This is a genomic window from Micromonospora sp. R77, assembly GCF_022747945.1.
In the GTDB taxonomy this organism is placed as follows: Bacteria; Actinomycetota; Actinomycetes; order Mycobacteriales; family Micromonosporaceae; genus Micromonospora.
The window spans coordinates 6,614,027-6,671,697 of record NZ_JALDST010000001.1; the positions used below are offsets into that span (position 1 = coordinate 6,614,027).

Consider the following 57,671-nt stretch of genomic DNA (forward strand, 5'->3'; position numbering starts at 1 on the left):
GGTGCTGCTCGCCGACGAGCCGGTCTCGATGCTCGACGTCTCCATCCGCCTCGGCGTGCTCAACCTGCTGCGCGACCTGACGGAACGGCTGCGGCTGGCCGTCCTCTACATCACCCACGACATCGCCTCGGCCCGCTACTTCGCCGACGAGACCCTGGTGATGTACGCGGGCCGGCTCGTCGAGGGGGGCGACAGCGAGACGGTCACCCAGCATCCGGCCCACCCGTACACCCGGCTGTTGATCGAGTCGGCGCCGGACCCGGACCGGCTCACCGGGGCGGCCCGGGCCGGTGACGGCGAGCGGGGCGGCGGCGAGCCGCCCAGCCTGATCCGGCCGCCGGCCGGTTGCCGGTTCCACCCCCGCTGCCCGGCGGCGATGCCGCGCTGCGGCACCGACCTGCCACCGCGGCTGGCCGTCGGCGACCGGCCCGGCCACTGGGCGGCCTGCTGGCTCTACGACCCGGCGGAGGCGACGTCGTGACCTACCTGCTGCGCCGGATCGGCTTCTATCTCTTCACCGCCTGGGCGGCGCTGACCATCAACTTCTTCATCCCCCGGATGATCCCCGGCGACCCGGTGAAGTCGCTGATCGCCCGCTACCAGGGCCAGCTCAGCACCGACGCGATCAACTCGCTGTACGTGCTGTTCGGCATCGACACCCACGACAGCCTCTGGGACCAGTACGTCGACTACTGGCGGCAACTGCTGCACGGCGACCTGGGCCTGTCGTTCACCGCGTTCCCCGCGCCGGTGTCCGAGGTGATCGCCGACGCGCTGCCCTGGACCCTCGCCCTGGTCGGCGTCACCACCCTGGTCAGCTTCGCCCTCGGTACCGGGTTGGGCGTGCTGGCCGGCTGGCGGCGCGGCTCCTGGGTGGACGGGTTGCTGCCGGCCACCACCTTCCTCTCCTCGGTGCCGTACTTCTGGCTCGGCCTGGTCGCGATCGCGCTGCTCGCCGGCCCGGGCAGCTTCTTCCCCTCCTCCGGCGGCTACGACCCCGGCCTGGTGCCGGCCCCGGACGGCATCTTCCTGGGCAGCGCGGTACGGCACAGCGTGCTGCCCGCCGCGACCATCCTGATCTCCTCGATGAGCGGCTGGATCCTCAGCATGCGCAACATGATGGTGACCGTGGCCGCCGAGGACTACATCACCGTGGCGCACGCCAAGGGCCTGCCGGAACGCCGGGTGGCGCTGAGCTACGCGGCGCGCAACGCGCTGCTGCCGAACATCGCCGGGTTCGCCCTGTCGCTGGGCTTCATCGTCGGCGGCACCCTGCTGGTGGAGATCGTCTTCTCCTATCCGGGGCTGGGTTTCCTGCTCTTCCGCGCGGTCAGCGCCAAGGACTACCCGCTCATGCAGGGCATCTTCCTGGTCATCACGCTGTCGGTGCTGGTGGCGAACCTGGTCGCCGACCTGGCGTACCTGGCGCTGGACCCCCGTACCCGCAAGGAGGGCTGAGGCGTGGCCATCCCCACCTCCAGCATCGAGCAGGTCATCCCGACCCAGGGCGCGATGGCGCAGCCCGCCGCCGCCCGGCGCCGCCGGTTCCGGTTCGTGGCCAACGGAAAGGCCGCGACCGGGCTGGCCGTGGTCGCGGCGTACGCGCTGCTCGCGGTGCTCGGCCCCTGGCTCGCCCCGTACGACCCGGACGCCCGCAGCGGCGACCTGCTCCAGCCGCCGTCCGCGCAGCACTGGTTCGGCACCACCCACCTCGGCCAGGACGTGTTCAGCCAGATCCTGGTCGGCACCCGCGGGGTGATGCTGGTCGGGTTGACCGCCGGGGTGGTGGCGACCGTCCTGGCGGTCCTGGTCGGGGTGACCGCCGGCTATCTCGGTGGACTCGCCGACGACGGGCTCTCCGCGCTGTCCAACGTGTTCCTGGTGATCCCGGCGCTGCCGCTGATCATCATCGTGACCTCCACCGTCAGCGACGCCGGTGACCTGGTGGTGGCCCTGGTCATCGGCCTGACCTCGTGGGCCTGGGGGGCGCGGGTGCTGCGCGCCCAGACGCTGTCGCTGCGCCGCCGCGACTACGTGGAGGCGGCCCGGGCCACCGGGGAGACCACCTGGCGGATCATCGTCTTCGAGATCCTGCCGAACCTGACCGCGATCATCGCCTCCGGCTTCGTCGGCACGGTGATCTTCGCGGTGATGTCGGAGATCACCCTGGCCTTCATCGGGATCTCCTCCGTCTCGTCGTGGAACTGGGGGACGATCCTGTTCTGGGCGCAGAGCCAGCAGGCCCTCGCCCAGGGCGCGTGGTGGTGGTTCGTGCCCGCCGGGCTGGCCATCGCGCTGCTCGGCACCGCCCTCGCGCTGATCAACTTCGGGATCGACGAGTTCGTCAGTCCGAGGCTGCGCAGCGCCGGTCGGGCCCGGGTCCGCACCGCCGACGGGCACCTGGTCCGGATGCGGGTCGGCTTCACCCCGGTGCTGGCGTCCCGGGCCGTCCCCGCGCCCCGTCCGGACGCGGTCACCCCGAAGGAGGTCGGGCGATGAACGAGCCCGTGCTGGAGATCAGGAAGCTCCGCGTCGACTACGGGCTCGGCGCCGAGGCGGTGCACGCCGTCCGCGAGGTGGACCTCACCCTGCACCGCGGTGAGGTGCTGGGGCTGGCCGGGGAGAGCGGCAGCGGCAAGTCCACCCTGGCGTACGGGCTGACCCGGCTGCTGCCCCCGCCCGGGGTGATCAGCGGCGGCGAGGTGATCTACCACCCGGCCGACGGCCCCCCGGTCGACGTGCTGTCGCTGGACCCGGCCGGACTGCGGGCGTTCCGCTGGGCGGAGACGTCCATCGTGTTCCAGGGGGCGATGAACTCGCTCAACCCGGTGCACAAAGTCTCCACCCAGCTGCTGGACGTGATCCGGGCGCACGAGCCGCGCAGCACGGCCGCCGGGCGGCGGGCCCGGGCCCGGGAGCTGCTGCGGCTGGTCGGCATCGCCGCGGACCGGTTGGACAGCTATCCGCACCAGCTCTCCGGCGGGATGCGGCAACGCGTCATGATCGCCATGGCGCTGGCGCTGGAGCCGCAGGTCGTCATCATGGACGAGCCGACCACCGCACTGGACGTGGTGATGCAGCGGCAGATCCTCGGCCAGCTCGCCGAGCTGCGCGACCGGCTCGGCTTCGCGGTCCTGTTCATCACCCACGACCTGTCGCTGCTGGTGGAGTTCTCCGACCGGATCGCCATCATGTACGGCGGCCGGATCGTCGAGGAGGCACCGGCCGCCGAGCTGTACCGGCGAGCGCTGCACCCGTACACCGAGGGGTTGCTGCACTCCTTCCCGGCGCTGCGTGGTCCGCGCCGCGAGCTGGCCGGCATCCCGGGCTCCCCGCCCGACCTGCGGGCCATGCCGGCCGGCTGCGCCTTCCACCCGCGCTGCCCCAGGGCGTTCGAGCCGTGCGACGTCGACCCGCCGCCGCTCGGTCCCCCCGGCGACGACCGTCCCGGGCGCACGGTGGCCTGCTGGCTGCACCCGATCGCCGAGCCGGTACCCCACTGACCCCGCCCCGTCCGACCGACCACCCGCGACCGCGAGGAGAACCATGGACACCGATCTCACCCGCCCCACCGCCGACGGCCCCGGGTCGCGGCCCGGCGACGTGCCGGCCGACCCGATCGACAGCCTGCCGCCGACCTTCCGCTGGGGGGTGGCGACCTCGTCGTACCAGATCGAGGGCGCGGTGGCCGAGGACGGCCGGACCCCGTCCATCTGGGACACCTTCTGCCGGGTGCCCGGCGCGGTCGCCGGCGGCGACACCGGCGACGTGGCCTGCGACCACTACCACCGGATGCCGCAGGACGTCGCGCTCATCGCCGACCTGGGGCTGGACACCTACCGCTTCTCGGTGGCCTGGCCGCGGGTCCAGCCCGGCGGGCGCGGGCCGGCCAACCCGGCCGGGCTGGCCTTCTACGACCGGCTCGTGGACGAGCTGCTCGGGCGCGGCGTGGACCCGTGGGTCACCCTCTACCACTGGGACCTGCCGCAGGAGCTGGAGGACGCCGGTGGCTGGCCGGTCCGGGACACCGCGTACCGGTTCGCCGACTACGCGGAGCTGGTCTTCGCCGCGCTCGGCGACCGGGTGACGACGTGGACCACGCTGAACGAGCCGTGGTGCTCGGCGATGCTCGGGTACGCGTACGGCGACCACGCCCCGGGCCGGCGGAGCCTGGGTGACGGGATCGCCGCCGCGCACCACCTGCTGCTCGGTCACGGGCTGGCGGTCCAGCGGCTGCGGACGGCGGCCACCCGGCCGGTGGAGCTGGGCATCACCGTCAACCTGGCCACCGCCGACCCGGCCACCGACAGCGCGGCCGACCGGGACGCCGCCCGCGCCGCCGACGGGCTGGGCAACCGGCTCTACCTCGACCCGCTGGTGCACGGCCGCTATCCCGAGGACGTGCTGGCCGACCTGGCCGCCGAGGGGGTCCATGTGCCGGTGCAGGGGGACGACCTCGCGGTCATCTCGACCCCGTTCGACGTGCTGGGGGTCAACTACTACTTCGGGCAGCTCTTCTCCGGCGTCGACGAGCAGGGCCGGGACCGCGACGACGCGGGACGGCCGGTACGGCGGGTGGTCCGGCGGGACCTGCCGCGTACCGCGATGGACTGGGAGATCGTCCCGGACTCCTTCACCGAGCTGCTGGTCCGGCTGAGCCGCGACTACCCGGGGGTGCCGCTGGTGGTCACCGAGAACGGGGCGGCGTTCGACGACCGGCCGGACGCGGACGGGTTCGTCGCCGACGACGACCGGGTGGCCTACCTGGCCGAGCACCTGCGCGCGGTGGCCCGGGCCCGGCAGGCCGGCGCGGACGTGCGCGGCTACTTCGCCTGGTCGCTGCTGGACAACTTCGAGTGGGCGTACGGCTACGCCAAGCGGTTCGGCATCGTCCGGGTCGACTACGACACCCAGCGGCGCACCCCGAAGCGCAGCGCGCTCTGGTACCGGGACACCGTCCGGCGGGTCCGCGGGCAGGCCTGATCCTGCCCGCGGCGGCCGTCCGGAGGGCTCCCCGGGCGGCCGTCCCGCCGTGCTCGCGCCCGCGCACGGGCACTTTTTTCATGTCTTGACTTAAGCCCGCGACGCGTGTTCTCTCAGTCATGCACATCGATGTATTGGCTGACCCCGGAAGGGAGCACCCGTGCACCCCACACCCCCCACCACCCGCCGCACGGCGACCCGCGCCGCCCTCACGCTCTGCTTCGCCGTCGGCACCGTCGCCCTCTGGTCACCCCCGGCCGCCCACGCCGCCGGGGAGAGCGTGAACGTCTGGCTCACCACCACCTCGGACGCCGCCGGCCGGACCGTCACCCGCGGGCTGCAGCAGCAGACACCCGTCGGCTTCGCCGCCACCAGCGCCGGTGCGGCACAGACCATCACCGTCGACGAGAACACCCGCTACCAGCAGTTCGAGGGGGCCGGGGCGTCCATCACCGATACCACCGCCTACCTGCTGCGCGGCGGGCCGGTCAGCGCCGCCACCCGGGACGAGGTGATGCGCAAGCTGTTCAGCGCAGCCGACGGCATCGGGCTCTCCTTCGTCCGCAACCCGGTCGGCGCCTCCGACCTGTCCCGGCCCGGCAACGTCTCGCTCGACGACACCTGCTGCGACCTGACCGACTTCGGGGCCAACGGCTACGACACGAACGTCGAACTGCTCACCGCGCAGGCCCGGCAGCTCAACCCGGCGCTGCGGGTGATGGTGGTGCCGTGGAGCGCGCCCGGCTGGATGAAGGACAACGGCCGGATGGACCAGATGGGCTGGCTGAAGTACGAGTACTACGCCACCTACGCGCAGTACTTCGTGAAGACCATCCAGGCGTACGCGGCCCGCGGCGTGCAGGTCGACTACGTCTCGTTGCAGAACGAGCCGAACTGCTGCCAGGCGGGCAACCCCACCGCGATGGACTACCCCGGCATGAACTGGAACTCCTCCGGGCTGGTGGAGCTGACCAAGAACTTCGTCTACCCCGCGTTCCGGGCCGCCGGCATCACCACCAAGGTGCTGGTGCACGACTGGAACTACGGCGACTACGGCACCATCGGCTCCGGGCTGCTGGCCGACGGCGCGGTCCGTACCGACCCGCTCTTCGGCGGCATCGCGTGGCACGGCTACTGGGGTGACCCCGCCGTCGGCAGCCAGGTCCACGACCAGTACGCCACGGTGCCGCAGTTCAGCACCGAGCACTCCGGCGGCACCTGGATCGGCAACCAGCACAACGAGGACCTGGCCGACATCGTCACCTACGCCCGCAACTGGAGCCGCAGCGTGGTGAAGTGGAGCCTCGCGGTCAACCAGAACATGGGCCCGCACAACGGCGGCTGCGGCACCTGCACCGGCCTGATCACCGTCCACGAGGGGGACGCCCGTGCCGGCCAGGTGGACTACACCGTCGAGTACTACACCACCGGGCACCTGACGAAGTTCGTCCGGCCCGGGGCGTACCGGATCGCGTCGACCGCGAGCGGCGCGGTGCCGAACGTCGCCTGGCGCAACCCCGACGGCTCCAAGGCGCTGATCGCGCACAACGGCGGCACCTCCCCGCAGTCGGTGAAGGTGGTCTGGGGCGGCCAGTCGTTCACCTACACCCTGCCGGCCCGCACCACGGCGACCTTCACCTGGTCCGGCACCCCCTCCGGGCCGCCGAGCGGGTCGACCGGCACGATCACCGGGCTCGGCGGCAAGTGCCTGGACGTGACCGACAACAACTCCGCCGACGGCACCCCGGTGCAGATCTGGAGCTGCTTCGGCGGCCCCAACCAGACGTGGACCCGGGCCGCCGACGGCACCCTCCGCGCGCTGGGCAAGTGCCTCGACGTGGCCGGCGGCGGCACCGCCGACGGCACGAAGGTGCAGCTGTGGACCTGCAACGGCACCCCCGCCCAGCAGTGGACCTGGACCGCCGGGCGGGACCTTAAGAACCCGCAGGCGAACAAGTGCCTCGACGTCACCGGCAACACCGCCACCGACGGGACGAAGACCCAGATCTGGTCGTGCACCGGGGGCGCGAACCAGAAGTGGACGCTGCCCGCCTGAGCGACGCCGGGCCGGCCGTCGGCCGGCCCGGCGGCTCAGCGGGTGCGGGAGCGCGGGCGACGCGCCGGCCGCGACGGCGCCGGCCGGGGCGCGGCCGGGTCGCGGGGCACGCCGCCGTCGCGCAGCAGCCGGGCCATCGGCAGGGTGGCCGCGCCCATCGCGACCGCGTCGGGCCCGAGCTGGCACAGCTCGATCGAGGTCTGGGCGTACGGCTGGCGCAGCGCGTGCCGCGCGGTGGCCTCCCGGATCTGCGGCAGGTAGCGCTCCCCCAGGGCCAGACCGGCCCAACCGCCGAGCACCACCCGTTCCGGGTTGAAGAGGTTGACCAGCGTGGCCACGCCGGCACCGAGATAGCCGACCGTCTCGTCGAGCACCGTCGCCGCCGTCCGGCTGGACGCGCGCAGCAGCTCACCGAAGGCGCTCTCCTCGTCGCCGCCGGCCGCCGGGCGGCCCCGGTTGGCCTGGCGGAACCGGTCCAGCACGCCTTCCGCGCCGACGTACGCCTCCAGGCAGCCGAGGTTGCCGCAGCGGCAGCGGCGGCCGCCGTACACGATGGTGGTGTGGCCCCACTCGCCGGCGCTGCTGTGCGCGCCGCGGTAGCCGACGCCGTCGGCGACCACGCTGGCCCCGACGCCGGAGCCGACCAGGGCGATGACCGCGTGCCGGGCGCCCCGACCGGCACCGAACCACATCTCGGCCTGGCCGAGGGTCTTCGCGCCGTTGTCGACGTGCACGGGGATGTCGGTGCCGGCGCGCAGCATGGCGCCGAGCGGCACGCCCTCCCAGCCGAGGGTCTGGGCGTGCACCACGGCGTCGGCGGTGCGCTCGACCGTGCCGGAGACGGCCACGCCGAGGCCGAGCACGGCGGCCGGGTCGACGCCGGCCTGCTCGATCACCGCGCCCAGACCGTGCAGCAGGTGGGCGGCCACGTCGTGCGGGTCGGGTTCGGCGGCGGCGATCGGGTATTCCGCCTTCGCGAGGGCGGTCATCGCCAGGTCGAAGAGTTCGACCTGGACCCGGGTCTCGCCGACGTCGGCGCCGACCAGATAGCCGTAGCCGGGGGCGACGCGCAGCAGCACGCGCGGCCGGCCGCCGTCGGACTCGACCGAGCCGGCCTCCTCGACGATCCCCTCGGCGATCATCTCGCCGACCAGGTTGCTGACGCTGGCCAGGCTCAGCGCGGTGGTCTGCCCGAGCTCGTGCCGGCTGAGCGGGCCGTCCAGCCAGATCCGGGTGAGCAGCACCGAGCGGTTGGCGCGCCGCATGTCGCGCACGGTGGTGCGTCGGGCGTCCATCTGCGCCGCCGTCCTTCCCCTGGGCGCCACCGGGCGGCGGCTTCCTCAGGATGCCCCAGCGCCGCGGTTCACGCCATGAACCAAGCACTGACACAGTAGCGCCCATTTACACTTAACAAACTTAACTGATAACCTCCGGCGCATCGACGAGGAGGTATGTCATGCGACTTCGATCAGGGGCGATCGCCCTGCTCAGCGCGGTGGCCGTGGTCACCGCCGGCGCGGCCCTGCCGACCACCGCCGGGCTGGCCGCCGCGCGCGCCGACACCAGCGCGCTCGTGATCTGCGACGCGCCGACCTGGACGGAGGGCACCACCTACCCGGCCGGCAGCCGGGTCACCTATGCCGGCCGGCTCTACCAGGCCCTGGTCACGCACACCCCACCGCCGGGCGCCGGCTGGAACCCGGCCGCCACGCCGTCGCTCTGGACCGACCTCGGCGCCTGCTCCGCCGGCACGCCGTCGCCCACCCCCACCACCTCGTCGCCCTCCCCCACACCCACCACGTCACCCACCCCGACCGCGTCACCCACCCCGACCACGACCGCCACCCCGCCGCCGGGCACGGAGACCTGCGCGGTGCGGTCGAGGCCGGCCGGCAAGGTGCTCCAGGGCTACTGGGAGAACTGGGACGGCGCGGCCAACGGGGTCCACCCGCCGCTGGGCTGGATCCCGATCACCGACCCACGGATCCCCGGGCACGGCTACAACGTGGTCAACGCCGCCTTCCCGGTGATCCGCTCCGACGGCACGGTGCTCTGGGAGGACGGCATGGACGCCGGCGTCAAGGTGGCCACCCCCGCGCAGATGTGCCAGGCCAAGGCCGCCGGCCTGACCATCCTGATGTCGATCGGCGGGGCGACCGCCGGCATCGACCTCAGCTCCGCCACGGTCGCCGACCGGTTCGTCGCCACCGTGGTGCCGATCCTCAAGCGGTACAACTTCGACGGCATCGACATCGACATCGAGACCGGGCTCAGCGGCAGCGGCGACATCACCCGCCTCTCCACCTCACAGGCGAACCTGATCCGGATCATCGACGGGGTGCTCGCCCAGATGCCGGCGAACTTCGGCCTCACCATGGCCCCGGAGACCGCGTACGTCACCGGAGGCAGCGTCACCTACGGCTCGATCTGGGGCGCGTACCTGCCGATCATCAAGCGGTACGCGGACAACGGCCGGCTCTGGTGGCTGAACATGCAGTACTACAACGGCAGCATGTACGGCTGCGCCGGCGACTCCTACTCCGCCGGCACGGTCCAGGGCTTCACCGCGCAGACCGACTGCCTCAACGCCGGCCTGGTCGTCCAGGGCACCACCATCCGGGTCCCGTACGACAACCAGGTCCCCGGCCTGCCGGCCCAGCCCGGCGCGGGCGGCGGCTACCTCGCGCCGACCTCGGTCGGCCAGGCGTGGAACACCTACCGGGGCGGGCTGAAGGGCCTGATGACCTGGTCGATCAACTGGGACGGGTCGAAGGGCTGGACGTTCGGCGACAACGTCCGGGCCCTGCAGTCCCGCTGACGCGCCGCCACACTGCCGGGGTCCCGGGTCGGGGCCCCGGCAGTGCCGCGCGCCGCCCCGCCGGGACAGGGAAGTATCGACATGTTGCGTGGAGCGGGAGGGTCGCTCTACGCTGCCGTGGGAGCGCTCCCGAGCACGCTGCGTCGGCTCACCGGGCGAGTCAGCGACAGCACCCGCCGCACGTCACCACCACCGACCCAGATGGGGACGATCCCGAATGACGACAATCCCGCGCCCGTCCCGGCGCCACCTCCTGCTCGCCGGCACCGTCGGCGCACTGACCCTGGCCAGCACCGCCGTCCTGCCCGCGGTGAACGCCTCGGCCGCCAGCGGCTGCGCCGTCACCTACACCACCAGCAGTTGGCAGGGCGGCTTCAGCGCCAACATCACGATCAAGAACCTCGGTGACGCCGTCAACGGCTGGACCCTCGGCTTCGGCTTCCCCGACGCCGGGCAGCGGGTCGGGCAGGGCTGGTCGGCCACCTGGCAGCAGAGCGGCAACGCCGTGACCGCCCGCAACGTGGACTGGAACGGCAGCCTGCCCAGCGGGGGCACCACCAGCATCGGGTTCAACGGCACCTGGACCACCGCCAACCCGGCGCCCACCGCGTTCACCCTCAACGGCGTGGCCTGCACCGGTGGCACCACGCCCACCACCCCGTCCCCCACCTCCACCACCCCCGGCCCGCCGCCCACCACGCCGCCGCCCACCACCCCGCCGCCCACCGGGACCACGCCGGTGGCGATCAACGGCCAGCTGCACGTCTGCGGCACGAAGCTCTGCAACCGGTACGACCGGGCGATCCAGCTGCGCGGCATGAGCACCCACGGGCTCCAGTGGTTCGGCGCGTGCTACAACGACGCCTCGCTGGACGCGCTGGCGAACGACTGGCAGGCCGACCTGCTGCGGATCTCCATGTACGTCCAGGAGCAGGGCTACGAGACCAACCCGACCGCCTTCACCAACCAGGTCAACGCGCTGGTCGACAAGGCCGAGGCCCGCGGCATGTACGCCCTGGTCGACTTTCACACCCTGACGCCCGGTGACCCGATGTACAACCTGGAGCGGGCCAAGACCTTCTTCGCCGCCGTCTCCGCCCGCAACGCCAGCAAGACCAACGTGATCTACGAGATCACCAACGAGCCCAACGGTGTCGGCTGGTCCACCATCAAGAACTACGCCGAGCAGGTCATCCCGGTCATCCGCGCCAACGACCCGGACGCGGTGGTCATCGTCGGCACCCGTGGCTGGTCCTCGCTGGGCGTCTCCGAGGGCGGCAACTCGGACGAGATCGTCAACAACCCGGTCAACGCCAGCAACATCATGTACACGTTCCACTTCTATGCCGCGTCCCACAAGGACAACTACCGGGCCGAGTTGGAGCGGGCCGCCGGGCGGCTGCCCGTCTTCGTCACCGAGTTCGGCACGGTGTCGTACACCGGGGACGGTGCGGTCGACTCGGCCAGCAGCACCGCCTGGCTCGACCTGCTGGACCGCCTGAAGATCAGCTACGCCAACTGGACCTACTCCGACGCCGCCGAGGGCAGTGCCGCGTTCCGGCCCGGCACCTGCGCCGGCGGCACGTACGCCGGCACCTCCGTGCTGACCGCCTCGGGCACCTTCATGCGCAACCGGATCCGTACCCCGGACACCTTCCCCACCAGCTGACCGGGCGTGCCCTGAGCCGGCGGCGACCCCTGCGCAGGGGTCGCCGCCGGTCGTCGCTCAGCTGGTGAGCCAGCGGTGGATGCAGTGCAGCAGGTCGTCGGCGTCGACCGGCTTGGTGACGTAGTCGCTGGCACCGGAGGAGATGCTCTTCTCCCGGTCCCCGTGCATCGCCTTGGCGGTCACCGCGATGATCGGCAGGTCCGCGTAGCGCGGCATGGCCCGGATCGCGGCGGTCGCGGCGTAGCCGTCCATCTCCGGCATCATCACGTCCATCAGGACCAGGTCGATGTCGTCGTGCCGCATCAGCGTCTCGACGCCCTTGCGGCCGTTCTCGGCGTACACCACGTCGAGGCCGTGCAGCTCCAGGATGTTGGTCAGCGCGAAGACGTTGCGGGCGTCGTCGTCGACCACCAGCACCTTCCGCCCGGCCAACGCCGAGGCCAGCGGATCGGCGACCGTCGTCCGGTCGTGGCTCGGCAGCGGGAAGGGCACGACCCGTTCCGGGGACTCCGCCGTCAGGTGCAGCGCGATCCGCTCGCGCAGGTCGTCCAGGCTGCGCAGGATCTCCAGCGGCCGGTCGTTCGCCAGGGTCTGGAGCAGGGCCTCCTGCCCGGGCGCCAGCGGCTGGCCGTGGTAGGCGAGCACCGGGACACCGCGCAGGCCGGCGTCGTCGTGCACCGCCTTCAGCTGCGCGGTGCCGCCGTCCTCGGCGCTGTCCAGGTGCAGCACCAGCAGGTGATGGCGGTGCGCCGCCAGGGCCTCGACCGCCGATGACACGTCGACCGCGGTGAAGACGTCCACGCTCGCGCCGGTCTCCGCCGCCACCGCCCGGGTCAGCAGGCTCAGCAGCCCCTTGTCGTGCGGTTCGAGCACCAGCAGCCGTCGCTGCTGCAGCTCCACCCACCGGTGCGCGTCCGGCTCCACCTCGTGGCCGGCGACGGGGAGCGCCGAGTTGTCGACCACGTGCGCGTCGGTGACGGTGGCCGGCAGGTAGAGGGTGAAGGTGCTGCCCTGACCGAGTACGCTGCGGGCGGTGATCTGCCCGCCGAGCAGCTGGGCGATCTCCCGGCTGATGGACAACCCGAGCCCGGTGCCGCCGTACCGGCGGCTGGTGGTGCCGTCTGCCTGTTGGAAGGCGTCGAAGATGGCGGTCAGGTGCTGCTCGGCGATGCCGATGCCGGTGTCGATCACCCGGAACGCGATGATGTCGCCGTCGGTCGGGAAGCCGCCGGGCAACTCGTCGGGCCGGGCCCGCTCGATACGCAGCTGCACCCGGCCCTTCTCGGTGAACTTGACCGCGTTGGAGACCAGGTTGCGCAGCACCTGCCGCAGCCGCTGCTCGTCGGTGTGCAGCCGGGTGGGGACGTCCGGACCGGTGGTGATGTCCAGTTCCAGCCCGCGCGGCGTGGTCAGCGGACGGAAGGTGGCGTCGACGTAGTCGCGCAGGACGGAGAGGTCGAACGTCTCCGGGTTGATGTCCATCTTGCCCGCCTCGACCTTGGACAGGTCGAGGATGTCGTTGATCAGCTGGAGCAGGTCGGTGCCGGCCGAGTGGATGACCGTGGCGTACTCGACCTGCTTGCCGGTCAGGTTCCGGCTCGGGTTCTGGGCCAGCAACTGGGCGAGGATGAGCAACGAGTTCAACGGCGTACGCAGCTCGTGGCTCATGTTCGCGAGGAACTCGGACTTGTACTTCGAGGCGAGGGCGAGCTGCTGGGCCCGGGCCTCCAGCTCCTGCCGGGCCTGCTCGATCTCCGAGTTCTTGGTCTCGATGTCGTGGTTCTGCCGGACCAGCAGCGCCGCCTTGTCCTCCAGCTCGGCGTTGGAGCGCTGCAGCTCCTCCGAGCGGGCCTGCAGCTCCTCCGAGCGGGCCCGCAGCTCGGCGGCGAGGCGCTGCGACTCGGTGAGCAGCACGTCGGTGCGGGCGTTGGCGACGATGGTGTTGACGTTGACACCGATGGTCTCGGTGAGCTGATCGAGGAAGTCGCGCTGGATCTCGGTGAACCGGCTCATGCTGGCCAGCTCGATCACGCCCAACACCTGGTCCTCGAAGAGGATGGGCAGCACCACCAGGTGCAGCGGGGCGGCGGCACCGAGGCTGGAGGAGACGGTGACGTAGTCGGCCGGCACGGCGTCGACGACGATGGCCCGCTTGCTCAGCGCGGCCTGGCCCACCAGCGACTCGCCGAGGGCGTAGCGGCGGCGGGTCGCGTCGTGGCCGTAGCCGCCCACCACCCGCAGGGCCGTCCCCGCCGGGCCGTCGTCGACCAGCAGGAACGTGCCGAGCTGCGCGGCGACCAGCGGGGCGAGCTCGTTCATCACCAGCCCGGCGACGACGTCCAGGTCGCGGTGGCCCTGCATCAGGCCGGAGATGCGGGCCAGGTTGGTCTTGAGCCAGTCCTGTTCCTCGTTGGTGCGGGTGGTCTCGCGCAGCGACTCCACCATGAAGTTGATGTTGTCCTTGAGCTCCGCGACCTCGCCGGAGGCGTCCACGGTGATGGAGCGGGTCAGGTCGCCGGTGGCCACCGCGCTGGTCACCTCGGCGATCGCGCGCACCTGCCGGGTGAGGTTCCCGGCCAGCTCGTTGACGTTCTCGGTGAGGCGCTTCCACGTACCGGAGACGCCCTCGACCTCGGCCTGGCCGCCCAGCCGGCCCTCGCTGCCCACCTCCCGGGCGACCCGGGTGACCTCCGCAGCGAAGCTGGAGAGCTGGTCGACCATGGTGTTGATGGTGGTCTTCAGCTCCAGGATCTCGCCGCGCGCGTCGACGTCGATCTTCCTGGTCAGGTCGCCCTGCGCCACCGCCGTGGTGACCTGGGCGATGTTGCGGACCTGGCCGGTCAGGTTGTTGGCCATCGAGTTGACGTTGTCGGTGAGGTCCTTCCAGGTGCCGGCCACGTTCGGCACCCGCGCCTGACCGCCCAGCCGGCCCTCGGTGCCCACCTCGCGGGCCACCCGGGTCACCTCGTCGGCGAACGCGCCGAGGGTGCCGACCATGGTGTTGATGGTCTGGGCGAGCACGGCCACCTCGCCCTTGGCCTCCACGGTGATCTGCCGACTCAGGTCGCCCTGCGCGACGGCGGTGGCGACCAGCGCGATCGAGCGCACCTGGTTGGTGAGGTTGTTCGCCATCTCGTTGACGTTGTCGGTGAGGTCCTTCCAGGTGCCACCGACGTTGGAGACCCGCGCCTGACCGCCCAGCCGGCCCTCCGTGCCCACCTCGCGGGCCACCCGGGTCACCTCGTCGGCGAACGCGGAGAGCTGGTCGACCATCGTGTTGATGGTCTCCTTGAGCGCCAGGATCTCGCCCCGCGCGTCGACCCGGATCTTCTGGGTCAGGTCGCCCTTCGCCACCGCCGTAGTGACCTCGGCGATGCTGCGGACCTGGGCGGTGAGGTTGTCCGCCATGACGTTGACGGACTCGGTGAGGTCCTTCCAGGTGCCGGAGACGCCCTTGACGTCGGCCTGGCCGCCGAGCCGACCCTCGGTGCCGACCTCACGGGCCACCCGGGTCACCTCGTCGGCGAACGACGACAGCTGGTCCACCATCGTGTTGATGGTGTTCTTCAGCTCCAGGATCTCCCCGTGCGCGGTGACGGTGATCTTCTGTGACAGGTCACCCCGGGCGACGGCCGTCGCGACCTGCGCGATGCTGCGCACCTGGTCGGTGAGGTTGACGGCCATCGAGTTGACCGAGTCGGTGAGGTCGCGCCAGGTGCCGGCGACGCCGCTGACCTGGGCCTGACCGCCCAGCCGGCCGTCGGTGCCGACCTCCCGGGCCACCCGGGTCACCTCGTCGGCGAACGACGAGAGCTGGTCCACCATCGTGTTGATGGTGCTCTTGAGCTCCAGGATCTCGCCGCGGGCGTCGACGGTGATCTTCTGCGACAGATCGCCCCGGGCCACCGCGGTGGTCACCTGGGCGATGTTGCGGACCTGGCTGGTCAGGTTGCCGGCCATGAAGTTGACCGAGTCGGTGAGGTCGCGCCAGGTGCCGGCCACGCCGGGCACCTCGGCCTGGCCGCCGAGGCGGCCCTCGCTGCCCACCTCCCGGGCCACCCGGGTCACCTCGTCGGCGAACGACGACAACTGGTCCACCATCGTGTTGATCGTGATCTTCAACTCGAGGATCTCGCCCCGCACGTCGACGGTGATCTTCTGCGACAGGTCACCCCGGGCCACCGCGGTGGCCACCTCGGCGATGTCGCGGACCTGGTCGGTCAGGTTGCCGGCCATCGCGTTGACCGAGTCGGTGAGGTCCTTCCAGGTGCCGGAGACGCCCGGCACCTCGGCCTGACCACCGAGCTGCCCCTCGGTGCCCACCTCCCGGGCGACCCGGGTCACCTCGGAGGTGAACAGCGACAGCTGGTCGACCATGCCGTTGAAGACGGTGGCGATCTCGCCGAGCAGGCCGTCGGCGTCCTCCGGGAGGCGGGTGCCGAAGTCGCCGTCGCGTACCGCGGTCAGACCCGCCAGCAACTGCCGCAGCCCGGGGTCGGCCACCGGCCCGCCGGCACCGGTGCCCTGGTCACGTCGCCGTGGAACCGTCTGTTCGACCACCGCTACCGCCCTCTGCCGCACGCCGGACGCCCCCCGGCCCCATCATCAACCGCGCAAGTATGCACAAGGACAACTAACCGCCGCAGCTGCGCCCGGCCGAGTGCGGGCGTCAACTCCGGCAGGACCGGTCGGCGACCGCACCGGCACGGTGGGCGGGACGCCGCGCCGGTGCGGCGTCGACGCGACAAAGCCGCCGCCCGACGGGTACGACCCGTCGGGCGGCGGCTGGTGGCGGCGCGGAGACCGCCGGAGCGGTCAGCAGTCGGCGAGCTGGCCGCGCAGCTTGGTCAGCGCGCGGGCGAGCAACCGGGAGACGTGCATCTGGGAGACCCCGACCTGGGCGGCGATCTCGCTCTGCGTCAGGTTGCCGTAGAAGCGGAGGGTGAGGATCTTCTGCTCGCGCTCGTCCAGGGTGGCCAGCGCCGGGCCGAGGGCGACCCGCAGCTCGGCCAGCTCGTACTCGTTGTCGTCGCTGCCGAGGGTGTCGCCGAGCTCGGTGGCGCTCTCGCCGTCGCCGATCGGGGTGTTCAGCGAGACCGCGTTGTAGGCGCGGGCACCTTCCAGGCCCTCCAGCACCTCTTCCTCGGTCACGTCGAGGTGGGTGGCGATGTCGGCGACGGTGGGCGCCCGGTTCAACGTCTGGGTGAGGGTGCTGTTGGCCTCGGAGATCTTCAGGCGCAGCTCCTGCAGGCGGCGCGGCACCCGGATGTTCCAGGTCCGGTCGCGGAAGTGCCGCTTGATCTCACCGAGGATCGTCGGGATGGCGAAGCCGGCGAAGTCCACGCCACGGGAGGCGTCGAACCGGTCCACCGCCTTGATCAGGCCGAGCGCCGCGGTCTGGGCCAGGTCGCCGTTGGGCTCACCCCGCCCGCTGTAGCGGAAGGCGAGGTGGTTGGCCAGCGGCAGCCACGCCTCGATCACCTCGTTGCGCAGGGCCGGCCGGTCCGGGTGCCCGGCGGGCAGCGCGGACAGCGCCGTGATCAGCTCGGTGGCCCGGGACTCGTGGGCCGAGACCCGGGTGCTGCTGACGTCGGTGGTGCCGGTCTGCGCAACGGTCGTGGTGATCATGCTGCCCTTCCTCTTCTGCGGCGACAGCGGCTTCACAGCAGCGCCGTCCGTGGGAGCAACCCTAGACCGAATGTCACTGCCATATCAACCGAACGGCTGACGAAATTTTTTTCGTGAATCGACCTGCCGTCGTTTGCCGGGTGCGCCGCCCCCGCTACGCTGCACCGGTGACCGAACCGCCCGCCCTGGCCCGCCTGGAGGTCGAGCCCTCGGGCCTGGCCGTGCTCACCATCGACGCCGGGCCGCTCAACCTCTACACCCTCGAACTGCACGAGCGGATCGACGCCGCCCTCGACCGGCTGCCCGACGACATCCGGGCCCTGCTGATCCGTTTCGAGGGCCGGGTGGTGAGCGCCGGCGTGGACGTCCACCTGTTCGCGGCCCAGCAGACGCCGGAGCAGGCGAAGCTGCTCTTCGACCGGATGCTGGCACTGCCCGAACGAATCGCCGCGTACCGGTTCCCGACCGTCTTCGCCGCCCACGCGCTCTGCCTCACCTGGGCGTTCGAGGTGGCCGTGGCCTGTGACCTGATCCTGGCCGCCCAGCGGGCGAGCTTCGGCCTGGTGGAGAAGGTGGTCGGGCTGACGCCCACCATGGGCGGCACCCAACGGCTCGCCGCACGCGCCGGGGTGGGCCGCGCCAAGGAGTTCGTGATGACCGGGGAACGCTATCCGGCGGCAGTGCTGGAACGGTGGAACGTGGTGAACCGGATCCTGCCCGACGACGGGTTCGACGCCGCCGCGCGGGCCTTCGCCGCGCAGCTCGCCGCCGGACCGACCCGGGCGCACGCCGCCACCAAGACGGTGCTCGACCACTTCGCCGACGGTGGCGTGGCCGAGGCCGACCGGCACGTGACGACGATCGCCGCGCAGCTGTACCGCACCGAGGACCTGCGCAACGCGGTGCGGTCGTTCCTCGTCGACGGTCCGGGCCGGGCCACCTTCACCGGGCGCTGAGGTCCCTAGTCCCCCAGTACCAGCCGGCGGGCACCGGCGGGCCAGAGGATCGTGGTCGGGATGCCGCGCTGCCGCGCCCGGTCGACGGTCCGGTCCGTCGACGCCGCGTGGCAGCCCGGTTCGCCGTCCCAGACCGCCACGAGTCGCTGCACCCGTCGGACCAGCTCCTGGTTGGCAGCCACGAAGGCGGCGGTGCCGGAGCGGGCGTACCCGGTGTGGACGACGGTCGCCGCCCGGTTCAGCAGCTCGTCGAAGGCCGCTCGGTTCTCCGGGGCGATCACCGCGGTCCGGTAGTCGGGCGCCGGCAGGACCACCTCGTACGTGCCCCCCAGCTCGAGAACCGTCCGCGCGAAGACCTGGTCCGCACCCGCCGCCAGACAGGTCACGCCGTGCACCGGGCGGTCGCTGATCCGGCGCAACTCGGCGCGGAGCGCGTCGGCGACGAGCAGCTCGGTGTCGTAAGTCAGGTTGATGTGCCCGGTCACGCCGACGCGTACCGGTGCGGGGTCAGCCGGCATCCCCCGGTCCTCTCCGCTGCCCGGGCACCGCGGGCGCCAGCCGGATGAGCTCGAACCCGCTGTCGGAGAGCACGTCGGGCAGCGCCCGGATCTCCTCGCGGTTGCGCTCCTGCAGGTCCGGGGGCAACTCGTCCCAGGGGCGCAGGGCGGGATGCCGCCGCTGGCCGTCGTCACGGCGCTCGCCGTACGCCCAGCCCTCGCCGCGTCGTTCCCGGCACCACCGTTCGTGCTCCAGGCGGGCGAGTTCCTCGATCCGGTCGTCGATGGCCTGCGCGGCGGCGGACGCGTCGCCGGTGCCGCCGTGCCGGGGCGCCACGACGCAGCCGAGATTCAGCAGCTTGGCGGCGATGTCCTGGACATGGGCCCGGTTGGCCCGCCGCAGCGACTCGGGCAGCCGCGACCAGTCCACCATCGCCGGGGCGTCGCCGGGGCGCACCCCGGCCCGCTGCTGGGCCTCCAGGTATCGCTCGTGGATGAGCCGGGCCAGCCGCTCGGTGAGGTCGTCGGCGATCAGCCGGGCGTCGCAGGCATGGGTCAGCACCGGATAGAGGCGGACCTTTCCGTGCACCTCGTCGAGCAGGTCGTGGCGGTGGTCGCCGTGGAAGGCGGCGGCGAGGGCGGCCTGGCGGTAGACCGGCACGAAGACGGCGGTCTCGGTGCGCTGCCAGAGGGCCGGCGAGTCCAGCACGAACCGCACGCCCCGGCGCTCGTCCGGCACGCAGATGTAGATGCGGTCGTAGCGGTCGGCGCCGAGCCGGCCCGGTCCGACGACGCCGTCGAGGTCCAGGTCGTGCGCGGTGAGCTGGCAGACGGTGGTCATGAACGGGTAGCGCGTCGCCGCGGCGGCGAGCTCGGCGGCGGCGTCGGGGGCCACCAGGTCCACCCGCAGCGGCGGTACGGCGTGCCCCTCGGCCAGCTCGGCGCGGCGGGCCCGCCAGTGCCGGGCGGTCTCCAGCAGGAGAGCCCGGCGGAAGGCGCCGGTGCCGGCGATGAGCACCCGGGTGGGTCGGCCGGCCGCGCGGGGCAGCGGGTGGTGCCGGTGCAGCGCGCGGGCGGCCACGTCGTCGACGTGGAAGTAGTCCAACCGCAGCCGACTGGCCCCGGCCGCGCCGAGCCGTCGCGCCTGCAGTGACAGGCACACCTCGGATTCGTGGACCAGCACGTAGACGCGCGGTGGCGGCCGCCCGTCCCGGATCAGCCGGCTGGCGGTGTTGGCGATGGCGTAGTTGCTGTCGTCGTCGTCGCTGCAGGCGTAGATGGTGTGGGCCCGGGGCAGTCCGGCGCCGCGCAGCACCTGCGGGCTGGTCGGATCGCCGATGACGCCGAGATACCGGCGGGCGCGGAACTCCAGCGGACCGAAGGCCTTCGCGCGCACCACGACCACGCGTTCCCCGTCGGCGAAGAGCCGGTCCGCGAGCATGTGGGCGAACTGGGAGTCGCCGCAGACCAGCACGTGGTCCCGGGCCCGCCGGGCGCGCAGGCGGCGGCTCTCGGCGGCCAGCAGCAGCCGGCCGGCCTCGGCCACGGCCAGCAGGGTGAACAGCGGGGCGGCGAACCGGGCGACCTGCAGCTGCCACGGGTAGGGGCCCGGGTTCTGGAAGGGCTCGGCACCGAAGACGAACAGTTGCAGGTCGTAGTAGAGCACGTCGTAGGTGTCGTGGACGAGATCCGGCCGGATCCGCAGCAGGCGCGCGAACCCGACGTAGCCGAGAACGAGAGCGGCCAGCCCGATGACCCCGAAGAGGATCCTCAGCCACCAGCCGGCCGCGCGGGACGAGCCGGCGACCGGGTCTGTCATGGGGCTCATGGTATTTGACGAGGTCGATCGGGACCGCGCTCGACGCGCACCCCGCTCGACACCGGCGACCCGGGCGGCGTCACGGGAAGTCGTCGGGCCCGGTGTCGGGGAGCGTGGCCAGCAGCTGCCCGGCCAACCGCCGTACGGTGTCGTCGTCCTCCTGGTGGGCGAGCCGCACCAGGACCTGCCGGGTCCGGATGTCCCGGTAGTGGTGGCGGGTCAAGGCGAGCAGCGCCGTCCGGCGGATCTCCCAGTCGGTGTCGTCGGCCAGCCGCAGCAGCAGCTCCGGCACCCCCGCCCGGCCGGCCAGGGTGGCGCCCAACTGTTCCACCGCCCGGCGCCGGACCTCGAGGTCCGGGTCGTCGCGGACCAGCCCCACCAGCAGCACCTGGACCTCCGGGTCGGCGCCGAAGTGCTCGCCGAGCGCGGCGGCGATGCGGGCGCGGATCGCCGGGTCCTGGTCCGCCAGGCGGCGCATGAGCCGCAGGGTCACCGCCATGGACGCCGAGCCCTGCTCGGTCAGGCAGCACACCGCCGCGTCGAAGACGGCCGGATCGGTGTCCGACTCGACGCACTCCAGCAGCACGTCGGTCGCGACGTCGGGTTTGCCGTACCGGCAGAGGGTCCGCACGGCGGCCAGCCGGATGCCGACGTAGCTGTCCCGGCGGGCCCGCCGGCACAGCGTCTCCAGCAGGCCCGCGGCCTCGCCGTGGCCGGCGAGCGCCTGGGCGGCGGCGCGCAGCACGTTCGGGTCGGGATCCCGGCTGACCTGTTCGGCCAGGCACTCCCGCACCGCGGCGTCGGGCGGTTCGGCGAGGCGGGTCAGACTGCGGGTGACCCGCAGCCGGACGATCGGGTCCCGCTCCTGGAAGGCCCGGCTGATGAGCAGGTCACGGGTGGCGTGGCCGAACGGTGACCGGCCGGTGAGCAGGTCGATCGCGGCGAGCCGGACGCTCGCGGTGGGGTCTCGCCGGGCGCTGTCCAGCAGCAGTTCCCCGGTGCGGTGGTCGGGGTAGGCCTCGGCCAGCCCGCGCACCGCGGCGAGGCGGACCGTGGCGTCCTCGTCGACGCGCGCCGCGTGCGCCACCACCGTCCAGCCGGTGTCGTCGACGCGGTCCTGGTCGATCAGCGCGGTGACCGCGGCGGCCCGCACCGAGGCGTCCTCGTCCTGCTCGATCCGATCGACCAACCGGGCCCGGCAGCGCCCGTCCGGGTCCGGTACGAGCGCCAGCCGCTGCACCGCGACGGCGCGCAGCCGCGCGGAGCTGTCCGAACCGGCCAGCTTCAGCAGCAGTTCGGTGCTCTCCGGGCCGGGCGGGCCGGGCAGCAGTCTGGTCACCACGCAGCGCCGCACCTCGTCCGGTGCGTCCCCGGCCACCCGCTGCAACGCCCGGGCGCGGGCGGTCTCGGCGTGTGCGGTCAGGGCCAGCAGGCCCTCCAGCGCACCCTGCACCACGCCGGGGTCGCTGTCGGTGGCCAGCAGCCGGTGCAGGGTCCCCGGCGCGTCCGGCAGGTCGGCGCACCGCGCGGTGAGCACCCCGACGGCGGCGCGGCGGACCGCGGTGGCGGGGTCCTCGGTGGCCTGGTCCAGCAGCCGGCGGACGTCGCCCGACAGGTCCGCCCGCCCGCCGAGGGACTGCACGGCCAACGCGCGTACGGCGGGATCGGGTGAGGCGGCGAGGTCGCGCAGCACGTCGGCGAGGTCGGGATCGGCGCCGAAGTGGGCGACCAGGGCCCGCGCGGCGGCCTGCCGCACGGCGGTGGAGACGTCCGCCTGCGCCTCGGCGAGCAGCAGGTCCCGGCATCGGCGACGGCCGCGGCCGGTGGCGTCCATCCGGCCGGCGGCCTCGGCCAGCCCGGCGACCAGGGTGAGGTGGGCCTGCCGCTCCCGGCCCTGCCCGAGCTCGTGGACCAGCAGTTCCTCCAGCTGCTCCTCGTCGGTGGAGAGCAGGACGGCGATCCGGGTGGCGAACGCGGAGCCGGAGCGCCAGCTGGTCCGCACCCCGCGGCGGCGGTACCAGTGCAGGAAGGGCCCGCGTCCCGGCCAGTTCGGCCCGAGCGCCCGGATCGCCGACAGCAGCTCCTGCTCGGTGAGGTCGACGAGGTTGGGGTCGTCCACGGAGATGCCGTGTTCGACCAGCAGCACGATCCGGCACAGCACGGCGTCACCCGCGTCGGTCAGCTCGGCGGGCTGCGGGGCCTCCGCCACGCACTGCGCGGCGAGCACCAGGTTCCAGGGCGGGCCGGCCAGGTTGAGCGGCGGCCAGGGCTGGGTGGCCTCGGTGGCGAGCAGGGTGACCAGCTCGTTGGCGGTCCGGGCGGGCAGCGCGCCGGCGACCAGCCGGAGCACCTCCCGCCAGGACGGGTCGGCCCAGTGGTCGCAGAAGAGCGCGCGCAGTTGCTCCAGCCCCCAGGCGTCGGGATCGTGCTCGATTCTGTCCACGATCTCCTCGGCACAGAAGAACTCCAGGAACGCGCGGTGCACGAACCCGAACAGTCGCAGTCCGTACCGTTCCAGGATGAAACTTCGCTGGCGCAATTTGTCGATCATCGAGTAGGCCATGGCGAGCGCCCGCTCGTTCTCGAACCCGTAGAACGCGACGAGATGCTCCGAGAAGATGCGCGCCAGTTCGTCGGACTCAATGTAGTTACCGGCCGGGCCGGACTCCCGGAACTGCATCCGATATGCCAGGTGGCGCAGCAACCGGCGCTTCGCCTGCAGGTCCAGCGACGGCACGTCGCCGTGGCTCTCCCGCAGTTGTTTGGTCACGTCCCACTCGGAGATCAGGACGTCCGTGACGTGCGCGTAGAGCCGGCGCCGGTTGCGCGGCAACGGGTGGCCCCGCCCGACGATCGCCATGAGCATCAGCAGCAGGGGGTTGCCGGCGATCTCGTGCATGGCCCGGGAACTGCGGACCACGTCGAGGATCTGCCGCCGCTGCCGTTCCGCCTCCGCCGCCGGGGTGGGCATCACGTAGCGGTACCAGTTGCCGAGGAACCGGGCGATCTGCTCGTCGTCCAGGTCCTCCAGGGTGAAGTGGTCGAAGCCGGCGTTGGCGAAGGTGTGCCGCAGGTAACCGGCCGCCCGCGAGGTGACCACCGTCAGCACGCCGGGGTACTCGTTGGCGAAGGTGGCGATCTGGGCGGCCACCTCCTCCCGCTGCGCCGGGTCGAACACCTCGTCCAGGCCGTCGAACAGGAACAGCGCCTGGCCGCCCTGGCGCAGATAGGACTCCAGCACGTCCCGGTCGATGCCGGTCAGTCCCTGCTGGTGGCGGTGGCCGACGTAGTCCAGCAGGCCGTCGCAGCGCCCGTCGCCACGGTGCACGGCGTAGGAGCGCAACTCGATCAGGACCGGCAGGTGCCGGTCCAGCGCCGCCAGCCGGGGCTCGACGCAGGCCCCGGCCAGCGCCAGCGCCAGGTAGCGGGCCGCCGCCGACTTGCCGGAGCCGGGGTCGCCGAGCAGCACGATGGTCCGCCGGCCCGGGTCGCACACCACGTCGAAGAGTGAGAGGGCGTCCTTGGCCGCGTACTCCTCCCAGAGCCGCTCGACCTCCTCCGGGTTGACCACCCCGGGCAGTCCGCCGGTGTCGCCGCCCGGGGTGGAGCCGGCCCAGCGCCACCAGGCCAGCGGCATCTCCGGCCGGGCGTCCTCGTGCACCCGGGGCTCCACGAACACCTTCGGCAGCCCGACGGTGAGATAGCCGATGGTGGGACGTGGGGAGACCGCGTCCACCGGAACGGCCTGATATCGCAGCGCCAGCTGCTTGTAGTAGTGACTGCGCACGGCGGGTGGCAGGTGGGTGCCGGGGTCGGCGGGCTCACGCGCCGGGGAGCGCCCGCTGCGCACGTCCGCCAGGGCGGCGGTCACCTTGGCGGTGAGGTCGTCCACCCCGGAGAAGAACGCGCACAGGTGGCGTTCCTTGAGCTCCCGGCGCAGGGCGACGATCTGCTGCCAGTCGGCGTCCCGGTCGATCATGTCGACCGGCCAGGGCGTGTCCTCGGCGAGCAGGAACACCAGGCAGGGCTTTCCCGCAGCGAGCGCCTCGCGGTACTCCAGTTCGGTGATGGAGGACTCCTGGCCGGGCGGGCGGAACCCGTACCGCCAGGCGAACAGTCCCACGTAGAGGTCGCACCGGCGCACGTCGGCCAGACAACGGTCCAGGGGTGGCCGGACGTCGGCGCCGTACGCCTCCATGGCGACGTCCTCGATCTGCAGCCGACGTGCCACGGCGTGCACGGCAGCGCGATATTCCAGCAGGTCCTTTTGGGTGGCCGAAATGTAGACCTTCATGAACGGCAAACTCCAGGGGGTGGCTGGCGACCGCATCTTTGAAAATATCAGCCGCCGTCACCTGCGTCCGACCCGCGAACCCTCACCACGCCCTTGTCACGCATGGGATTCCCATCGACGTCGGGCCTATGATGGCACCGGAGCGAGACAGATCCGGGCGGGCCGAATTCTCGCGTTTTCCGTTGATGCGGAGGAAGCCATGCTCACGGTCGGTGAGGTGCACACCAGCCTGTTGCAGCACAGCACGGCGCTGACCCAGGAGCAGAGCTCCGAGGTGCTGAGCCTGGTCGAGGGCGAGTCCGTGCTGACCTCCCGACGTCCGTCGCTCTACGCGGTCTCCCCCGACGTCCGTACCGGCGTGGACTGCTGGCTGCCCAGCGCCAGCAGGCGGCAACTACGCGGCGTCGGCGCGGTGGTCACCCGGGCCGTCATCACCGGCGGCCGGATCGTGCAGGCCTCCTCGGTCATCCAGGTCGTCGCCGGAGAGCGCCGTCAGCCCTGGTCGCACTACCTGGCCAACCCCGGTGTCCTGGAGACGGTCGGCAAGCTGAACCCGGCGGACCTGACCTCGGGCTTCCTGCACGGCAACAACGCGGACGTGCTGAACCTGGAGGCGATCACCGGCCGGGTGCTCGACGGGGTACAGATGTCCGACCTGCTGGACCGACGTCCGCCACTGCGGGCGGCGCGGACCCGACTGCGCTGGACGGCGCGGGTCGGCCGGCTGCCGGACCAGGACGCGTCGGCCGTGGTCACCGTGGACTCCCCCACCCTGCGTACGGTCGAACTCGTGCTCGACCCGCAGGACGTACCGGCCGCCGTGGCCGGCCTCTGCGAGGACCTGGCGCTGCACGACTGGCTGCTCACCATGCTGTCCTCGCTGGTGGAGGCGGCGGTCACCCGGTCGACCTCCGGGCAGGAACACATCGAGCGGCTGCGGCCGGTGCTGGAGCACCTGCTGCACCTGTGGCTGCCCGGCGCGCGGGTCCACCCGCGGCTGCGGCCGATCTGGGACCGGCTGGAGCAGGTGCCCGGATTCAGCCGGCAGTGGAACTCGTCGGTCAACTGGATCCGGGACCAGATCAGCGTGGGCAACATGGCCCTGCTGCGCGACCTGGCCGGCCGGACCACGGGCAACCAGTCGTGCGGGCGCTGAGCCCGCTCACCCGCCGATGAACACGTAGCTCAACCGGTCGACCAGCTCGCTGGGCAGCTGCAGGCCCTCGCCGCCGGCCCGCGTGGCGACCTGCTGGGCGACCGCCGGCGGCACCGCCACCTGACCGAGGATGGTCCGGACGGCGAGCTCCACCGGCAGGTACTGGGTGTCCATCAGGGTCAGCGTCCGGTACGCGCAGAACGGCGCGGCGGCCGGGTTCAGCTGGACGATCGCCGGCAGCTCGTCCCAGTCGGTGGGCAACTCCCCGGCGAGCCGGCACGGCCGCATCAGCGTCTCGCCGCGGTGCCGCAGGACGCCCAGCCGGGTCATCTGCCAGACCGAGGCCAGCAGCGCGCAGGCCCACACCCGCTTCGGCTCGTCGGACCACAGCTCGACGTCGACGAAGATGGAGTGCCGGGGATCGCCGGACTGCACCGGCGGGGACCACGGCCGGGGCAGGGTCATCGCCGGCGCGTCGACGTGCGGCGGCGTCCGCTTGCCGTTGGACAGCCAGCCCGACTCGCTCAACGGCGGGCGGCTCCCGGTGGTGTTCCGGGGCGGCTCCACCACCAGGGTGTCGACGACCATCTGCGCCAGCTCGACCCCGTCGTGGCGGGCGAAGCTGGACTCCCGCGCCACGTAGTCCAGCAGCAGACCGTGCTCCGCCGCGGCGCTCTGCACCTGCGGGATCACCTCACGCGGGGTGCCGAAGCGGTGGAAGTAGTCGTCCAGCATGAAGCAGGTGCTGATCCGCGGCTGCCGACGCCCCGGCAGGCCCCGCCGGGCCAGCGCCGGGATCGCGGCCGACCAGTGCGCGATCTGCTCGAACTTGCGGCGCAGCTCCTGGCACCCGTCGCCGAAGTCCTCGGCGTAGAAGTGCCCCAACTCCACCGACAGGTGCGAGTACGGCACGCTCTCTGTACGACGCACCGCAGCTGCCTCCTGGAACCTGACATCCACGCTGATCACACGGTTTCCCATGCCGTCTCGTCGAAGAGCTTCTCGGTCAGACCCACGAAGGCGTCCACGGTCCTGGAGTTCGCGATCTTGGTCTGTACGTCGTGGTCCGAGATGAGCTGCTCCCGCCACTGCAACATGGGATCCAACGGCACCGCGCCGAGCTGGGTGGTGCGCCCGACGCCGCGGCGGCGGGCCAGCGCCGACAGCTCCGCGTCGCACTTGCGCAGGAAGGCCTGCTGCGCGAGGTCGAGGTGACCGACCTCGGGGCCACGCGAGTCGATCACCGCGGTGCGGACGAACCGCAGCGACTCCCGCAACCGGTCCGGCTCGTGGCCGTACTCCTTGCCCATGGCCACGATCCCGCCCGCCTCGAAGGCCAGGTCCGCCGCCGCGGTGACGTGCTGCGGGGTCCACCGGTGAAAGACCAGCCAGCGTACGGCGACCTTGCGCAGGGTCGGGGTCGCGGTCGCGGCCAGCGCGATCTGGCTCGCGTACGACCGGCCGGCGCTGAGGTCGACCAGGGTCAGGTCGAACTCTTCCTCCAGCCGGAGGAAGAGTTCGGCGCAGCGCTTGGCGATGGCGTCGGTGAACCCGAACTCGCTGCCGTTGCGCTGCCCGGGCACGAGTACCAACGGACCGGACCCGATGGGACGCTGGCGCAGGCTGGCCCGCTCCGAGGTGCCCCAGACGTCCAACTGCTCCGGGGACGGGATCTCCCCGCGCAGATAGCGGTGCAGGCCGCCGCCGTTGGGCCCGACGCCCTCCACCCCGTTGACCGCCTGCGGGATCTGGAACGTGATGCCGGCCGTCGGCGAGCCGAAGTCGTAGTCCAGGTAGCAGGTGGGACGGCCGGACAGCGCGCTGCGGTAGGCGATGTTCGCCGCGGTCACCGAGCGCCCGGTGCCGCCCTTGTGGGAGGTGACGAAGACCAGCATTCAGATCCCCTCGCTGGCTTTCTGCTGCCCGGTGGTGACGTCGTTGAGCAGCAGCAGCACGGTGTTCGCCAGGGCGGCCGCCGTGCCGGGCCGTTCGTCCACCAGCAGCTGGGCCTGGCGCAGGCTGGCCCGGATGCCGCGCATGCTGCGCTGCATCGCCTCACCGGCGAACATGCCGCGCATCAGCTCCCGGTCGAAGAGGTACTCCGCCTCGTCGATGAGGTCCTGCGCGTACCCGGCGAGCCGGGCGGCGCGCGGGAACGGCCGCTCCCAGAGCAGTTGGCCGGCGCTGACCAACGCGTGCACCACCCGCTCGGTCAGGTACCACGACGGCGCGTCCGGCTTCGGCGCCAGCCCGGGGAAGGCACCGCCCGCGTGGTCCCACAGCCCCCGGTGCCGGCCGTCCGGGATCCGCCGCAGCAGCAGGTGGTCCCACACCTCGTCGGCCAGCTCGAGCAGCTCACTGCGGCGCCGGGCGTTGCTCAGCAGCCCGGCGACGGTGGCCGCCCGGTGCAGCAGCACGGTGGAGAACTCGTTCACGTTCCACGTCATGATCGGCTTCGACGTGGCGTCGTTCAGGGTGACCCGTTTGCCCGGCGAGTGCACGAGCAGCGCCGGCTCGCCCGGGGACGCCCGCCGGGTGACCCGGGCCCGCTGCGCCAGCTCCACCAGCACCGAGGCGATCCGGCCGAGCTCCTCGTCACCGCCCCGGCCGACGGCGATCAGGCCCTTCACCGCCAGCGACGTCGCCTGGAGGGTGTAGTAGTCGGTCCGGTCACCGTCGGTCGTCCGCCACGGGATGTCCTCGATGGGCCACCGCCGCCGGTTGCCGAAGGTCGCCACCGTCGCCCAGTACGTCCGGGTCAGTTCCCAGCGCAGCTGCAGCGCGCGGGACAGCCGCTGCTGCTCCTCGTTGAGCAACCCGAGCAGGCGGGTCCGTTCGGAGTTCAGGTCCTCGATGGCGTCCATCGCGATGACCGTGAAGTAGAGGTAGGGGGCGTTCTCCGCCGACCCCGCGCGCTGCCGGCCGATCGGCTCGGTGGTCGGGACCTCCTCGGCCCCGGCGATGATCCCCCACGACCAGCCGCACTCGAACAGCATCTCGCTGTTGTCGAGATCCTCGGTCACCCGGCCCGACCCGATGACCACGCTGCGCAGACTGGCCATGGTGTCCCGCAGCTGCTCGCGCAGCGCGTCGACGAGCTCGCGGCGCGGCAGCTCGTCCTGGTTGACCATGTCGCACAGCCGCAGGCCGTACTCGTCGGTGGCGGTGAAGACGAAGGTGCTGAAGCTGCGCAGCAGGCCGACCATGGCCGCGGTCAGTCGGGTGCTGGCCATCGCCTCCAGCTCGTCCAGCTGGGCGAGCAGGTCACGCCGCTGGGTGGAGCCGCGGTAGACCTTGACGAAACCGATCGTCGCCAGCGTGAGCGTGACCGAGACCGCGAACGAGTCGACGATGTCCGTGCCGCGCTGCTCGTCGGTGAGCTCCCCGCCGCCCTCGACCGGGGTGAGGTAGCTTCCGCCGCTGAAGATCGGCGTGCCGGTCTCGTCGGTGTGCCGCCGGAAATAGTCGATCATCACGCTGACCAGTCGACGGGGAATCTCGATCGCACCGCCGATCGGGCCGAGCGCCTCGATCACCTCTTCGTCGGTGCGGTCCGGGTCGTCGAGCGACAGGACGGGGACCTTGGCGGCGGGCAGCAGCAGGGTCAGCAGTTGCTCCGCGTCGCTGATCGAATTGCTGCCGCTGCGGCCACCCCAGTGCCATTCACCGTTGTCCCAACAACTGCGCACCGAGGCCCGCCAGATGTCGAGGATCTCCTGGCGCGGCTGCATCCGCATGATCCACCGCCGTCTGTTGTAGTCGTCGACTCGAAACCGCTGGTGTTGCCGTTGCGCACGATGGTCTGCGGTGATCCAGAATGGCGTGCGACATCATGGTAGCGGCCCGGTCGAGCGCCACTTGCGACGCTTCGACGGCCGCGTGTCGGCGGGTCGCCGTCCCGCCGGCGGCACCCGCCATGATCAGGCATCGATCTCAGCCCCGGGTCCGGCCGGTGGTCAGCAGCATGCTGAGGTATCCGTCGCGCAGCGGCGGCCTGGGCAGCACCTCGTGGACGTCCAGGTCGTACGCGCCGGCCGCGATGCTGGCCACCACCTCGGCGCGCTGCAGTGCCACGGCCGGGAACGCGCACCGGCCGACCCGGTAGCCGCGGGAACCGAGCATGACCGCCACGGCGAAGGGCGAGCCGGGCCGCAGCGCGTCGAGGAACCGGCCGATGGCCCGCTCGGCCTCCGCCCGGTCGGCCGAGATGGAGCAGGCCACGAAGAACATCGTGCCGGCACCCCAGGCGCGCCTGGGCAGGTCGAAGACGCTGGTCCTGCGCACCCGGCCGACCTGTGCCAGGCGACCGCGCGGATCGGTCAGCGCCGCGTACGCCGGGTGCTCCGCGCACACCTGCCAGTACGGGTCCCAGAGGTCGTCGTACCCGTCGACCTGCGTGCGCAGCCAGCGCACATTCGAGGCGGAGAACTCGCACAGGTCGACGGTCCGCGCGAACGGCAGCAGCGACAGCGCCGGATAGAGGTTCGCTCCCGATCCCACGTCGACGCAGCGCGCGTCGGAGAGCTTCGACTCGGCGAAGAAGTCTCTGGTACGGCGCAGGATCTCCCGGTCGTCGGCGCGCAGGTCCGCGTAGTTGTGCCGGACGTACGCCTGGGGGTCGAACCCGTCCCACTCGACATCGGCATTGGCCGACCGAGGGAACCGTGCCGGTGGGGGCGATGCCGACGACTCGCCACCACCGCCGGCCGCCGGGGTCAACGCCATGGACGTGCCTCCATCGATGTCGGCGGACGACAGCGGGCCGTCACGGAACGCGCTCGGCCCACTGCCCATTGTGTATCGAAGGTGACCTCGGCTGGCAAGGGGCGGCACCGCGCCGATTCCTCGGGGGACGGGCGCCGACGGAGGCTGGACCGTCCCGGCTCCGGGAACGAGGACGACACCGGGCCCGGGCGCAAGCTGCACGGTCGGGGTGGCCGGTTGTCGGGTTGACCGGGGATCGGCGATCCGCCCCCGCCGGTGTGGCATGGCGACATGAGTGGAGATCTGTTCGCCAAGGTTCGCCGGTACGAGTCGTACGCCTTCCGTCAGGAGCTGGAGGCGCAGGGCGAGCTGCCCTACTTCCGGGTCATGCAGGGACCACCGACAGCGGTGACGATGATGGGTGGCGCCCCCCGGGTGAACCTGGGCTCCAGCAACTACCTCGGCCTCAGCGGCGACGCGCGGCTCACCGCCGCGGCCCACGGCGCCCACCAGCGGTACGGGACCTCGATCAACGGTTCCCGGCTGATGAACGGCACCACCGAGCTGCACCTGCGGGCCGAGGAGGCGATCGCCGACTGGTTCGGCGAGGAGGACGCGCTCGTCTTCGGCAGCGGCTACACGGCCAATCTGGGCGTGATCGGCGCCCTCGTCGGCGAGGGCGACGTCGCGGTCTGCGACGCCGGCGACCACGCGTCCATCCTGGACGGCGCGCGGCTCGCGCCGGGGCGGCTGCTGGCGTTCCGGCACAACCGGATGGACCGGTTGGAGACGCTGCTGCGCCGGGCGAGCGCCACCGAGGCGGGCGTGCTGGTGGTCGTCGACACCGTCTACTCCATGCAGGGCGACCTGTCGGACCTGGTCACGGTCACCGGGCTGGCCCGCCGGTACGGCGCCCGGCTGCTGGTCGACGAGGCGCACGCCGTCGGCGTGCTCGGACCCGACGGCCAGGGGGTCACCGCGCTGGCCGGCCTCGCCGACGGTGTCGACCTGCGGATGGGCACGTTCTCCAAGGCGCTCGGCGGGGCGGGCGGCTTCGTCACCGGACCGGCCGACGTGATCGACTTCCTCCGGGTGCAGGCCCGCTCGTTCCTGTTCACCGCGGCCGCTCCGGCCGGTGGCGTCGCGGCCGCCCTGACCGGCATCGAGATCGTCCGTTCCGCCGAGGGTGAGGAGCGGCGCGGGCGGCTCGCGGCCAACACGGCCCGGCTGCGGGAGGCGCTGACGGGTCTGGGCTTCGACCTGGCGCCCGTGCCGGTGACCGCGCACGGCGTGCCGGTGCAGACGCCCATCCTGCGGGTCCCGGCGCCCGACGACGCGACCGCCGCCCGGATGTGGAAGCTCCTCTACGACGAGGGCGTCTACGTCAACGTCGCGCTCTATCCGGCGGTGCCGCGCGGTCAGGCGCAGCTGCGGGTCAGTGTGATGGCCACGCACACCGACGAGCAGCTGGAGCGGGTGGAGGCGGCGTTCGCGGTGCTGGCCCGGAAGCTGGCCGTACACCCGGTGGACATGGTCGCGGGGTGAGCCCGGCGCGACGCCGGGCGGGCGGCGGCGGTCCGTCGGTCCGGCGCCGCACCGTCCGGCCGGTCCTCAACCGCGCACGAACTCGCCGGAGCGGGCCACCTCCAGCAGCACGTCGTTGCTCTCGGGCGGGCCGACGGTGACCCGGACACCCTCACCGGGGAAGGCGTGCACCAGCAGCCCTCGGGTCCGGCAGGCCGCCGCGAACCCGGCGGTCCGGTCGCCCAGCGGCAACCAGACGAAGTTCCCCTCGCTCGCCGGCACCTCGATGCCGGCGGCGCGCAGCGCGGCCGTCACCCGGTCCCGCTCGGCGGCGACCGCCCGCCGCCGGGCGCCGTACTCCGGCTCGGCGGCCAGCGCGGCAATCGCGGCGGCCTGGGCGGTCTCCGGCACCAGGAAGGGCATGGTGACCCCGCGCAGCGCGGCGATCGGCCCGGGGTGCCCGAGCGCGTAACCCACCCGCAGCCCGGCCAGGCCGTACGCCTTGGAGAAGCTGCGCAGCACGATCAGGTTGGGGTGGCCGGGCAGGGTCGCCGGGCCGTCGGCGGTGGCCGGATCGGTGGCGAAGTCCCGGTAGACCTCGTCGAGGACGACGAAGACCCGCCGGGGCACCCGGGTCAGGAACCGGTCCAGGTCGTCCTGGCGGATCGGCACGCCGGTCGGGTTGTTGGGACTGCACAGGAAGACCAGCTTCGTCCGCCGGCGCACGGCCTTCGCCATCGCGGTCAGGTCGTGCGCGTGGCCCCGCAGCGGCACCCGTCGCAGCGGCACGCTCATGCCCTCGGCGATCAGCGGATAGCCCTCGAAGGAGCGCCAGGCGGCGAGCACCTCCCCCCGCCGTCGGCCCCGGGCCACCAGGTGCAGCATCTGCTGGATCAGGCCGGCACCGCCCGCGCCGACCGCCACCCGGTCGACCGGCACCCGATGGTGCGCGGCGATCGCCTCGGCCAGCGCGGTCGGATAGACCTGTGGATAGCGGTTGACCCGGGCCGCCGCCTCGACGATCGCGTCCAGGACCGCCGGCACCGGCGGGTACGGGCTCTCGTTGGCGTCCGCCCGGTGGAGCTGCTGTTGCGACATGTCGCCTCCTCGGCCCGACGCTATGCCCGGTCCGGGCGGCGGCAAGCGGCCGGACGGCGCGGTCACCGGGGCGCGGCAGGGCTGCCCGGTCGGGCACCCCGGTCGAGGCGGTCGCCGTCGGCTGGCCGGCCGGGGCGCGCGGTGGCAGCGTCGCCGGCCGGGGCACCGCCCCGCCGATCGGACCCCCGACGACAGGAGACACCCGTGGCGGCCGGATCCGCGCGACCCACGCCCTCCCGCACCGCCGTGCTGGTGGTGGTCTGCCTGGCGCTGTTCATGGCGCTGCTGGACAGCACCGCGATCAGCCTCACCCTGCCCGCGATGCGGGCCGACCTCGACGCCGACCTGACCGGCCTCGTCTGGATCGCCGACGGGTACGTGCTGATCTTCGCGGCGCTGCTGCTGACCTCGGGCAGCCTGGGTGACCGGCTCGGCCGGGCCCCGATGTTCCTCGCCGGGCTGGCGGTCTTCACCCTCGGCTCGGCGCTGTGCGCCGCCGCGCCCCGGCTGGAGCTGCTGGTGGCCGGTCGGGTCGTGCAGGGGCTCGGGGCGGCCCTGGTGACCCCGCAGACCCTGGCGATCCTCTCGCACACCTTCCCCACCCCCCGCGAGCGGGCGCGGGCCTTCGGCGTGTGGTCGGGGGTGTCCGCGCTGGCCCTGCTGCTCGGGCCGGTGCTCGGCGGGATGCTCACCGCGCGGTGGGGGTGGCGGTCGGTGTTCCTGGTCAACCTGCCGGTCGGCGCCCTGGCGCTGCTGCTGGGCGCGCGGGCGCTGCTCGGCCGGGACGGCACCGCCCGGCCCGCCGGTCCGCTGCGCCGGGTGATCGACCTGCCCGGTCAGCTGCTCGCGGTGCTCTGGCTCGGCACCCTCACCGTCGCGCTGGTGGAGGGCGGCCGGTACGGCTGGGGCTCGCCGCTGATCCTCGGCCTGTTCGTCGCCTCGGTGGTCGCGCTGGCGGCGCTGCTGGTCGTGGAGTCGCGGGCACCGCACCCGATGCTGCACCTGGAGCTGTTCCGGTCGGCCACCTTCGCCGCGAGCACCCTGGTGATCGGTCTCGTCGCGTTCGGCATGTACGCCTCGTTCTTCCTGGTCAGCCTCTTCCTCCAGCAGACGCAGGGCTATTCGGCGGCGGCGGCGGGGGTGCGCTTCCTGCCGGCGATGGCCGCGGTGATGGTGGCCTCCCCGCTGGCCGGGCTGCTGGCCGGGCGGGTGGGCGCCCGGGTGCCGGTGGGTGCCGGCGCGCTGCTGATGGGCGCGGCGCTGCTGCTGTTGGCCCGGGTCGGCGCCGACGACCCGTACGGCGGGTGGTGGCCGTTGCTGGTGCTCTTCGGCGTGGGCATCGGGCTGGCCATTCCGCCGGTGAACAGCGCACTGATGGGCAGCGTCCGGCCCGACCGGGCGGGGCTGGCGTCGGCCACCGGGGAGACCGGGCAGCAGATCGGCGCGCTGGTCGGCATCGCGGTGCTGGGCGCCCTGGTCACCGGCGGGTTCCGCCGGGTGGTGGCCGACGGCGCGGGTGCGGTCGGCCTCTCCGGCGCGGACTCGGCCGAGCTGGCCCGGCGACTCTTCGCGCAGGACGGCGACCTCCCCGGCACGGCGACCCCGGCCGTCCACGCCCTGGTGGACCGGGCGCTCACCACCGGCGTCCACCTGGGTCTCACCGCCGCGGGGATCGCCGCCCTGGTCGCGGCGGCGGTGGCCGTCCTGATCCGCGAGCCCCGGACCTCGGCCGGTCAGCCGCCGTCCGCAGTGGCAGCGGAGCCCCGGCACGCGGCGGCGGCGCGGGAGGGCGGTAACGGGTGAGGCGCCCGCCGCCGGGGTGGCGCTGGAATCCACGGCGGACACCGGCGGTGACCGGGCGCGGGCTGTTCCGTAACGGACGGACCCTGACTAGCGTTGGCGGCGTGCAGATTGGCGTGAACGTACCGAACTTCGCCCCGGGCACCGATCCGGACGTGCTGCGGCGGTGGGCGCAGACGGTCGAGGGCCTCGGTTTCGACCTGCTGATGGTCTCCGACCACATCGCCGTGACGCCGGACGTGGCCGCGCAGTACCCGGCGCCGTTCTATGAGCCGTTCACCACGCTGTCCTGGCTGGCCGGGGTGACCCACCGGGTCCGGCTCGGCACCACCGTGCTCATCGTCCCGTACCGGCATCCGCTGCTCACCGCCCGGATGGCGGCGAACCTCCAGCGGCTCAGCGGCGGCCGGCTCGTCCTGGGCGTCGGCGTCGGCTGGGCCCGGCAGGAGTTCGAGGCGCTCGGCGTGCCGTTCCGACGGCGCGGCGCGCTGACCGACGCGCACCTGCGTGCCATGAGCGACGCCTGGCGGGACACCGCCGACTACGACACGCCCGCGATCCCAATCTGGGTGGGCGGCAACAGCGACGCCGGGATACGTCGGGCGACGCTCCACGGCGACGCCTGGCACCCGCTGCGGATGACCCCCGGATGGCTGGCCGAGGCGGCCGGACGCCTGAAGGCCACCGCCGACGAGCTGGGCCGCCCGGTGCCCGCGTTGGCGCCGCGCATCGCCCTGCGGCAGACCCGGGAACCGGTCACCGCCGCCGACCGGCTCGCCGGTGTCGGCACCATCGACCAGATCGTCGCCGACCTCGACCAGCTCCGCCTGCTCGGCGCGGAGACGGTGGTGCTCGACCCGTTCAACGGCGACCTGACCGAGATCCGCCACCCCGAGCGCGCCTGGCGGACCCTCGCGGCCGTGGCCGCCCACCACAATTCCCAGGAGGACCGGTGACCCCCGACGACGAGACGTTTCTCCGCCGTGCCGTGGAACTCGCCAGCAGGGCCGGGGCGTCCGGCGAGCGGCCGTTCGGCTCGTTGCTGGTCGGCGCGGACGGCACCGTCCTGATCGAGGACCACAACACCGTGGTCTCCGACTCGGACATCACCGCTCATCCGGAGCTCAAGCTGGCCCGCTGGGCCGCCCGGGAACTCGCCCCCGAGGTGGCCGCGCGGACCACCATGTTCACCAGCTGCCAGCCCTGCCCGATGTGCGCGACCGCGATCGACCGGTCCGGCCTCGGCCGGGTCGTGTACGCGCTCTCCGCCGAACAGTTCGAGCAGGTCAGACCGGCCAGCGCGCCGCTGCCCCCGGTACGGTACGAGGGGCCGTTCCTGTTCGACGAGGCACGCCGGCCGATCGAGGACCACTACTAGACCGGGCCGGCGTCGGGCACCGGGGCGGCGAGCTGCGGCGGGCGCTGCATCTCCTGCCACATCTTCGGCGCACTGCGCGCCACCACCACCTTCGCCACCTGGCCCACCGCCCAGCGCAGCGCCTTGTTGCGGACCGGCTTGAACCGGCTGACCCGCAGCACCCGCTCCCGGATCCAGAAGACGCGTTCCCGGCGGCGGCGCTCGTACTCGCGCAGGCCGGCGGTGACGTCGGTGGCGGTGGCGAGGCAGTCGCCGAGCACCACGCCGTCCTCGATGGCCATGCAGGCGCCCTGGCCCAGGTCGGTGGGGAGGGCGTGGGCGGCGTCGCCGAGCAGGGTCACCGGTCCCTCGCCCCACCGGTCGTGCCACTCGTGGTAGTAGACGTCGAGCCGGCTGATCCTCTCGGGCGGGGTGGTGCCGACGAAGACGGGCGCCGGCCCGCCGACCGACGCGGCCAGTTCCTCCGCCCGGGCCGCGCTGCCGCCGGGGTCCTCGCCGCCGGGCTCGCGCTCGCAGGAGAGCGTCCACACCACCCGGTCGCCGCCGACCAGCCAGGCACCACCACCGATCCGGGTGTCCGGGTTGGTGAACAGGTGCACCACGCCCCGGCTGAGTCCGCAGGTGCCCGGGGCGATGCCCCGATAGGTGGACCGTCCGGTGTGCACGACGGGCAACTCACCGCGCAGCTGGGTGAGGATCGTCGAGCGGATCCCGTCGGCGGCCACCAGGGCGGCGCCGCTCACCGTCCGCCCGTCGCCGAGTTTCAGGGTCACCCCGTCGGCGGTGAGCTCGTACCCGGTGGCGCGCTGCCCGTACTCGGGGTGCACGCCGTGTTCGGCGCACGCCTCGCGCAGCAGTTCGATGAGGTCACCGCGGCCGATGCCCACGGCAGGGGTGCCGCCGGGCGAGATGCTCTCCGCGATGGCCATCCGGAACATCACCCGTTGGTGCTGGTCGCGGCTCTCCGAGCCGGTCAGCACCTCCGCGCGGTCCAGCAACCGCCGCTTGAGCCCCAGCGACGCCAGGGAGGTCGTCGCGTTGCTCCAGATGGTGTGGCCGAACCCGGCGTTGGTGACGATCTCGGCCAGGTCGCGCCGCTCGTACACCTGCACGGGGATGCCGTGCCGGGCCAGGGCCAGGGCGGCGGTGAGGCCGCCGACCCCGGCGCCGGCGATGAGGATCGGTGCGGTGGTGGTCATGGTGTGCTCCTCGGGTCAGCGCCGGGTCATCAGCAGCATCACGGTGCGCGGGCGGGTCGGCAGGTATTCCAGGTCGAAGGCGTCGCCGAAGAGCTCCTTCTCCTCGCCGGGAGCGATCATCGGCGCCATCTTCGCGCCCCCCTTCAGCTCGCTCTTGTCGCCCTGGAAGCACCAGAGCAGCACCCGACCGCCGGGCCGGCTGAGCCGGTGGATGGCCCGGGCCACCGCCTGCCGCTGCTCTCCCTCGGTGTCGTTGAGCGCGCCGAAGTCGCAGATCAGGTCGTAGCAGTCGGCGAGGCCGGGGATCGGGCCGGCGGTGATGTCGGCCTCGGTGAAGGTGCACCGGTCGGCGACCCCGGCGGCCGTCGCGCGGGCCCGGGCCCGGCGCAGCGCCACCGGCGAGAAGTCCACCCCGACGACCGGGCCGAAGCCCTGCGAGGCCAGGTAGACGGCCTCGGCGCCGGTGCCACAGCCGAGGTCCAGCGCGCGGGGCAGCTCGGTCGGGGTGAGGCGGCCGGACTCGACCAGCTCGGCGAGCTGGGGCCGGACCTCCTTGTCCCAGGGGGCCAGGTTGAACCGGTAGAGGGTGTTGTAGAAACCGGGGCGCAGCCGCATCAGGACGTCCTTCCGTTCTCCGCCGGCGCCGTCCGCGCCGGTTCCAGGTCCGCGGCGATCCCCTTGAGCACGGTCGCCTGTTCGTCGTTGAGGAAGAAGTGGCCGCCGGGCAGGACCCGTACGTCGCACGGGCCGGTGCTGAGCGGGGCCCAGTCCGGCAGCGTGGACGGTGGGGCCTCCGGGTCGTCCGCGCCGCCGTAGACGGTCAGCGGTGGGCTGATCCGCGGGCCGGGTCGCCACCGGTAGGTGTCGGCGGCCTCGAAGTCGGCGCGCAGGACGGGGATCACCAGGTCCAGCAGCTCGTCGTGGGCGAGCACCTCCTCCGGGGTGCCGGCCAGCTCGCGCAGCCGCTCGCGGAACTGCGCGTCGGGCAGCCGGTAGTCGTACCGGCCGGCGGGCTGGGGGTGCTGCGGCGGGAGGTGACCGGAGACGAACAGGTGCGTCGCGGGCCGCCCGTGCAGGTGTTCCAGCCGGCGGGCCAGCTCGAACGCGACCAGCGCGCCGAGGCTGTGGCCGAAGAGGGCGTAGGGGCGGTCGATGCGGTCGAGCACCGGCCCGAGGACGTCCGCGGTGATGGCGTCCACGCTGGTCAGCGGCGTCTCGACGATCCGGGCGCCGCGACCGGCCAGCTCCACCGGCACCACCTCGACGCTGTCCGGCAGCTCGCGCTGCCAGCGGCCGTAGACGCGCATCGCGGAGCCGCCGGCGTACGGCAGGCAGAACAACAGGACCCGGCTCACCGGTCAGCCCTCCGCCGGGGCGGGGCCCCGGTCCTGGGTGGCGGCGATGGTACGGAACTGCATGTTGGAGGTCCCCTCGTAGATCTTGCCGACCTTGGCGTCCCGGTAGAACTTCTCCACCCCGTGCTCGGGGACGAAACCGTTGGCACCGAGCGTCTCCACGGCCAACGCGGCGGCCCGCTCGGCCACCTCCGAGGCGACGTACTTGGCCATGGCGGTGGCGCGCAGCCGCTGGGCGGGCGAGCCGCCGTGCTGGAGCAGCCGGGTGGTGTCGTAGAGCAGCGCGCGGGCGGCCTGGAGTTCGGCGGCGATCCGGGCCAGCGGGAACGCCACCCCCTGGTACGTGCCGATCGGCTGGCCGAACTGGTGGCGGCGGGCCGCGTAGCCGGTCGCGGCGTCCAGCACCCCCTGGGCCAGCCCGACGAGCTGGGCGGCGATGCCGACCTTGCCGACGTTGAGCGTCTCCACCGCCAGCAACTCCCCCGCGCCGGGGCGGCCGAGCAGGTCCCGCCGGCCGACCCGGACGCCGTCGAAGGTGACGTCGCAGGTGGAGCTGGCCCGGATACCCATCTTGGCCACCGGCGGACCGACGGTCAGGCCGGGGGCGTCCCGGTCGACCAGGAACGCGGTGAGGCCGGCGTCGGCGAGCCGGGCGAAGACCACGAAGAGGCCGGCCTCGGCGGCGCTGCTGATCCAGCGTTTCGCCCCGTCGATGACGTATCCACCGCCGTCGGCGACGGCCCGGGTGCGGCCGTTGAACGCGTCACTGCCGGTGTCCGGCTCGCTGATCGCGTACGCGCCGACGGTGCCGTTGGCCAGCCGGGGCAGGTGCCGGCGGCGGGTGTCCCCGTCGCCGTGGTGCAGCAGCGCGCTGGCCACCAGGGCGTTCTGCACGTCGACCAGGACGGCCACCGACGGGTCGACCCGGGCAATCTCCTCGACGGCGAGGACCACGGCGAACAGGTCCCGCCCCGCTCCCCCGTACACCTCGGGGATCTCGATGCCCAACAGCCCGGCGGCGAAGAGTTCCCGGACCAGGTCGGGGTCGATCCGGGCGGCGTCGTCCATGGCCCGGACCCGGGGGGCGACGACCTCGGCGGCGACGCCACGGACGGTGTCGCGCCACTTCTGGTCCTCGGGCGGCAGCCAGGTCACCGGCTGCGGCACGGTGGCGACGGTCATCGTGGGCTCCCCTCGGTGTCGGCGGCGGTGCCGTCGGCCGGGTCCACCGGGGTCGCGGCGGAGTCCGGGGCGGCCGTTCGGCGGCCGGTCACGGCGGTGAGGAAGGCGGTGAGGTCGGCGCCGCCGAGGCCGGCGAGCGGGAAGTCGCTCGGGCTGACCGTGCCGGCGCCCGGCCAGGCGCAGTGCGCGGCCAGCTCGCCCAGGGCGGCGTCCAGCCCGTCGGCCAGGGCGTCCAGGGTGGCGGTGTCGGCCGGGTCGGCACCGGGGGCGTGCAGCTCCACCAGCAGGTCACCGGCGGCCAGGTGTCCGGTGACCAGCACCCGGTGCCCGGGTCCGTCGCCCACGCCGAGGGCGCCCGCGGGTTCGCCGGCCGCGCCGGTGCGCCGTTGAGGTCGCCGAGGTGACGCAGCAGCAGCAGTTGCGCGGACCGGTCGGTCGGCACCGGCCGCGCGGCCGCCCGGCGGTGGTGTTCCTTGACCGCCGGCACCAGCTCCGTCAGGTCGTCGGTGAGCGTCAGGGCGAGCGGGGCGACGGCGGCGTACAGGCCGACCGCGCCGGTGACGTCGAGGTCGGCGACCCCGTCGGCGCGCAGGTCGTGCTCGACGTCCAGCACCACCCGGTCGACGCCGGTGCCGGCCTGCGCGGGCGAGCGCGACCAGCACCACCTCGTCGGCGGCCAGCCGGTACGCCCGCGACGCCGCGTCGAGCAACGCCCGCGACTCCGGCACCCGCAGCAGCCGCCGGTAGTCGGCTCCCGGCGTGGCGGCGCCCAGCGGAGCAGGTCGGCGTCCCCGGCCGCGCGCTGCGGTGGATCGACCGGCGGCCGGTCGACGGCGGCCAGCCGGTCCGCCCAGCGGGCCAGCGGGACGGGTGGGGCGGGCAGGTCCGGCTCGGCGCCGGTGGCGGCCCGGTCCAGGACCCGGCGCAGGTCGGCCCAGAGCGGGCCAGGAGCGGGCGTCCACCGCGAGGTCGGCGACCAGCAGCACCAGCCGGCGGTCCCCGCCGCCGAGGTCGAACAGGACGGCCCGGGTCAGCGGCCCGTCGACCGGGTCGAGTTCGGCGCGGATGTCGGCGACCATCTGGTCGCGGGCCGCCGCCCGCCGGGCCTCGGGCAGCGGCGCGAGGTCGATCAGCGGCACGTACGCCTCCTCCGCCCCGCCGATCCGCTGCCGCCAGCCGTCCGGTCCGTCGACGAGGCGCAGCCGCAGCGCGGGGTGGGCGGCGAGCAGGGCGGCCAGCACCCGGCCGGCGGTGTCGGCGTCCAGATCGGCGGGCACCGGCACGTCGAGCACCTGCACGCCGAGCGGGGCGGGTCGGCCCGTCCGGCCCGAGCAGGGCCCGCTGCCAGGGGGTGAGCGGGAAGCTGTCGTCGGTGGTGTCCCGGCCGGCGGCGGTGGCCCGGGCCTCGGCGACCGCCGCGAGGTCGGCGACGATCTGGTGGGCGAACAGGTCGGCGGGGGTGATGTCGAGGCCCTCGGCGGTGGCCCGGCCGATGATCTGGATGCCGGTGATGGAGTCCCCGCCGATGGCGAAGAAGTTGTCGAACGGCCCCACCCCGGGCTGGCCGAGGACCTCCCCGACCAGTCGGGCCAGCAGCAGCGCGGTGGGGGTCGCCTCGCCGGTCGGCGCGTCCGGGCCGGCCGTCCGGGCCGGGTCGGGCAACGCCGTCCGGTCCACCTTGCCGTTGGCCGACAGCGGCAGCCGGTCCAGCGCCACCACCACGGTCGGCACCATGTACGCCGGCAGCACCCGGGCGGCCTCCTGCCGGACCGCCTCGACGAGGGCGTCCCGGTCGGCGGTCGGGTCGGCCGGCACCACGTACCCGACGAGGCGGCGGTGGTGGCGATCGCCGGGCGCGGCGGCGACCGCGGTGGCCACCCCGGGGTGGCGGGTCAGCGCCGCCTCGATCTCGCCCAGCTCGATCCGGTAGCCGCCGACCTTGACCTGGAAGTCCTCCCGGCCGAGGAACTCGATCGTCCCGTCCGGCCGCCACCGTCCCAGGTCACCGGTGCGATAGAGGCGCTCCCCCGTCACCGGGTGGGTGACGAACCGCGTTGCGGTCCTCTCCTCGTCGCGCCAGTACCCGTCGGCCAGGCCGGCGCCGCCGATGAACAGCTCGCCGGTCACCCAGACCGGGCACTCCTGCCACCGGTCGTTGAGCACGTGGAAGGTCTGGTTGCGCAGCGCCCGGCCGTACGGGACGGACTCCCAGGCGGGATCCACCTCGTCGATCTCGTGGCAGATCGACCAGATGGACGCCTCGGTGGCGCCGCCGAGGCTCACCGGCAGACAGTGCCGGGCGAGCTCGCGCAGTCGGCCCGGCAGGTCGACCGGGATCCAGTCGCCGGACATCAGGAACAGCCGCACCGGTTCCAGCGCACCCGCCGGCCCGTTCGCGGCCACCTGGTCGGCGAGCATCTGGGCCAGCGCCGGCACCGAGTTCCACACGGTCACCCGGTGCGCGGCGACCAACTCCGCCCAGTGGCCGGGGTCGCGGTTGCTGCCGGGCCGGGGCAGCACCAGCCGACCGCCCGCGCCGAGCAGCCCGAACACGTCGTAGACGGAGAGGTCGAAGCTGAGCGAGGACAACCCGAGCGCGGCGTCGTCCGGACCCACCCGGTAGCGGGCGTTGATGTCGTCGATGGTGTTGCGGGCCGCCCGGTGGCGGATCATCACGCCCTTCGGGGTGCCCGTGGAGCCGGAGGTGAAGATGACGTAGGCGAGGTCGTCGGGGCCGGCGATCTGCTCCGGCGCGGTCTCCGTACCGGCCGGTGGGTCGGCGGCGAGATCCACCACCAGCTCGGTCACCCCGTCCGGCCAGGACCTCCTCGGGCCGCCGGCGCGGGTCAGCACCGCTCGGCAGCCGCCGAACGACACCAGGTGGTCCTGCCGGTCGGCGGGCAGGTCCGGGTCCACCGGCAGGTACGCCGCGCCGGCCAGCAGCACCCCGAGCGCCGCGGCGACCTGGGCGGCGGACTTGTCCACCGCGACGGCGACCAGCTCGCCGGAGCGTACCCCCAGCTCCCGCAGCCGGTGCGCGATGGCGCAGGCGTGCCGGTGCAGCCGGCCGTAGCTGACGCTCCCCTCGGCGGTGACCACCGCCGGGCGGTCCGGCTCGCGGGTGGCCCAGTCGACGAACGGGGCGTGCAGCAGCCCGTCGGCGGGCGGCCCGGCGGTGTCGTTCGCCGCCGCGACGAGTTCCCGGTGGGCGGCCGGGCGCAGGTCGCCGGGGTCGGCCTGCCAGGCGGACTCGTCCTCGGCGAGCGCGGTGGTGAGCCGGCCGAAGGCGGCGAAGACGGCGTCGAGCACCCCGTCGGGGAAGAGCTGCCGGACGCCGTGCCAGCTCATCCGGACCCCGTCGGCGGTCTCCAGCAGGGCGAAGTCGAGCCACACCTGCGGGGTCTGGGCGACCTCGTGGACCATCTCGCCGAGCCAGCCGAACCAGGTCTCGTCGCCCGGTTCGCTCTCCTGCACGACGGTGCTGGTGAAGACCACCGGCAGCACCGCGCCGGCGGCCCCGCCGCGGGCGCGGGCCATCTCGCGCAGCACCTCGACGCCGCTGACGTAGCGGTGTTCCAGGTCCTGCCAGCTCTGCTCCTGCAGGTGGCGGGCCAGCCCGGCCACGCTGCCGGCGGCGGTCAGGTCGACCGGGAGCAGGTCGAACGAGGCGAACTCGCCGACCAGGTCACCGACGTGCGGGTGGACCGGCAGTCGGTTGGTGACGGTGACGTTGACGGTGAACCGCCCGGCCCGGCACCAGGCGCCCACCGCGTACGCGTAGACGGCGAGCAGCACCGACGACGGGGTCAGCCCGTGACCGCCGGCCCGGTCGGTGATCCGCTTCCAGGTGGCCCGGTCCAGTTCCAGGTCGAAGGAGACCGGCTCGGGTCGGGTGACGGCGGCGGGCGCGACGGCGAGCGGCAGGTCCGGCCGGGGCGGCAGCTGTGCGATCCGCTCCCGCCAGTACGCCAGCGACCGCTGGTGCAGCGGGCTGCCGCGCAGCTCCTCGGTGGCCAGCACGTAGTCGCGGTAGGTGAGCTCCAGCGGGGCGAGACCGCCGGCCTCCTGGTAGATGCGGCGCCAGTCGCGGGAGACCAGCCGGATGCTGCCGATGTCGGCGATCATCAGGTCGAAGCCGAGGTGCAGCCGGGTCCGTCCGCCGGGCAGCAGGGTGGCCCGGACGTCCCACAGCGGCCACACGTCCACCGGCCGCATCTGGTGCGACAGGGTCTCGCGCCGTTCGGCGAGCACCCGTTCCACCTCGTCGGCGGGGCGGTCGCGCAGGTCGGTGGCCTCGATGACGTACGGGCCCGGGTCGGGCAGGATCCGCTGCCGGCCGTCGTCGCCGACGACCGCGCGGAGCATGCCGTGCCGGCGCACCACCTCCCGCCACGTCTCGGTGAGCCGGTCCAGGTCGACCTCGCCGGTCTCCACCTCCCAGTAGACGTGCGCGGCGACGTTGCCGCCCTCGACGCTGCCGAGCCGGCCCAGCCACTGGGCCTGCTGGATCTCGGCCAGCGGGAACGGCTCGTGCGCCTGGTCCGGTGCGGGCACGGCGAGCGGCAGGCCGGGCGCCGGCTCGTCGGTCTCCTCGGACCGGCCGGCGGCGACCAGGGCGGCCACCCCGGCGACGGTCGGCGCGGCGAGCATCTCGCGCAGCCCGATCCGGCTGCCGAACGCCTCGTTCACCCGGGCGACGACCCGGGTGGCCAGCAGCGAGTGCCCGCCGAGTTCGACGAAGTTGTCGTCCACCCCGATCGGGGCCGCGCCGAGCAGGTCCTGCCAGATGGCGGCGACCAGCCGCTCCCGGTCGTCGCGGGGGGCGACGTACGGGGTCTGCACCGGGGGGCGTCCGTCCAGGCCGGTGGGGTCGGCGTCCGGTTCCGGTGCGCCGCCGGACAGTCCGGCGAGGTCCAGCGGGCCGCCGCCCCCGCTCGGGGTGATCCAGTAGCGGCGGCGCTGGAACGGGTAGCCGGGCAGGGAGACCCGTCGGCGTGGCCCGTCGGTGAGGTCGACGTCGACGCCGGCGGCCCAGAGCCGGCCGAGCAGGGCCGGTCCCGGGTGCGGCCCGACCGGCGGGTCGCCGGGGGCGGGCAGGCTGGCCAGCACGGTGGCCTCCCGGCTGACCTGCCGGGCCAGGGTGCCCAGGGTCCGGCCGGGGCCGACCTCCAGCAGCACCGCGTCGGGACCGGCGACCAGCGCCACGGACGCGCCGAAGCGGACGGTGTCCCGGACGTGCCCGGCCCAGTAGGTCGGGTCGGTGGCCTCCCGGTCGGTGATCCACTCGCCGGTGCGGTTGGCGACGAACGGCAGGGTCGGCGGGGCGAGCCGGATCCCGGCCAGCGCGGCGGCGAAGGGCTCGCGGACCGGGTCCATCATCGCCGAGTGGAAGGCGTGTGAGGTGTGCAGCCGCCGGTGGGACACGCCCCGCTCGGCGAGAACCGCCGCGAGGGCGGCGACGTCCTCGTCGGGGCCGGAGACCACGCACAGGTCGGGGGCGTTCGCCGCGGCCAGGGCCAGGGTCGGGGGAAGCAGGGGGCGGACCTCGCCCTCGCCGAGGGCGACCGAGAGCATCGCGCCGGGCGGCATCGCCGCCATCAGCCGGCCCCGGGTGGCGACCAGGCGGGCCGCGTCGGCCCGGTCCAGGACGCCGGCCAGGCAGGCGGCGGTCAGCTCGCCGACGCTGTGGCCGATCATCGCGTCCGGGAGGATCCCGTACGAGGCGAGCAGGGCGGCGGTGGCGTACTCGACGGCGAACAGGGCCGGCTGGGCCAGGTCGGTGGACTCCAGCCGGCGGGCCGCCTCGGCGGGGTCGACGTCGGCGGCCGGGTACAGCACGGTACGCAGGTCCAGGCCGAGGTGCGGGGCCAGGTCGGCGGCGACCGCGTCGAGGGCGTCGCGCCAGGCCGGTTCGGTGGCGTACAGGTCGGCGCCCATGCCCGGGTGCTGGCTGCCCTGGCCGGGGAAGAGGAAGACCAGCCGGGGCCGGTCGACGGCCGTACCGGTGACGGCGCGGGCCAGGTCGGCCAGCGCGGCGGCGGCCTCGCCCGCGTCGGCGGCGACCACCGCGCGGCGGTACCGGGCCGGCACCCGGCCCCGGTGCAGGGTCCAGGCCGCGTCGGCCAGCGGCGGGGCGTCGGGCGCGGCGAGGGCCGCGGCGAGTTGCGCGCCGGCCGCGTCCAGCGCCTCGGGGGTACGCGCGGAGATCGTGATCACCTGCGCGGCGCGCTCCGGCGGCGGCAGCGGGACGGGGGCGGGTGCCTCCTCGACGACGACGTGGGCGTTGGTGCCGCCCATGCCGAAGGAGCTCACCCCGATCCGGCGCGGCACGTCGTCGACCGTCCACTCGCGCAGCTCGGTGTTGACCCGGAACGGCGAGCTGTCGAAGTCGATCTCCGGGTTGGGCTTGTCGTAGTGCAGGCTCGGCACCAGCTCCCGGTGCCGGAGCTGGAGCACCGCCTTGATCAGGCCGGTCACCCCGGCGGCGGTGTCCAGGTGTCCCACGTTGGACTTCACCGAGGCCAGGGCGATCCCGCCGCGTTCGCGCATCCGGGGGGCGAAGACCCGGTTCAGGGCGGTCACCTCGATCGGGTCGCCCAGCGGGGTGCCGGTGCCGTGCGCCTCGACGGCGGTGACGGTGGCCGGGTCGATCCCGGCCAGGCCCAGCGCGGTCGCCACGGCGCGGGCCTGACCGTCCACCCCGGGCGCGGTGTAGCCGACCTTCGCCGACCCGTCGTTGGTGACCGCGCTGCCCTTGATGACGGCGTCGACGTGGTCGCCGTCGGCGAGGGCGTCCTCGAGTCGCTTGAGCACCACCACGCCGACGCCGCTGCCGAAGACGGTGCCGGTGGCGGCGGCGTCGAACGGCCGGCAGTGCCCGTCCCGGGAGAAGATCAGCCCCTCCTGCCACAGGTAGCCACTGGGCTGGGGCAGCCGGATCGCCGCGCCGCCGGCCAGCGCGACGTCGCACTCCCCCTCCAGCAGGGCCTGCGCGGCGACGTGCACCGCGACCAGCGAGGACGAGCAGGCCGTCTGCACGGCCACGGCCGGCCCGCCCAGGCCCAGCTTGAAGGCGACCCGGTTGGGCAGGTAGTCCTTGTCGTTGGTGACCAGCAGTTCGAGGGTCTCGCCGATGGTGCCCGCCACCCGACCGGCCAGCACGTTGCCGAGCAGGTACGTGGACAGCGCGCTGCCGGCGTACACGCCGACGGTGGCGTCGACGGCGCCGGGGGCGTACCCGGCGTCCTCCAGGGCGTGCCAGGCGCACTCCAGGAAGAGGCGTTGCTGCGGGTCGATCAGCGCCGCCTCGCGGGCGTGGTAGCCGAAGAACGCGGCGTCGAACTGCTCGATGCCGTCGAGCACCGAGGCGGCCCGCACGTACGCCGGGTCGGCCAGGGTCTCCTCGGTGATGCCCGCGGCGCGCAGGGTGTCGGTGTCCCAGAAGGTGACCGACTCGACGCCGCCGCGCAGGTTGCGCCAGAAGGTGGCCACGTCGGGGGCGCCGGGGAACCGGCCGGCCATGCCGACGATCGCGATGTCGCCGCTCGACGGGCTCACCGGGACACCTCCGCCGGACGGCCGGCGCGCCGGCCACGGCGGGCGGCGGCCCGGCTGAACGCGGCGTCCACGGCGTCGCCGTCGGCACCGCCACCGCCGTCGAGTCCCGCCGCGAGGCGCCGGATCGTGGGGTGTTCGAACATGTGCATCAGCGGGAAGGTGCGGCCCAGCGCGGCGCAGAGCTGACGGTAGACCTTCACGATGGTCACCGAGTCGGCGCCGAGGTCGAAGAAGCGGTCGTCCACGCCGATCCGGTCGACCCCGAGGACGGTGCGGAACACCTCGGTCGCGGTCCGCTCCACCTCGGAGGTCGGGGCGGCGTACGCGGCGCCGCCGCCGCGGCCGGTCTCCGTGGCGGAGTCGGCGAGCCGTGCCAGGGCGGCCCGGTCGACCTTGCCCCGGGCGGTCAGCGGCAGCCGGTCCACGGTGACCACGGTGGCCGGGACCATGTAGTGCGGCAGCGTCTCGGCGACGTACGCACGCAGCCGCTCGGCCGGGCTGCCGCCGCCGGCGCCCGCCTGCGGCGTCGGGTCGAGCACCCCGCCGAGCAGGCTGTGCAGCACCTGGTCGTCGTCGGCGAGGGCGAGCAGGTCCCGGACGGCGGGCTCGTCGGCGATCAGGCCGAGCTGGCAGAGCCCGAGGTCGAGGCCGGGGGCCGTCTCGTCGAGCAGTTGACTCATCTCGCCCGCCTCCAACAGGCAGAAGTGCAGCGCCCGGGTGCCGTAGAGCGGGCTGACCGCCGACATCCGGCCGACCAGGAAGATCTCGAAGGCGCTGCCGTCGTAGGCGGGCTGGTTGGTGGAGACGTGCGCGGCGCGGTCCAGGTCGGTGTCGAGGCGGACCGGGACCAGCCGGTGCGCCACCGGATCGTGGTAGTAGCTGCCGCCGGCCAGGCCCTCGACCCGCCCGGGCCGCACGTGCACGTACGTCTGCACCGGGTAGAGGGCGCCGGCCGAGGCGTACCGGTACTTCGGCAGCACCTCGCCGTCGCGGCTGCGCAGGCTCTCCAGCAGCCGGGCCAGGTCGGTCAGCGGCACCGGCCGGTCGGCGAAGGCGCGTCGGCTGGCCCGCCGGGCCCAGACCGCGTCGGCCGCCGCGCCGTCCGGGTCGGACGGCAGGTCGACGGGCGGGCCGGTCAGGTCGGTGCGCAGACCGCGCCGGGCCAGGGTGAACTCCACCCGGCGGACCGGGTCGGCCTCCACGTCGCCGAGGACCCGCTTCTCGGCGACCTTCGGGTCGAGGTCGGTGCCGGCCGGTGCGGCGTCCGCGCCGTCGGGGACCACGAAGGCGACCAGCCGGCGGCGGTGCCGGTCCGGGCCGGCGGCCAGCACGGCGGCCTCGCGTACCCGGGGGTGCCGGGTGAGGGTGGCCTCGATCTCGCCGAGTTCGATGCGGAACCCGCCGATCTTCACCTGGAAGTCGTCACGGCCGAGGATCTGCAGGGTGCCGTCGGGCAACCACCGGCCCAGGTCGCCGGAGCGGTAGAGCCGCTCGCCGGTCTCCGGGTGGGTGACGAAGGCGGCGGCGGTCAGCTCCGGGTCGCGCCAGTACCCGTCGGCGAGGCCGGCGCCGCCGATGAACATCTCCCCCGGCACCCCGACCGGGCAGGGCTGCATCCGGTCGTTGAGCACGTGGATGCGGTGGTTGGCCAGCGGCCGGCCGTACGGGACGGACTCCCAGGTCGGGTCGGCGTGTTCGACGTCGTAGGCGACGCACCAGATGGCGGTCTCGGTGGGGCCGCCGGAGGCGACGAACCGGACGTCCGGGGCGAGCGCCCGGACCTGGTCCGGCAGGTCCACCGGGATCCAGTCGCCGGAGAGCCACATCAGCCGCAGCCGGGCCAGTCCCGGGTGTCCACCTTCCGCGTGCTCGACCAGCATCCGGGCCAGCGCGGGCACCGAGTTCCAGGTGGTGACCCCGTGGGTGGCCATCAGCTCCAGCCAGCGGCCCGGGTCGCGGGCGGCGGCCGGCTCCGGCAGCACCAGGGTCGCCCCGGCGCCGAGGACGCCGAAGACGTCCCAGACCGACAGGTCGAAGCTCAGCGCGGAGAGGCCCAGGGCGACGTCGTCGGGGCCCAGACCGACGCGCTCGCGCACCTGGGCGACGGTGGTGAGGGTGGCCCGGTGCGACAGCATCACCCCCTTCGGGGCGCCGGTGGAGCCGGAGGTGAACAGCACGTACGCCAGGTCCGTCGGCCGCTGCGCGGGCACCAGGTCGGTGACGTCGCCGTCGGGGTCGACGGTGGCGTCGACGGGCACCACCCGCACACCGTCCGGCCAGTCGTCCCGGTCCGGGCCGCCGGCGCGTACCAGCACGATCGCCACCTCACCGCGGCGCAGCTGGTGGTCCTGGCGGGCCGGCGGCAGGTCCGGGTCGACCGGCAGGTACGCCCCGCCGGCCAGTTGCACGCCGAGGGCGGCGACGAGCTGGGCGGCGCTCTTGTCGGCGGCGACCGCGAAGAGCTGGTCGGGGCGTACCCCGTCGGCGCGCAGCGCCCGGCCCAGCGCGGTGGCCCGCCGCCACAGCTGCCCGTACGTCAGGGTGGTGTCGGCGGCGACCACGGCGGTGCGCTCGGGATGCGCGGCGGCCTGCCGGCCGATCGCGGTGAAGAGCAGCTCGTCGGGGATCTCCGCGGTGGCCGCGTGCGCGGCGGCGACCAGCTCCCGCTGGGCGGCCGGCAGCGGGTCCGACGCGCCCGGCGCCCACGCGTCGTCGCTCGCGGCGAGGCGTTCCAGCAGCTCGGTGTAGGCGGCGAAGAGGTCGTCGAGCATCGCGTCGGGGAAGAGGTCCTCGATCACGTCCCAGTGGTACGACAGGGCGCCGTGGTCCTCGTAGACCTGGTGGTCGAAGAGGACCTGCGGGGTCTGGGAGATCACCGAGACGGTGTCGCCGAGCCAGGCCGCCCCGAGCGCGCCCTGCGCGCCCTCCTGGTCGCGGCCCTGCTCGCGGGCGCTGGCGAAGACGACGGTGGCGAAGGTGCCGGGCGGGACACCGCGCTGGCGGCTCAGCTCCCGCATCACCTCGACCCCGGAGAAGTAGCGGTGTTCCAGGTCCTGCCAGAGCTGGCGCTGGATGCGCTCGGCGAGCCCGCCCAGGCCGTCGCGCGGGGTCACGTCGATCTCCAGCAGGGTGACCGCCGTGAAGTCGCCGATCACGTCGTCGATGCGCGGGTGCAGCGGCATCCGGTTGAACAGCGGCACGTTGACGGTGAACCGGCCGGTGCGGCTCCACCGGCCGAGCACCTCGGCGAACGCGGCGAGCTGCACCACCGACGGGGTGACGCCGCGCCGGGCGGCCCGGGCCCGCAGTCGGGCCCACTTCTCGGCGTCGAGCAGGTGGGAGCGGCGGCGCCGGCCCCGCCGGTCCGTCCCCGCCACCAGCGGCAGGTCCGGCCCGGGGGGTAGGTCCGGGATCCGGGCCAGCCAGTACTCCCGGGACCGCCGGTACGCCTCGGATTCGGTGACCTGGTCCAGGGCCAGCACGTAGTCACGGAAGGAGACCGGCAGCGGGTCGGGGTGGGCGTCCGGGTCGGCGTAGTGGTCGCCCCACTCCAGGAAGAAGAGCCGGACGCTGGCCACGTCGGCGACCAGCAGGTCGAGGCTGACGTGCACCCGGGTGACGCCGCCGGGCAGTCGGCTGGCCCGCACCTCGAACATCGGCCAGTGGTCCATCGGCAGGACCTGGTGGCTCAGCTCGTCGCGGGTTCCGGCGAGTCGGGCGTCGCGTTCCGCCGGGTCCATCTCGGACAGGTCGGCGCACGCGATCCCGACCGGGGGGACCTCGTCGGCGGGGAGGATCCGCTGGGTGCCGTCGGAACGGACCACCGCGCGCAGCATCTCCTGCCGGGCCACGAGCCGGTTCAGTGCCCGGGTGAGCCGGTCCAGGTCGAGATCGGCGGCGTCGATCTCCACGTAGATGTGGATGGAGACCTCACCGAGGTCGTAGCCGGCGCTGCGGCCGACGAAGTAGGCGTACTGCTGCTCGGTCAGGGGGAACGGCTCGTGCCGGTGCGCCGGGTCGGCGACCACCGGCCGCCAGGCGATGTCCCGCCCGCCGGGGGCGGCGTCGAGCTGCCCGGTGACCAGGCCGGCCAGGGCGGTCACCGTGCCGCGCATGAACTCGGCGATGGGGATGCCGACGCCGAGGTCGCGTTCCAGGTCGCGGCGCAGCTCGATGGCACGCAGCGACTCCAGGCCCAGCCCGGCCAGCGGCAGGTCGGTGGCGATCCGGTCGGTGCCGGTGCCGAGCAACCCGGCCAGCCGGCGGCGCAGCTCGGCGACGAGCACCGGGGCGCGCAGCGCCTCGTCGAGGGCGACAACATGTCCCGCATCGGCGCGGCGGCCGGCTGCGGGCCGGCCGGCACGCGGTGGCGGTGAGGCGGCGGCCCGGCCAGCAGGCGCAGTTCCCCGGCGAGGTAGCGGTCCCGGCAGGCGCCCCGCTGCACCTTGCCGCTGACGGTCTTGGCGACCCCGTCCGGGCCGACCAGCAGCACCTCGTACGTCTCGACCTCGTGGTCGTCGGTGACGGCGGCGCGCAGCCGGCCGGCCAGGTCGTCGAGGTCGACGCCGGTGGTGTCCGGGACGGACTGGACCACGACGAGGCGTTCCTCGCCGTCGAGGTCGACGGCGAACGCGGCGGCCGGGGCACCGGCCAGCGCCGGGTGCACCCGCTCGCAGGTCAGCTCGACGTCCTGCGGATAGAGGTTCCGCCCCCGGATGATGATCATTTCCTTGAGCCGGCCGCAGAGCACCAGGTCGCCGTCGTGCCGGAAACCCAGGTCGCCGGTACGCAGGAAGGGCCCGGTCCCGTCCGCGAGCCGGGCGCCGAAGGTCTCCTCGGACAGCTCCGGACGCCGCCAGTAGCCCTGGCAGACCACCTCGCCGCGCACCCACAGCTCGCCCACCCGGTCGTCGGCGACCACCTGCCGGGTCTCCGGGTCGACCACCAGGATCTCGCAGTGCGGCCCGGCCGGGCCGACCCCGACCAGGGTGAGGCTGCGGTCGCCCGGGTCGGCGGGCACCACCCGGCCCCGCTCCAGCTCGGCGGCGTCGACGTGCAGCACCCGCGGTTCCGGGTCGGCGTGCCGGCCGGTGAGGAAGAGCATCGCCTCGGTCATCCCGAAGCCGGGCCCCATCGTCTCGGGCCGGAACCCGTACGGGCCGAACTCCTCGGCGAAGCGGGCGATGGTGCTCGCCCGGACCCGCTCGGCGGCGTTGAACGTGGTGTGCCAGCCGGAGAGGTCCAGACCGGTGCGCCGCGCGGCCGGCACCTGGCTCAGGCAGCGCTCGAAGGCGAAGTTCGGGGCGCAGCCGAAGACCGGCCCGGGGGTGTCGGAGATGGCCCGCAGCCAGCGCAGCGGGTCGGCGACGAAGTCCTCCGGGGTGAGGAAGACGGCCCGGCCACCGAGGTACTGGGACAGCAGCAGGTGCCCGGCCACCCCGAGCGCGTGGTACGGGGAGATCCAGCTGACCACGTTCGCCCCGGCGGGCAGCCCGGCCAGCGCGACGGTCTGGTCGATCTGGTGCAGCAGGTTGCGGTGGCTGACCATGACCCCCTTGGGCGCCCCGGTGGAGCCGGAGGTGTACTGCAGCAACGCCAGGTCGTCGCCGGTCAGCCCGGGCGGGGTCCACCCGTCGGCGGCGGACTCGTCGATCCCGTCCACGGCGAGCCACGGCACGTCCGGGCCGAGCCGGTCGCGCAGCTCGCCGAGGCGGTCGACCAGCGCGGCGGTGGTCACCACGGCGGTCACCTCGGCGTTGCCGGCGATCTGCACGGCCCGCTCGGTGCGCGGGTCGCCCGCGCCGTCGACCGGGGGCGGGCAGGCCACGGCGACGCCGCCGGCGTACAGCACGCCGGTCAGCCCGACCAGGAAGTCCAGGCCGGGGGCGAGCAGCACCAGCACTCGACCGGCCGGGGCCAGCCGGGGGGCGAGGACGGCCGCGAGGGCGGCGGAGCGGCGGTCGTACGCCCCCCGGGTGAGTTCCCGCACGACGCCGCGACCGTCGGAGGTGTCGGTGCCGGCGGGGAAGGACAGCTGCGCGAAGGCGACCGCGTCGGGATCGGCCGTGGCGTTGGCCCGGAGGATGTCGAGCAGGGTGGTCGCCTGGATGCCGCCGTCGATGGCAAGGTCGGTCATGCGCGCTCCTGGCTGGAAGTCGTTCGGTCCGGCGCGGCGCCGCCCGGTGACGGCGGGCGCGTCGCGTCGGCGGACCGGTGCTGATCTCGCGGAGTTCCCTCACCGTGCCAATGCCCGCGCCGCCGGTCGGCCCTCCAACGGCCCGTCCGCCCGGGCACCCCCCGTCCCGACCGCCCCGCCCACCCCCGCCGGAGTACCCATCCGGGCACCCGGCGGGACAGGAAAGGCCCGCGTACCGCAGGTGTGGGGCCGTCCGCTCAGGAGACGGCGGGGGCGGGATGGGTGAGTGCGGGGGGCTGCTGCATCCGTTGCCACATGCCCTTCTCGGCCACCGCGAGGTAGACGCGGGTGAGCTTGCCCATCGCCCAGCGGGCCAGCGCACCGCGTGGCTCGGCGGCGGTCGCCACCTGCACGGACTGCTGGCGTACCCACTTCACCCGGTCGAGGCGGCGGCGCTCGTAGTCGCGCAGCGCGGCGGCGACCCCGGCCGGGGTGTTCGGGTCACCGGCGGCCAGCGCGTCGGCGAGCACCACCGCGTCCTCGACGGCCTGGCAGGCGCCCTGGCCGAGGTCGTTGGGCATCGCGTGGGCGGCGTCGCCGAGCAGGGTGACCGGGCCGTCGCCCCAGGTCTCGTGCCACTCGTGGTACCAGATGTCGGTCCGGACGAGGGCGTCCGGATCGGTCCGGGCGACCCGGTCGCGCAGCACCGCCGGCAGCACCCGGGCCAGGTGTACGGCGTGCGCGTGCGCGCGGCCGGGCTGCTCCCGCTCTCCGGCCGGGGCCTTCCAGGACAGCGTCCACGCCGCCCGGTCCCCGCCGATCGGATAGACCCCGCCGCCGACCCGGGTGGCCTCGTCGTGGAAGAGCAGTGGCACCTCGGGGACGAGGCCGTCGGTGCCGGCGCACACCCCCCGGTAGGTGCTCCGGCCCAAATAGATGCCGGGCACCTCGCCGCGCAGCTGACGCAGCACGGTGGAGCGGACCCCGTCCGCGCCGATCAGGGCCGACCCGGTGACGGTTTCGTCGTCGAGGCGGACCTCCACGCCGTCGCCGGTCCGCCGGTAGCCGGTGACCCGCCGGCCGTGGTGCACCGGCACACCACGCTCCGCGCAGGCCGACAGCAGGATCGCCGCCAGGTCCATCCGGCCGATCGACAGCGACGGCAGCGCGTCCGGCCAGATGTACGGGTGGGTACGCATGGTGAACCGGATCCGCCCCCGGGAGTCGAAGTTGCGGATCTCCACCACCCGCTCGGCGGCGGCCAGCAGCCGGTCGCCGAGTCCGAGCCGGCCCAGCGGGGTGGACGCGTTGCTCCACAGGGTCAGGCCGCTGCCGGGCGCGTCGAGGATCTCGTCGGCGGTGCGGCGCTCGTACACCTCGACGGGGAGGCCGTGGCGGGCCAGGGCGAGGGCCGCGGTGAGGCCGCCCACCCCCGCCCCGGCGACGACGATCGGGTCATGCGGAACCATCGGTGCTCCCTCCGTCGGGGTGGTGCGGACCGTCGCCGGGGGGCGGCGGGAGGACGCCGTCGGCGACCAGCACGTCGAGGTAGTGGCCCAGCAGCGCGGTGTCCACCGGGGGCGGCGGCAGCTGCGCGCCGATCAGCTCCCGGGTGTTCCGGTCGTCGAAGGTCGGTTCGCCGGGGCCGGTGACCCGCCCCTCGGCCAGCGGGGCGTACATCGCCAGGACCGGGCCGAGCTGGTCGTCGCCGGCCCGGGCGGCGGCGGTGACCGCGTCGTACCACTGGGCCAGCGGGACGCGGCGGACCGGCCAGCCCCGCTCGGCGAGCGCGTCGGCGAGGCGGACCAGCGGCACCTTGGCGTCCAGCGCGAAGTGGAAGGTACGGCCCAGCGCGTCGCGCCGCCGGGCCAGGCCGGTGACGGCGGCGGCGATGTGGTCGACCGGCACCAGGTCGGTGGCGAGCCCGGTGTCCGGCACCAGCCCGGTGGCCACGCAGGCCCGGATCACCTGGCAGACCAGGTCGTCGCCGCGCCAGGTGCCGGTGCGGGTGTCGCCGGCGATGCGGCCGGGCCGGTACACGGCGACCGGGACGCCCCGGGCCCGGGCCAGGGCCACCACCTGCTCGGCGACCCACTTGCTGTGGTTGTAGCCGGTGTCGGTGGCCGGCGGCGGGTCGTCGGGCAGGGTGTCCTCGCGCAGCACCACACCGGTGGCGTCGGCGGGACCCGCTGCCCCGGGTCGGGCCAGCCCGCCGAAGACCGACATGGTGGAGACGTAGTGCACCGGGACCGGACGGTCCAGCGTGGCCAGCCGGAGGATCTCCACCGTGCCGGCGACGTTGCCGGCGCGCAGCGCCGCGTACGGCCGCAGGAAGTGCACCACCGCGCCGCAATGGTAGATCTCGTCCACCTCCCGGGCCAGCGCGGCGAACCGGTCCGGGGTGAGGCCCAGCCGGGGCGCGGCGAGGTCACCGGGGATCGCCCGGAACCGGTCGGCCCACTCGTCGCGCCAGCACCGGTACCGGCGCAGCTGCTCGGTCAGCCGGCGCTGGGCGTCGGCCTCGTCGCGGCCGCGCACCAGGCAGAGCACCGTCACGCCCGCCTCGGCGAGCTGCCGGGCCAGGTAAGCCCCGAGGAACCCGGTGGCCCCGGTGAGCAGCACGGTGCCGGGCCGGTCGGTCCAGCGCAGCTCGCCGACGGGCCGGACGTCCTCGGGGAGCACCACGTCGGCGCGCAGCGCGGCGGCGTGCTCGGCCTCGGCGGCGGCCACGTCGATGCTGCCCTGCTCGTCGAGCAGGTCGGCGAGGGACCCGATCCGGGAGCGTTCGAAGAGCACCCGCACCGGCAGGTCCACCCCCCACAGCCGACGGATGGTGGCGTGCAGCCGGGCGGCGAGCAGGGAGTGGCCGCCGAGGGCGAAGAAGTCGTCGTCCAGGCCGACCCGGTCCACCCCGAGCGCCTCGGCGACCAGCCGGGTCAGCCGGTGCTCGGTGGGGGTGGTCGGTGCGACGTACCCGTCGTCGTCGCCGGTGCCGGCGGGGGCGGGCAGCGCCCGGCGGTCGACCTTGCCGTTGGGGTTGAGCGGCAGGGCGGGCAGCGCGACCACGGCGGCCGGCACCATGTACTGCGGCAGCCGGGTGGCGACGGCGTCCCGGGCGGCCCGGGTCAGCTCCGCCTCGGCGCGCAGGTCCGTGCCGGGGTCGGCGGGGACGACGTAGCCGACGAGGCGCTTGTCCCCGGGCCGGTCCTCGCGGACCACGGCCACCGCGTCGGTGACCCCGGGCGCGGCGCGCAGGGCGGCGGCGACCTCCCCCAGCTCGATCCGGAAACCGCGCAGCTTCACCTGGTCGTCGGTGCGGCCGATGAACTCCAGGTTGCCGTCGGGCAGGTAGCGCACCAGGTCGCCGGTGCGGTAGAGGCGTTCGGAGGTCACCGGGTGCCGGACGAACGCCGCCTCGGTCAGCTCGGGCCGGTGCAGATAGCCACGGGCCAGCCCGGGGCCGCCGAGGTACAGCTCGCCGGGGGCCCCGATCGGGCGGGGACGCAGCCGCTCGTCGAGCACCCGGACCACGGTGTTGGCCACCGGCCGGCCGATCGGGGGGTGCCCGCCGCCGACGATCTCGTCGGTGACCGTGGCGTAGACGGTGGCCTCGGTCGGGCCGTACCCGATCAGGAAGCGTTTCTTGCCGCCCCACCGCTCGGCGACCTCGGCCGGACAGTCCTCGCCGCCGGAGCCGAGCACCTCCAGGGTCGGTACGTGCTCCGGCGCGAGGTGGGCCAGCAGGGACGGCGGGATGAAGGTGAAGGTGACCCGCTGCCGGTTGATCAGCCCGACGATCTCCACCCCGCCGGCCAGGTCCGCCGGGGTGGGCACCACCAGCGGTACGCCGCCGAGCAGCGAG

At 73.8% G+C, this 57,671-nt stretch carries 35 protein-coding genes (2 of these 35 running past the window's edge); 14 read left to right on the forward strand and 21 right to left on the reverse strand.

Annotated features, from left to right (window positions below):
- The 6 genes from MRQ36_RS34820 to MRQ36_RS30805 form a co-directional block, all read left to right on the forward strand.
- Positions 1-481: the final stretch of an ABC transporter ATP-binding protein gene (locus MRQ36_RS34820; RefSeq protein ID WP_374250968.1), read on the forward strand. The gene continues 575 nt to the left of window position 1, outside the view; the window shows 481 of its 1,056 coding nt (coding positions 576-1,056); its start codon lies beyond the left edge, outside the window; the stop codon is at positions 479-481.
- Entirely contained in the window at positions 478-1,458 is a 981-nt protein-coding gene (locus tag MRQ36_RS30785) for an ABC transporter permease (protein ID WP_242800229.1), read from the forward strand. Before MRQ36_RS34820 ends, MRQ36_RS30785 begins: the two co-directional genes overlap by 4 nt.
- A gap of 3 nt (positions 1,459-1,461) precedes the next feature.
- Entirely contained in the window at positions 1,462-2,499 is a 1,038-nt protein-coding gene (locus tag MRQ36_RS30790; protein ID WP_242800230.1) for an ABC transporter permease, read from the forward strand.
- Positions 2,496-3,503 (forward strand): ABC transporter ATP-binding protein, encoded by a 1,008-nt coding sequence (locus tag MRQ36_RS30795; protein ID WP_242800231.1) that lies wholly within the window; start codon positions 2,496-2,498, stop codon positions 3,501-3,503. The genes MRQ36_RS30790 and MRQ36_RS30795 overlap by 4 nt, the downstream gene beginning before the upstream one ends.
- 43 nt (positions 3,504-3,546) lie before the next feature.
- Entirely contained in the window at positions 3,547-4,983 is a 1,437-nt protein-coding gene (locus MRQ36_RS30800) for a GH1 family beta-glucosidase (protein ID WP_242800232.1), read from the forward strand.
- A 160-nt stretch (positions 4,984-5,143) separates the two neighbouring features.
- The gene (locus tag MRQ36_RS30805; RefSeq protein WP_242800233.1) at positions 5,144-7,039 is read left to right on the forward strand and encodes a ricin-type beta-trefoil lectin domain protein; all 1,896 of its coding nucleotides are present in this window, start codon (positions 5,144-5,146) and stop codon (positions 7,037-7,039) included.
- Between the two features lie 35 nt (positions 7,040-7,074).
- On the opposite strand, the gene MRQ36_RS30810 is transcribed toward MRQ36_RS30805, so the two are convergent.
- A complete protein-coding gene (locus MRQ36_RS30810) occupies positions 7,075-8,334 on the reverse strand; it encodes an ROK family protein (RefSeq protein WP_242800234.1) in 1,260 nt (419 codons plus the stop codon).
- A gap of 161 nt (positions 8,335-8,495) precedes the next feature.
- Between MRQ36_RS30810 and MRQ36_RS30815 the strand changes: the two genes are divergently transcribed.
- Together MRQ36_RS30815 and MRQ36_RS30820 are read left to right on the forward strand one after the other, a co-directional pair.
- Positions 8,496-9,857 (forward strand): glycosyl hydrolase family 18 protein, encoded by a 1,362-nt coding sequence (locus tag MRQ36_RS30815; protein ID WP_242800235.1) that lies wholly within the window; start codon positions 8,496-8,498, stop codon positions 9,855-9,857.
- 217 nt (positions 9,858-10,074) lie between these two features.
- Positions 10,075-11,526 carry a cellulase family glycosylhydrolase gene (locus MRQ36_RS30820; RefSeq protein WP_242800236.1) on the forward strand — a complete coding sequence of 484 codons (1,452 nt, stop codon included), beginning with the start codon at positions 10,075-10,077 and terminating at the stop codon, positions 11,524-11,526.
- A 57-nt stretch (positions 11,527-11,583) separates the two neighbouring features.
- On the opposite strand, the gene MRQ36_RS30825 is transcribed toward MRQ36_RS30820, so the two are convergent.
- Both MRQ36_RS30825 and MRQ36_RS30830 read right to left on the reverse strand, forming a co-directional pair.
- Positions 11,584-16,086, reverse strand: coding sequence for a HAMP domain-containing protein (locus MRQ36_RS30825; RefSeq protein WP_242800237.1), 4,503 nt, complete (start codon positions 16,084-16,086; stop codon positions 11,584-11,586).
- Positions 16,087-16,341: 255 nt separating this feature from the next.
- Complete coding sequence (locus MRQ36_RS30830; RefSeq protein ID WP_242800238.1) at positions 16,342-17,154, reverse strand: SigB/SigF/SigG family RNA polymerase sigma factor; 813 nt, start codon at positions 17,152-17,154, stop codon at positions 16,342-16,344.
- Positions 17,155-17,321: 167 nt separating this feature from the next.
- On the opposite strand from MRQ36_RS30830, the gene MRQ36_RS30835 reads away from it, so the two are divergent.
- Entirely contained in the window at positions 17,322-18,110 is a 789-nt protein-coding gene (locus tag MRQ36_RS30835; protein WP_242800239.1) for an enoyl-CoA hydratase/isomerase family protein, read from the forward strand.
- A gap of 5 nt (positions 18,111-18,115) precedes the next feature.
- Here MRQ36_RS30835 and MRQ36_RS30840 read toward each other — a convergent pair whose 3' ends face one another.
- The 3 genes from MRQ36_RS30840 to MRQ36_RS30850 form a co-directional block, all read right to left on the reverse strand.
- Positions 18,116-18,628 (reverse strand): hypothetical protein, encoded by a 513-nt coding sequence (locus tag MRQ36_RS30840; RefSeq protein WP_242800240.1) that lies wholly within the window; start codon positions 18,626-18,628, stop codon positions 18,116-18,118.
- On the reverse strand, positions 18,618-20,426 hold the full coding sequence (locus MRQ36_RS30845) for a RyR domain-containing protein (protein WP_242800241.1): 1,809 nt from the start codon (positions 20,424-20,426) through the stop codon (positions 18,618-18,620). Before MRQ36_RS30845 ends, MRQ36_RS30840 begins: the two co-directional genes overlap by 11 nt.
- Positions 20,427-20,505: 79 nt before the next feature.
- Positions 20,506-24,720: a HEAT repeat domain-containing protein gene (locus MRQ36_RS30850; protein WP_242800242.1), complete on the reverse strand. Its 4,215-nt coding sequence runs from the start codon at positions 24,718-24,720 to the stop codon at positions 20,506-20,508.
- Between the two features lie 199 nt (positions 24,721-24,919).
- Here MRQ36_RS30850 and MRQ36_RS30855 point away from each other — a divergent pair, with 199 nt between their 5' ends.
- On the forward strand, positions 24,920-25,876 hold the full coding sequence (locus MRQ36_RS30855; protein WP_242800243.1) for an SCO2521 family protein: 957 nt from the start codon (positions 24,920-24,922) through the stop codon (positions 25,874-25,876).
- Between the two features lie 6 nt (positions 25,877-25,882).
- On the opposite strand, the gene MRQ36_RS30860 is transcribed toward MRQ36_RS30855, so the two are convergent.
- From MRQ36_RS30860 to MRQ36_RS30875, 4 genes are all read right to left on the reverse strand, one after another.
- Positions 25,883-26,857: an SCO2522 family protein gene (locus tag MRQ36_RS30860; RefSeq protein WP_278187638.1), complete on the reverse strand. Its 975-nt coding sequence runs from the start codon at positions 26,855-26,857 to the stop codon at positions 25,883-25,885.
- Positions 26,842-27,771, reverse strand: a complete 930-nt coding sequence (locus MRQ36_RS30865; protein ID WP_242800245.1) for an SCO2523 family variant P-loop protein — start codon at positions 27,769-27,771, stop codon at positions 26,842-26,844. Before MRQ36_RS30865 ends, MRQ36_RS30860 begins: the two co-directional genes overlap by 16 nt.
- Complete coding sequence (locus MRQ36_RS30870) at positions 27,772-29,613, reverse strand: SCO2524 family protein (RefSeq protein WP_242800246.1); 1,842 nt, start codon at positions 29,611-29,613, stop codon at positions 27,772-27,774.
- Positions 29,614-29,809: 196 nt separating this feature from the next.
- Complete coding sequence (locus tag MRQ36_RS30875; RefSeq protein ID WP_242800247.1) at positions 29,810-30,601, reverse strand: SCO2525 family SAM-dependent methyltransferase; 792 nt, start codon at positions 30,599-30,601, stop codon at positions 29,810-29,812.
- Positions 30,602-30,871: 270 nt separating this feature from the next.
- On the opposite strand from MRQ36_RS30875, the gene MRQ36_RS30880 reads away from it, so the two are divergent.
- A complete protein-coding gene (locus MRQ36_RS30880) occupies positions 30,872-32,125 on the forward strand; it encodes an aminotransferase class I/II-fold pyridoxal phosphate-dependent enzyme (RefSeq protein ID WP_242800248.1) in 1,254 nt (417 codons plus the stop codon).
- A 66-nt stretch (positions 32,126-32,191) separates the two neighbouring features.
- Here the strand turns inward: MRQ36_RS30880 and MRQ36_RS30885 are convergent, their stop codons facing one another.
- Positions 32,192-33,202: a histidinol-phosphate transaminase gene (locus MRQ36_RS30885; protein WP_242800249.1), complete on the reverse strand. Its 1,011-nt coding sequence runs from the start codon at positions 33,200-33,202 to the stop codon at positions 32,192-32,194.
- Positions 33,203-33,406: 204 nt separating this feature from the next.
- Between MRQ36_RS30885 and MRQ36_RS30890 the strand changes: the two genes are divergently transcribed.
- The 3 genes from MRQ36_RS30890 to MRQ36_RS30900 all read left to right on the forward strand — a co-directional run bounded on the left by MRQ36_RS30890 (position 33,407) and on the right by MRQ36_RS30900 (position 36,380).
- The gene (locus MRQ36_RS30890) at positions 33,407-35,005 is read left to right on the forward strand and encodes an MFS transporter (RefSeq protein ID WP_242800250.1); all 1,599 of its coding nucleotides are present in this window, start codon (positions 33,407-33,409) and stop codon (positions 35,003-35,005) included.
- A 101-nt stretch (positions 35,006-35,106) separates the two neighbouring features.
- Positions 35,107-35,958 (forward strand): LLM class flavin-dependent oxidoreductase, encoded by an 852-nt coding sequence (locus tag MRQ36_RS30895; protein WP_242800251.1) that lies wholly within the window; start codon positions 35,107-35,109, stop codon positions 35,956-35,958.
- A complete protein-coding gene (locus tag MRQ36_RS30900) occupies positions 35,955-36,380 on the forward strand; it encodes a nucleoside deaminase (protein WP_242800252.1) in 426 nt (141 codons plus the stop codon). Before MRQ36_RS30895 ends, MRQ36_RS30900 begins: the two co-directional genes overlap by 4 nt.
- Here MRQ36_RS30900 and MRQ36_RS30905 read toward each other — a convergent pair.
- The 10 genes from MRQ36_RS30905 to MRQ36_RS30950 form a co-directional block, all read right to left on the reverse strand.
- Positions 36,377-37,579, reverse strand: a complete 1,203-nt coding sequence (locus MRQ36_RS30905) for an NAD(P)/FAD-dependent oxidoreductase (RefSeq protein WP_242800253.1) — start codon at positions 37,577-37,579, stop codon at positions 36,377-36,379. The two genes, MRQ36_RS30900 and MRQ36_RS30905, sit on opposite strands and share 4 nt — an antisense overlap.
- 15 nt (positions 37,580-37,594) lie before the next feature.
- Positions 37,595-38,194 (reverse strand): class I SAM-dependent methyltransferase, encoded by a 600-nt coding sequence (locus MRQ36_RS30910; RefSeq protein ID WP_242800254.1) that lies wholly within the window; start codon positions 38,192-38,194, stop codon positions 37,595-37,597.
- Complete coding sequence (locus MRQ36_RS30915) at positions 38,194-38,934, reverse strand: thioesterase II family protein (protein WP_242800255.1); 741 nt, start codon at positions 38,932-38,934, stop codon at positions 38,194-38,196. Before MRQ36_RS30915 ends, MRQ36_RS30910 begins: the two co-directional genes overlap by 1 nt.
- A 3-nt stretch (positions 38,935-38,937) precedes the next feature.
- Positions 38,938-40,116: an acyl-CoA dehydrogenase family protein gene (locus MRQ36_RS30920; protein WP_242800256.1), complete on the reverse strand. Its 1,179-nt coding sequence runs from the start codon at positions 40,114-40,116 to the stop codon at positions 38,938-38,940.
- On the reverse strand, positions 40,113-40,460 hold the full coding sequence (locus MRQ36_RS30925; RefSeq protein WP_242800257.1) for a hypothetical protein: 348 nt from the start codon (positions 40,458-40,460) through the stop codon (positions 40,113-40,115). The genes MRQ36_RS30920 and MRQ36_RS30925 overlap by 4 nt, the downstream gene beginning before the upstream one ends.
- Positions 40,461-40,629: 169 nt before the next feature.
- The gene (locus MRQ36_RS34215) at positions 40,630-47,673 is read right to left on the reverse strand and encodes a non-ribosomal peptide synthetase/type I polyketide synthase (protein WP_242800258.1); all 7,044 of its coding nucleotides are present in this window, start codon (positions 47,671-47,673) and stop codon (positions 40,630-40,632) included.
- On the reverse strand, positions 47,670-51,887 hold the full coding sequence (locus tag MRQ36_RS30935) for an amino acid adenylation domain-containing protein (protein WP_242801489.1): 4,218 nt from the start codon (positions 51,885-51,887) through the stop codon (positions 47,670-47,672). Before MRQ36_RS30935 ends, MRQ36_RS34215 begins: the two co-directional genes overlap by 4 nt.
- On the reverse strand, positions 51,773-53,809 hold the full coding sequence (locus MRQ36_RS30940) for a fatty acyl-AMP ligase (RefSeq protein WP_242800259.1): 2,037 nt from the start codon (positions 53,807-53,809) through the stop codon (positions 51,773-51,775). The genes MRQ36_RS30935 and MRQ36_RS30940 overlap by 115 nt, the downstream gene beginning before the upstream one ends.
- A 257-nt stretch (positions 53,810-54,066) precedes the next feature.
- The gene (locus tag MRQ36_RS30945) at positions 54,067-55,278 is read right to left on the reverse strand and encodes an NAD(P)/FAD-dependent oxidoreductase (protein WP_242800260.1); all 1,212 of its coding nucleotides are present in this window, start codon (positions 55,276-55,278) and stop codon (positions 54,067-54,069) included.
- On the reverse strand, positions 55,265-57,671 hold the 3' portion of the coding sequence (locus MRQ36_RS30950; protein ID WP_308194949.1) for a non-ribosomal peptide synthetase. 7,745 nt of this gene lie beyond the right edge of the window; 2,407 of the gene's 10,152 nt are visible here — the last part of the coding sequence; its start codon lies beyond the right edge, outside the window; it ends in the stop codon at positions 55,265-55,267. Before MRQ36_RS30950 ends, MRQ36_RS30945 begins: the two co-directional genes overlap by 14 nt.

Excerpts from the sequence above, each read along its gene's own strand:
- MRQ36_RS30795 (WP_242800231.1), top strand. The coding sequence starts at position 2,496 with ATGAACGAGCCCGTGCTGGAGATCAGGAAGCTCCGCGTCGACTACGGG.
- MRQ36_RS30800 (WP_242800232.1), top strand. The coding sequence starts at position 3,547 with ATGGACACCGATCTCACCCGCCCCACCGCCGACGGCCCCGGGTCGCGG.
- MRQ36_RS30810 (WP_242800234.1), bottom strand. The coding sequence starts at position 8,334 with ATGGACGCCCGACGCACCACCGTGCGCGACATGCGGCGCGCCAACCGC.
- MRQ36_RS30815 (WP_242800235.1), top strand. The coding sequence starts at position 8,496 with ATGCGACTTCGATCAGGGGCGATCGCCCTGCTCAGCGCGGTGGCCGTG.
- MRQ36_RS30820 (WP_242800236.1), top strand. The coding sequence starts at position 10,075 with ATGACGACAATCCCGCGCCCGTCCCGGCGCCACCTCCTGCTCGCCGGC.
- MRQ36_RS30830 (WP_242800238.1), bottom strand. The coding sequence starts at position 17,154 with ATGATCACCACGACCGTTGCGCAGACCGGCACCACCGACGTCAGCAGC.
- MRQ36_RS30840 (WP_242800240.1), bottom strand. The coding sequence starts at position 18,628 with ATGCCGGCTGACCCCGCACCGGTACGCGTCGGCGTGACCGGGCACATC.
- MRQ36_RS30845 (WP_242800241.1), bottom strand. The coding sequence starts at position 20,426 with ATGACAGACCCGGTCGCCGGCTCGTCCCGCGCGGCCGGCTGGTGGCTG.
- MRQ36_RS30850 (WP_242800242.1), bottom strand. The coding sequence starts at position 24,720 with ATGAAGGTCTACATTTCGGCCACCCAAAAGGACCTGCTGGAATATCGC.
- MRQ36_RS30855 (WP_242800243.1), top strand. The coding sequence starts at position 24,920 with ATGCTCACGGTCGGTGAGGTGCACACCAGCCTGTTGCAGCACAGCACG.
- MRQ36_RS30860 (WP_278187638.1), bottom strand. The coding sequence starts at position 26,857 with ATGGGAAACCGTGTGATCAGCGTGGATGTCAGGTTCCAGGAGGCAGCT.
- MRQ36_RS30865 (WP_242800245.1), bottom strand. The coding sequence starts at position 27,771 with ATGCTGGTCTTCGTCACCTCCCACAAGGGCGGCACCGGGCGCTCGGTG.
- MRQ36_RS30870 (WP_242800246.1), bottom strand. The coding sequence starts at position 29,613 with ATGCGGATGCAGCCGCGCCAGGAGATCCTCGACATCTGGCGGGCCTCG.
- MRQ36_RS30875 (WP_242800247.1), bottom strand. The coding sequence starts at position 30,601 with ATGGCGTTGACCCCGGCGGCCGGCGGTGGTGGCGAGTCGTCGGCATCG.
- MRQ36_RS30880 (WP_242800248.1), top strand. The coding sequence starts at position 30,872 with ATGAGTGGAGATCTGTTCGCCAAGGTTCGCCGGTACGAGTCGTACGCC.
- MRQ36_RS30885 (WP_242800249.1), bottom strand. The coding sequence starts at position 33,202 with ATGTCGCAACAGCAGCTCCACCGGGCGGACGCCAACGAGAGCCCGTAC.
- MRQ36_RS30905 (WP_242800253.1), bottom strand. The coding sequence starts at position 37,579 with ATGACCACCACCGCACCGATCCTCATCGCCGGCGCCGGGGTCGGCGGC.
- MRQ36_RS30910 (WP_242800254.1), bottom strand. The coding sequence starts at position 38,194 with ATGCGGCTGCGCCCCGGTTTCTACAACACCCTCTACCGGTTCAACCTG.
- MRQ36_RS30920 (WP_242800256.1), bottom strand. The coding sequence starts at position 40,116 with ATGACCGTCGCCACCGTGCCGCAGCCGGTGACCTGGCTGCCGCCCGAG.
- MRQ36_RS30940 (WP_242800259.1), bottom strand. The coding sequence starts at position 53,809 with ATGACCGACCTTGCCATCGACGGCGGCATCCAGGCGACCACCCTGCTC.
- MRQ36_RS30945 (WP_242800260.1), bottom strand. The coding sequence starts at position 55,278 with ATGGTTCCGCATGACCCGATCGTCGTCGCCGGGGCGGGGGTGGGCGGC.